General features: G+C 71.5%; 51 protein-coding genes and 1 pseudogene (2 of these 52 cut by a window edge). 31 read left to right on the plus strand and 21 right to left on the minus strand.

Annotated features, from left to right (window positions below):
* The 3 genes from kdpB to ACIRQH_RS35595 all read left to right on the plus strand — a co-directional run.
* Positions 1-1,766: the 3' portion of a potassium-transporting ATPase subunit KdpB gene (kdpB, locus tag ACIRQH_RS35585; protein ID WP_404229160.1), read on the plus strand. It extends 370 nt beyond the left edge of the window; 1,766 of the gene's 2,136 nt are visible here — the last part of the coding sequence; its start codon lies beyond the left edge, outside the window; the stop codon is at positions 1,764-1,766.
* A 24-nt stretch (positions 1,767-1,790) separates the two neighbouring features.
* A complete protein-coding gene (locus ACIRQH_RS35590; RefSeq protein WP_388874615.1) occupies positions 1,791-2,459 on the plus strand; it encodes a potassium-transporting ATPase subunit C in 669 nt (222 codons plus the stop codon).
* 118 nt (positions 2,460-2,577) lie between these two features.
* A complete protein-coding gene (locus ACIRQH_RS35595; protein ID WP_358818320.1) occupies positions 2,578-3,084 on the plus strand; it encodes a GNAT family N-acetyltransferase in 507 nt (168 codons plus the stop codon).
* 42 nt (positions 3,085-3,126) lie between these two features.
* Here ACIRQH_RS35595 and ACIRQH_RS35600 read toward each other — a convergent pair whose 3' ends face one another.
* The 5 genes from ACIRQH_RS35600 to ACIRQH_RS35620 all read right to left on the minus strand — a co-directional run bounded on the left by ACIRQH_RS35600 (position 3,127) and on the right by ACIRQH_RS35620 (position 7,950).
* Positions 3,127-3,792: a class F sortase gene (locus ACIRQH_RS35600; RefSeq protein WP_358818321.1), complete on the minus strand. Its 666-nt coding sequence runs from the start codon at positions 3,790-3,792 to the stop codon at positions 3,127-3,129.
* A 258-nt stretch (positions 3,793-4,050) separates the two neighbouring features.
* Positions 4,051-4,770: a hypothetical protein gene (locus ACIRQH_RS35605; protein WP_388874619.1), complete on the minus strand. Its 720-nt coding sequence runs from the start codon at positions 4,768-4,770 to the stop codon at positions 4,051-4,053.
* Positions 4,771-5,173: 403 nt separating this feature from the next.
* The gene (lysA, locus tag ACIRQH_RS35610; protein WP_388874621.1) at positions 5,174-6,541 is read right to left on the minus strand and encodes a diaminopimelate decarboxylase; all 1,368 of its coding nucleotides are present in this window, start codon (positions 6,539-6,541) and stop codon (positions 5,174-5,176) included.
* Between the two features lie 9 nt (positions 6,542-6,550).
* A complete protein-coding gene (locus tag ACIRQH_RS35615; protein ID WP_358818324.1) occupies positions 6,551-6,991 on the minus strand; it encodes an SAV_915 family protein in 441 nt (146 codons plus the stop codon).
* Positions 6,992-7,356: 365 nt separating this feature from the next.
* Complete coding sequence (locus ACIRQH_RS35620) at positions 7,357-7,950, minus strand: universal stress protein (protein WP_388874624.1); 594 nt, start codon at positions 7,948-7,950, stop codon at positions 7,357-7,359.
* 227 nt (positions 7,951-8,177) lie between these two features.
* On the opposite strand from ACIRQH_RS35620, the gene ACIRQH_RS35625 reads away from it, so the two are divergent.
* A complete protein-coding gene (locus ACIRQH_RS35625; RefSeq protein ID WP_358818326.1) occupies positions 8,178-8,924 on the plus strand; it encodes an SDR family oxidoreductase in 747 nt (248 codons plus the stop codon).
* Between the two features lie 87 nt (positions 8,925-9,011).
* Here the strand turns inward: ACIRQH_RS35625 and ACIRQH_RS35630 are convergent, their stop codons facing one another.
* The gene (locus ACIRQH_RS35630; RefSeq protein ID WP_358818327.1) at positions 9,012-9,644 is read right to left on the minus strand and encodes a hypothetical protein; all 633 of its coding nucleotides are present in this window, start codon (positions 9,642-9,644) and stop codon (positions 9,012-9,014) included.
* Between the two features lie 384 nt (positions 9,645-10,028).
* Here ACIRQH_RS35630 and hemL point away from each other — a divergent pair, with 384 nt between their 5' ends.
* The 7 genes from hemL (at position 10,029) to ccsB (ending at position 17,963) form a co-directional block, all read left to right on the plus strand.
* A complete protein-coding gene (gene hemL / locus ACIRQH_RS35635; RefSeq protein WP_358818328.1) occupies positions 10,029-11,345 on the plus strand; it encodes a glutamate-1-semialdehyde 2,1-aminomutase in 1,317 nt (438 codons plus the stop codon).
* Positions 11,342-12,061, plus strand: coding sequence for a histidine phosphatase family protein (locus tag ACIRQH_RS35640; protein WP_358818329.1), 720 nt, complete (start codon positions 11,342-11,344; stop codon positions 12,059-12,061). Before hemL ends, ACIRQH_RS35640 begins: the two co-directional genes overlap by 4 nt.
* A 219-nt stretch (positions 12,062-12,280) precedes the next feature.
* The gene (locus tag ACIRQH_RS35645; RefSeq protein ID WP_388874631.1) at positions 12,281-13,537 is read left to right on the plus strand and encodes a hypothetical protein; all 1,257 of its coding nucleotides are present in this window, start codon (positions 12,281-12,283) and stop codon (positions 13,535-13,537) included.
* Between the two features lie 66 nt (positions 13,538-13,603).
* On the plus strand, positions 13,604-14,227 hold the full coding sequence (locus ACIRQH_RS35650; protein WP_388874634.1) for a TlpA family protein disulfide reductase: 624 nt from the start codon (positions 13,604-13,606) through the stop codon (positions 14,225-14,227).
* 47 nt (positions 14,228-14,274) lie between these two features.
* Positions 14,275-15,012 carry a cytochrome c biogenesis protein CcdA gene (locus ACIRQH_RS35655; protein WP_358818397.1) on the plus strand — a complete coding sequence of 246 codons (738 nt, stop codon included), beginning with the start codon at positions 14,275-14,277 and terminating at the stop codon, positions 15,010-15,012.
* A gap of 3 nt (positions 15,013-15,015) precedes the next feature.
* Positions 15,016-16,848: a cytochrome c biogenesis protein ResB gene (locus ACIRQH_RS35660; RefSeq protein ID WP_388874637.1), complete on the plus strand. Its 1,833-nt coding sequence runs from the start codon at positions 15,016-15,018 to the stop codon at positions 16,846-16,848.
* Positions 16,845-17,963, plus strand: a complete 1,119-nt coding sequence (ccsB, locus tag ACIRQH_RS35665) for a c-type cytochrome biogenesis protein CcsB (RefSeq protein WP_388874640.1) — start codon at positions 16,845-16,847, stop codon at positions 17,961-17,963. The genes ACIRQH_RS35660 and ccsB overlap by 4 nt, the downstream gene beginning before the upstream one ends.
* Before the next feature lie 79 nt (positions 17,964-18,042).
* Here the strand turns inward: ccsB and ACIRQH_RS35670 are convergent, their stop codons facing one another.
* The 7 genes from ACIRQH_RS35670 to ACIRQH_RS35700 all read right to left on the minus strand — a co-directional run bounded on the left by ACIRQH_RS35670 (position 18,043) and on the right by ACIRQH_RS35700 (position 26,462).
* The gene (locus tag ACIRQH_RS35670; protein WP_388874643.1) at positions 18,043-19,587 is read right to left on the minus strand and encodes an ABC transporter substrate-binding protein; all 1,545 of its coding nucleotides are present in this window, start codon (positions 19,585-19,587) and stop codon (positions 18,043-18,045) included.
* Positions 19,587-21,707 (minus strand): hypothetical protein, encoded by a 2,121-nt coding sequence (locus tag ACIRQH_RS35675; RefSeq protein WP_404229170.1) that lies wholly within the window; start codon positions 21,705-21,707, stop codon positions 19,587-19,589. The genes ACIRQH_RS35670 and ACIRQH_RS35675 overlap by 1 nt, the downstream gene beginning before the upstream one ends.
* 131 nt (positions 21,708-21,838) lie before the next feature.
* Positions 21,839-22,822: an isopenicillin N synthase family dioxygenase gene (locus ACIRQH_RS35680; protein WP_388874648.1), complete on the minus strand. Its 984-nt coding sequence runs from the start codon at positions 22,820-22,822 to the stop codon at positions 21,839-21,841.
* On the minus strand, positions 22,815-23,273 hold the full coding sequence (locus ACIRQH_RS35685; RefSeq protein WP_358818337.1) for a nucleoside deaminase: 459 nt from the start codon (positions 23,271-23,273) through the stop codon (positions 22,815-22,817). The genes ACIRQH_RS35680 and ACIRQH_RS35685 overlap by 8 nt, the downstream gene beginning before the upstream one ends.
* A 57-nt stretch (positions 23,274-23,330) precedes the next feature.
* Positions 23,331-24,521 (minus strand): abortive phage infection protein, encoded by a 1,191-nt coding sequence (locus tag ACIRQH_RS35690; protein ID WP_404229173.1) that lies wholly within the window; start codon positions 24,519-24,521, stop codon positions 23,331-23,333.
* Positions 24,522-24,717: 196 nt separating this feature from the next.
* Positions 24,718-25,374: a class I SAM-dependent DNA methyltransferase gene (locus ACIRQH_RS35695; RefSeq protein WP_404229176.1), complete on the minus strand. Its 657-nt coding sequence runs from the start codon at positions 25,372-25,374 to the stop codon at positions 24,718-24,720.
* A 113-nt stretch (positions 25,375-25,487) separates the two neighbouring features.
* On the minus strand, positions 25,488-26,462 hold the full coding sequence (locus ACIRQH_RS35700; RefSeq protein WP_404229178.1) for a zinc-binding alcohol dehydrogenase family protein: 975 nt from the start codon (positions 26,460-26,462) through the stop codon (positions 25,488-25,490).
* 154 nt (positions 26,463-26,616) lie between these two features.
* Here ACIRQH_RS35700 and ACIRQH_RS35705 point away from each other — a divergent pair, with 154 nt between their 5' ends.
* Both ACIRQH_RS35705 and ACIRQH_RS35710 read left to right on the plus strand, forming a co-directional pair.
* On the plus strand, positions 26,617-26,970 hold the full coding sequence (locus tag ACIRQH_RS35705) for an ArsR family transcriptional regulator (protein WP_358818341.1): 354 nt from the start codon (positions 26,617-26,619) through the stop codon (positions 26,968-26,970).
* A gap of 110 nt (positions 26,971-27,080) precedes the next feature.
* Positions 27,081-28,067, plus strand: coding sequence for a DMT family transporter (locus ACIRQH_RS35710; RefSeq protein ID WP_388874657.1), 987 nt, complete (start codon positions 27,081-27,083; stop codon positions 28,065-28,067).
* On the opposite strand, the pseudogene ACIRQH_RS35715 reads toward ACIRQH_RS35710, so the two are convergent.
* Both ACIRQH_RS35715 and ACIRQH_RS35720 read right to left on the minus strand, forming a co-directional pair.
* A pseudogene (locus ACIRQH_RS35715) lies at positions 27,964-28,857 on the minus strand (LysR family transcriptional regulator); the annotation flags it as partial. The gene ACIRQH_RS35710 and the pseudogene ACIRQH_RS35715 overlap by 104 nt on opposite strands.
* Before the next feature lie 10 nt (positions 28,858-28,867).
* Complete coding sequence (locus ACIRQH_RS35720) at positions 28,868-29,263, minus strand: PLD nuclease N-terminal domain-containing protein (RefSeq protein ID WP_358818343.1); 396 nt, start codon at positions 29,261-29,263, stop codon at positions 28,868-28,870.
* Positions 29,264-29,351: 88 nt separating this feature from the next.
* On the opposite strand from ACIRQH_RS35720, the gene ACIRQH_RS35725 reads away from it, so the two are divergent.
* From ACIRQH_RS35725 to ACIRQH_RS35760, 8 genes are all read left to right on the plus strand, one after another.
* Positions 29,352-30,803, plus strand: a complete 1,452-nt coding sequence (locus ACIRQH_RS35725; protein ID WP_388874660.1) for a menaquinone biosynthesis decarboxylase — start codon at positions 29,352-29,354, stop codon at positions 30,801-30,803.
* Positions 30,800-31,702, plus strand: coding sequence for a menaquinone biosynthesis prenyltransferase MqnP (gene mqnP, locus ACIRQH_RS35730; protein ID WP_358818345.1), 903 nt, complete (start codon positions 30,800-30,802; stop codon positions 31,700-31,702). Before ACIRQH_RS35725 ends, mqnP begins: the two co-directional genes overlap by 4 nt.
* Positions 31,703-31,733: 31 nt before the next feature.
* Complete coding sequence (locus tag ACIRQH_RS35735) at positions 31,734-32,423, plus strand: UbiX family flavin prenyltransferase (protein WP_358818346.1); 690 nt, start codon at positions 31,734-31,736, stop codon at positions 32,421-32,423.
* 73 nt (positions 32,424-32,496) lie between these two features.
* The gene (locus ACIRQH_RS35740; protein ID WP_081218727.1) at positions 32,497-32,952 is read left to right on the plus strand and encodes an Lrp/AsnC family transcriptional regulator; all 456 of its coding nucleotides are present in this window, start codon (positions 32,497-32,499) and stop codon (positions 32,950-32,952) included.
* Positions 32,953-33,046: 94 nt separating this feature from the next.
* Positions 33,047-34,210, plus strand: a complete 1,164-nt coding sequence (gene mqnE / locus ACIRQH_RS35745) for an aminofutalosine synthase MqnE (RefSeq protein WP_358818347.1) — start codon at positions 33,047-33,049, stop codon at positions 34,208-34,210.
* Between the two features lies 1 nt (position 34,211).
* Positions 34,212-34,745, plus strand: coding sequence for a GNAT family N-acetyltransferase (locus ACIRQH_RS35750; RefSeq protein WP_388933971.1), 534 nt, complete (start codon positions 34,212-34,214; stop codon positions 34,743-34,745).
* An 84-nt stretch (positions 34,746-34,829) separates the two neighbouring features.
* Positions 34,830-35,135 carry a DUF4229 domain-containing protein gene (locus tag ACIRQH_RS35755; protein WP_358818349.1) on the plus strand — a complete coding sequence of 102 codons (306 nt, stop codon included), beginning with the start codon at positions 34,830-34,832 and terminating at the stop codon, positions 35,133-35,135.
* A 60-nt stretch (positions 35,136-35,195) separates the two neighbouring features.
* Entirely contained in the window at positions 35,196-35,852 is a 657-nt protein-coding gene (locus tag ACIRQH_RS35760) for a TetR/AcrR family transcriptional regulator (RefSeq protein WP_404229185.1), read from the plus strand.
* Between the two features lie 102 nt (positions 35,853-35,954).
* On the opposite strand, the gene ACIRQH_RS35765 is transcribed toward ACIRQH_RS35760, so the two are convergent.
* Positions 35,955-36,929 (minus strand): MaoC family dehydratase, encoded by a 975-nt coding sequence (locus ACIRQH_RS35765; protein WP_388874672.1) that lies wholly within the window; start codon positions 36,927-36,929, stop codon positions 35,955-35,957.
* 55 nt (positions 36,930-36,984) lie between these two features.
* A complete protein-coding gene (locus tag ACIRQH_RS35770) occupies positions 36,985-38,310 on the minus strand; it encodes a 3-oxoacyl-ACP reductase (RefSeq protein ID WP_388874674.1) in 1,326 nt (441 codons plus the stop codon).
* Between the two features lie 121 nt (positions 38,311-38,431).
* Here ACIRQH_RS35770 and ACIRQH_RS35775 point away from each other — a divergent pair, with 121 nt between their 5' ends.
* Both ACIRQH_RS35775 and ACIRQH_RS35780 read left to right on the plus strand, forming a co-directional pair.
* Positions 38,432-39,802: an acetyl-CoA C-acetyltransferase gene (locus ACIRQH_RS35775; RefSeq protein WP_404229189.1), complete on the plus strand. Its 1,371-nt coding sequence runs from the start codon at positions 38,432-38,434 to the stop codon at positions 39,800-39,802.
* A gap of 302 nt (positions 39,803-40,104) precedes the next feature.
* The gene (locus ACIRQH_RS35780) at positions 40,105-42,009 is read left to right on the plus strand and encodes an AMP-binding protein (protein ID WP_358818354.1); all 1,905 of its coding nucleotides are present in this window, start codon (positions 40,105-40,107) and stop codon (positions 42,007-42,009) included.
* Between the two features lie 188 nt (positions 42,010-42,197).
* On the opposite strand, the gene ACIRQH_RS35785 is transcribed toward ACIRQH_RS35780, so the two are convergent.
* Positions 42,198-42,401, minus strand: coding sequence for a cold-shock protein (locus ACIRQH_RS35785; RefSeq protein WP_067282429.1), 204 nt, complete (start codon positions 42,399-42,401; stop codon positions 42,198-42,200).
* A gap of 344 nt (positions 42,402-42,745) precedes the next feature.
* On the opposite strand from ACIRQH_RS35785, the gene ACIRQH_RS35790 reads away from it, so the two are divergent.
* Positions 42,746-43,594, plus strand: coding sequence for a menaquinone biosynthetic enzyme MqnA/MqnD family protein (locus tag ACIRQH_RS35790; protein ID WP_388874683.1), 849 nt, complete (start codon positions 42,746-42,748; stop codon positions 43,592-43,594).
* An 85-nt stretch (positions 43,595-43,679) separates the two neighbouring features.
* A complete protein-coding gene (locus tag ACIRQH_RS35795) occupies positions 43,680-45,548 on the plus strand; it encodes a serine/threonine-protein kinase (RefSeq protein ID WP_404229281.1) in 1,869 nt (622 codons plus the stop codon).
* Between the two features lie 77 nt (positions 45,549-45,625).
* Here the strand turns inward: ACIRQH_RS35795 and ACIRQH_RS35800 are convergent, their stop codons facing one another.
* Both ACIRQH_RS35800 and ACIRQH_RS35805 read right to left on the minus strand, forming a co-directional pair.
* A complete protein-coding gene (locus ACIRQH_RS35800) occupies positions 45,626-46,231 on the minus strand; it encodes a hypothetical protein (RefSeq protein ID WP_358818356.1) in 606 nt (201 codons plus the stop codon).
* Between the two features lie 49 nt (positions 46,232-46,280).
* Positions 46,281-50,891: an FtsK/SpoIIIE domain-containing protein gene (locus ACIRQH_RS35805; RefSeq protein ID WP_404229192.1), complete on the minus strand. Its 4,611-nt coding sequence runs from the start codon at positions 50,889-50,891 to the stop codon at positions 46,281-46,283.
* A gap of 311 nt (positions 50,892-51,202) precedes the next feature.
* On the opposite strand from ACIRQH_RS35805, the gene ACIRQH_RS35810 reads away from it, so the two are divergent.
* The 6 genes from ACIRQH_RS35810 to ACIRQH_RS35835 all read left to right on the plus strand — a co-directional run bounded on the left by ACIRQH_RS35810 (position 51,203) and on the right by ACIRQH_RS35835 (position 55,316).
* Complete coding sequence (locus ACIRQH_RS35810) at positions 51,203-51,508, plus strand: WXG100 family type VII secretion target (RefSeq protein WP_081218742.1); 306 nt, start codon at positions 51,203-51,205, stop codon at positions 51,506-51,508.
* Positions 51,509-51,631: 123 nt separating this feature from the next.
* Complete coding sequence (locus ACIRQH_RS35815; protein WP_358818358.1) at positions 51,632-51,952, plus strand: hypothetical protein; 321 nt, start codon at positions 51,632-51,634, stop codon at positions 51,950-51,952.
* Between the two features lie 2 nt (positions 51,953-51,954).
* Positions 51,955-53,355, plus strand: coding sequence for a putative T7SS-secreted protein (locus ACIRQH_RS35820; RefSeq protein WP_404229195.1), 1,401 nt, complete (start codon positions 51,955-51,957; stop codon positions 53,353-53,355).
* Between the two features lie 34 nt (positions 53,356-53,389).
* The gene (locus tag ACIRQH_RS35825; protein ID WP_358818360.1) at positions 53,390-54,052 is read left to right on the plus strand and encodes a hypothetical protein; all 663 of its coding nucleotides are present in this window, start codon (positions 53,390-53,392) and stop codon (positions 54,050-54,052) included.
* On the plus strand, positions 54,049-54,660 hold the full coding sequence (locus tag ACIRQH_RS35830; protein WP_404229198.1) for a hypothetical protein: 612 nt from the start codon (positions 54,049-54,051) through the stop codon (positions 54,658-54,660). The genes ACIRQH_RS35825 and ACIRQH_RS35830 overlap by 4 nt, the downstream gene beginning before the upstream one ends.
* 56 nt (positions 54,661-54,716) lie before the next feature.
* Complete coding sequence (locus ACIRQH_RS35835; protein WP_404229201.1) at positions 54,717-55,316, plus strand: hypothetical protein; 600 nt, start codon at positions 54,717-54,719, stop codon at positions 55,314-55,316.
* Between the two features lie 71 nt (positions 55,317-55,387).
* Here ACIRQH_RS35835 and ACIRQH_RS35840 read toward each other — a convergent pair whose 3' ends face one another.
* Positions 55,388-56,089, minus strand: partial view of a hypothetical protein gene (locus tag ACIRQH_RS35840; RefSeq protein ID WP_404229203.1) — the 3' portion only. The gene runs 189 nt beyond the window's last position; 702 of the gene's 891 nt are visible here — the last part of the coding sequence; its start codon lies off the right edge, out of view; its stop codon occupies positions 55,388-55,390.

The following is a 56,089-nucleotide window of genomic DNA, read 5'->3' on the forward strand; positions in this document are numbered from 1 at the left end:
GCAAGGCCAAGACCGACACCGTGGCCCGCCGGCTCTCCGCCGACGGCCGCACCGAGGAACGGGTGCCCGGTACCGAGCTGCGCGTCGGTGACCTCGTGGTCTGCGAGGCGGGCGACATCATCCCCGGCGACGGAGACGTCGTCGAAGGCGTGGCGTCCGTCGACGAGTCCGCCATCACCGGCGAATCCGCCCCGGTCATCCGGGAGTCGGGCGGCGACCGCTCGGCCGTCACCGGCGGCACGAAGGTCCTCTCCGACCGCGTCGTCATCAAGATCACGACGAAGCCGGGCGAGACCTTCATCGACCGGATGATCGCGCTCGTCGAGGGCGCCGCACGGCAGAAGACACCCAACGAGATCGCGCTGAACATCCTGCTCGCGTCCCTCACCATCGCCTTCCTGCTCGCGGTCGCCACCCTGCCGCCCTTCGCCGACTACGCGGGGACCCACCTCACGATGGTCGTCCTGGTGGCCCTCCTGGTCTGCCTGATCCCCACCACCATCGGCGCGCTGCTCTCCGCGATCGGCATCGCGGGCATGGACCGCCTGGTGCAGCGCAACGTCCTCGCCATGTCCGGCCGGGCGGTCGAGGCCGCCGGAGACGTCTCGACCCTGCTCCTCGACAAGACCGGCACCATCACCCTCGGCAACCGCCAGGCCTCCGAGTTCGTGCCGGTGACGGGCACGACCGAGGCCGAGGTCGCCGACGCCGCCCAGCTCTCCTCGCTGGCCGACGAGACACCCGAGGGCCGCTCCGTCGTGGTCCTGGCGAAGGAGCGGTACGGACTGCGCGAGCGACACCAGGGCGAGCTGTCCGGTGCCGACTGGATCGCCTTCACCGCCCAGACCCGTATGTCGGGCGTGGACGTCGACGGGCGCAGCATCCGGAAGGGCGCGGCGGGTTCCGTCGCCGCCTGGGTCAGGGAGCGGGGCGGCACGGTCTCCGAGGACACCGACACCCTCACCGACCAAATCTCCGAGGCGGGCGGCACCCCGCTGCTCGTGGCCGTCCAGGACGCACGCGGCGCCCGCGTCCTGGGCGTCATCCACCTCAAGGACGTCGTCAAGGAGGGCATGCGCGAGCGGTTCGACGAACTGCGCCGCATGGGCATCAGGACCGTCATGATCACGGGCGACAACCCGTTGACGGCGAAGGCGATCGCCGACGAGGCGGGCGTCGACGACTTCCTCGCGGAGGCGACTCCCGAGGACAAGATGGCGCTCATCAAGCGGGAGCAGGCGGGCGGCAAGCTCGTCGCGATGACCGGCGACGGCACCAACGACGCGCCCGCCCTCGCCCAGGCGGACGTCGGCGTGGCGATGAACACGGGCACGTCGGCCGCGAAGGAGGCCGGCAACATGGTCGACCTCGACTCGAACCCGACCAAGCTCATCGAGATCGTCGAGATCGGCAAGCAACTGCTGATCACCCGGGGCGCGTTGACGACCTTCTCGATCGCCAACGACGTCGCCAAGTACTTCGCGATCATCCCGGCCCTGTTCGCCGCGGTCTACCCGGGCCTGGACAAGCTCAACGTCATGCACCTGTCCTCGCCCGACTCCGCGATCCTGTCCGCGGTGATCTTCAACGCGCTGATCATCATCGCGCTGGTCCCGCTCGCCCTGCGGGGTGTGCGGTACCGGCCGGTCAGCGCCGACCGGCTGCTGCGGCGCAACCTTGGGATCTACGGCCTCGGCGGCCTGGTCGCGCCGTTCATCGGCATCAAGCTCATCGACCTGCTCATCTCCCTCATCCCCGGGCTCTAACTCCTCGAAAGCGTGCTGATCGCCATGAACAACTCGGTTACGAACACGGCCCGGTTGCTGTGGGCCGGCCTGCGAGCCCTCCTGGTGCTCACCGTGGTGACGGGCGTGATCTACCCGCTCGCCGTCACCGGGGTGGCCCAGGGTCTGTTCCCCGGCAAGGCGAACGGGTCGGAGATCACGGCGAACGGCAAGGTCGTCGGCTCCTCCCTGATCGGCCAGGCCTACAACCTCCCGCTGAAGAAGGGCCAGGAGACCCCGGAGCCCGACCTGAAGTGGTTCCAGGGCCGCCCGCAGAACGGTCTCGGCACCAACGGCGTCAACACCCGGTACCAACTGATCCTGTCGGGCGCGACCAACCGCTCCGGTGACAACGCCGACCTGATCAAGTGGGTCAAGGACGCCAAGGCCGCCGTCGTCGAGGACAACTCGACCGCCGGCTACAAGGTGAAGCCCTCCGACGTACCCGCCGAAGCGGTCACGTCCTCCGGCTCCGGCCTGGACCCGGACATCTCCCCCGACTACGCGGACCTCCAGATCCACCGCGTCGCCGAGAAGAACCGACTCCCTGTCGCCCAGGTGCGGAAGCTGGTCGACGAGCACACCGACGGCCGTACCCTCGGCTTCGTCGGCGAGCCCCGGGTCAACGTGCTCGAACTCAACATCGCGCTCGGGGAACTCGTGGCGAAGGGCTGACGGCTCATGTGCACCAGGCGGGAGTCGGCGGCCCGGGACACGTCCCGCGCACGCCGACTCCCGCCGCCGTGGAAAAAAGGGGGAGACGCCGTGCCGGCCCCCGCTGAAGACTCACCCCATGACCGAACTCACCACGCCACCGCGTCTCGTGGCACCCACGCCGGCCGTGCGGGACTCCTACCTCGCCGGTGAACGCGCCGACTGCGCGGCGGAGAGCAGGAGTACCGACTCGCTCGACCTGGCCGCGGAGGACTTCACGGCCTACGTCGAGGAACGGCGCGGCACACGGACCCGCTGGGGTGTCCCCTCCACCGTCTTCTGGTACGTCTCCGGCGCGCACTACCTCGGCAGCCTCGTCGTCCGCCACGACCTCACCCCCGAACTGGCCGAGGTCGGCGGTCACGTCGGCTATCACGTCGTCACCCCCTGGCGCCGTCAGGGCCACGCCACCCGGATGCTGACGGCCGGCCTCACCGAATGCCGCCGTCTCGGTCTCGGCCGGGTCCTGCTGACCTGCGACGCGGACAACGAGGCATCCCGCCGGGTGATCCTCGCCAACGGCGGCGTCCCCGACGGCCGGATCCGCGGTGAGGACCGCTTCTGGATCGGTGTCGGGGACGCGTGAACGGGGTCCCGGACGAGAGCCGGGCGTCCGGTGGCCCGTCCGTCAGACGAGGTGGGCGAAGACCACCAGGTTCTCGGTGTAGTCCTTGGCGGAGCGGTCGTAGTTGCCGGCGCAGGTGATCAGACGGACCTGCGCGTCGGGGGTGTCCGTGTACACGCGCTTGTCGGGGAAGTCGTCCTTCTCGAACGTGTCCGAGCTGTCCACGGCGAAGGTCGCCGTACGGCCGTCGGACCGTTTGACGCTGAACTTGTCGCCCTTCTCCAGGTCGCTCAGGCCGGCGAACACGGCGGCGGAGGTCTTCGTGTCGACGTGCCCGGCGATGATCGCCGCACCGCGCTCACCGGGCGAGACGCCCTTGGCGTACCAGCCGACCAGGTTCACGTCGTCCGCCGGCGGCGGTTCGAGCCGGCCCGAGTCGTCGATCGAGAGTTCGGTGAACGGCGCGTCCACCTCGATCTTCGGGATGAGCAGCCGCGTCGGCTCGGCCCGGGGGAGGTACTTGCCGGACGGGCGGGCAGCCGAGGACGCGGAGGACGACGCGGCGGGGGCCGCCGCCGCGCGGGACGCACGGGTGGGGCCGGACGGATCGTCATGACCGCGGAACACGCTCGTGGCCATGAGGATCGCGATGCCGGCGCACCACACGATCCAGGTCAGGCGCCGCCGGGGGTTGCGGGTCTCGGCGGGGAAGGACGACCGGGCTGCCATCGGGCACCACCTCATCGGGTCGGGCAGCGGAACGAACGCGGGGCAGTCAGGCACCCCCGGGCGTGCGGCGGGCGCGGTGACTGCGGGAGAAGCGGTGGAGCGGAGTCGGCCGGAGGAGCGCCGGGGGCGCGTCGCGTCGGGCGCGCCCCGTGCGGCCCGGAGCCATGCGTAGGCAACAAGGGAGGCTGACGGGAAGCCGGCCGGGCCGCCACGGAGTACGTGGGGTGGCGGCCCGGGCCACTATGTCGTCAGGCATGGTCAGGCCACACCGCCCTCGGCGTTCCTACGACGCACCACGTAGACGCCCGCGGCCGCGAGACCGAGGACCGCGATACCGCCGGCCGTGACACCCGGCGTGGCGAGCCCGCCGCCACCGGTGTGCATGCCGCCGTGCGGCTTCTCCTCCTCGTCCTTGCCGTGCTCGTCCCACGAGCCCTTGTCCTGCTCGGAGTCCCAGGAGCCCTTCTCGTGGTCGGAGTCCGAGGACTCCTTGTCCTTGTAGGTCTCCGGGTCGTACTTCTTGTCGCCCTTGGACGAGTCGTCCGTCTTGACGCCCGTCAGCGCGCCACCGCCGGTGTGCATGCCGCCCTGGGGCTTCTCCTGCTCGTCCTTGCCCTTCTCCCACGAGCCCTTCTCGTGCTCCGAGTCCGAGGACTCCTTGTCCTTGTCGCCCTTGGACCAGTCGTCGCCGGTGACGGCCGTCAGCGCGCCGCCGCCGGTGTGCATGCCGCCGTTCGGCTTCTCGTGCCACGAGCCCTTGTCGTGGTCGCTGTCCTTGTCGTGCTCCTTGCTGTAGGAAGAGGAGGAATCGTCGTGCTCCTTGGTCGAGGAGGACGAAGAGTCGTCGTGCTCCTTGGTCGAGGAGGACGAGGAGTCGTTGTCCCAGTCGCCGGCCGTGACGGCGTAGGCGCCGGGGGCGGCGATCGCGAGAGCGGCGGTGGCCGTCGCGGCAGCGAGGAGCATGCGGGCAGATCGCATTGTCGGAGTCCTTCCGTCAAGACCGGGCAGCTGACCTCTTGTCAGCAGACACGAACCCGGCCCGACGTGATCCACCGTCAATCCGATCCGTCCCCCCCACCACTTGGGACGCACGCTCGGCCCACTCCCGCGGCCACCCCCATCGGCCGTCAGGTTCGCCCACCCGGGAACGGGCACACCTCTCTGACCTGGCCGTTCGGCGCGCCCCTCCGGCGTGTCGCGCAGCCCGCGGGGCGCTTTGCGTGTGACCCGATCGGCGGCGACTCGTCTGCCCGCCGTTCCGGGCGCGGCGCGAGACCAGGCAATGCCCGATCGCGACGTCCTGACGGACCACGGGCCGTCAGGCCACGATGCCCGGGAGGGCACGGGCCGTCAGATCGCGGCGACCGGGAGGCACGGATCGTCAGATCCCGACGTCCCGGCGGTTCATGTCCTCCGGCGACTCCCGGCGGACGAGAAGGCGCGCCACACCGCCGGACACCGCGACCACGGGCGGGCGGCCGACCAGGTTGTAACCCGAGGCCATGGAGAGGTGATACGCCCCGGCCGCGGGGACGGCGAGCAGATCACCCGGGCGCACGTCCCCCGGGAGCGCCACCTCGTCGGCGAGGACGTCGCCCGCCTCGCAGTGCCGGCCCACGACGGTGACCAGGCGGGGCGGGGCGCCGGAGACCCGGCCCACGAGCCGGGGCGCGTAACGGACGCCGTAGAGCGCGGGCCGCGGGTTGTCGCTCATCCCGCCGTCGACGGCGACGAACGTGCGGCCGCTGGTGCGCTTGACCGAGAGGACCCGGTAGACGGCGACCCCGGCCGGTCCGACGATGGCCCGTCCCGGCTCCAACGTGAGCCTGGGGACGGGCAGTCGGGCATGGGCGCAGCCCTCCTCCAGCTCGGCGCGGACCCGGCCGGCCAGGACCGGGACGTTCATGCTGTCCTCGCCGGGGCGGTAGGCGATCGCGTGCCCGCCGCCGATGTCCAGCTGGGGGAGGACGACTCCGTGTTCGTCCCGCACCCGTGCCATGAGCCCGACCAGACGGCGCACGGCGCCGACGTACGGCTTCACGGAACCGATCTGTGAGCCGATGTGACAGTGCAGGCCCACGAGTTCGAGGTGCGGCTGGCCGAGTATCCGGGCGATGGCATGCCGTGCCGAGCCGTCCGTGATCGACAGGCCGAACTTCTGGTCCTCCGTTCCGGTACGCACCTTGGCGTGTCCGCCGGCGGCTATGCCGGGCACCACCCGCACCATGACCTTCTGCCGGCTGCCGGACGGGGTGATCGCGGCGAGGCGCGCGATCTCCGAGGTGCTGTCCACGACGATGCGTCCCACCCCGAGGCGGAGCGCGGTCCGCAGGTCCTCGGGGCTCTTGGCGTTGCCGTGCAGCACGATCCGTTCCGGCGGGAAGCCCGTGGTGACGGCGAGGGCGAGTTCCCCGGCGGAGCAGACGTCGAGGCCGAGGCCCTCCTCCCGTACCCAGTGCGCCATCGCCCGGCACAGGAAGGCCTTCGCCGCGTACACGACGTCGGCGTCGGGGAACGCCGTGCGGTACGTACGGCAGCGGGACCGGACCTCCTGTTCGTCCAGGACGTAGACCGGGGTGCCGAAGCGGTCGGCGATCTCGGCGAGGGGGACACCGGCGAGGGTGAGGTCACCGCCGGGGGCGGGACGCGCGGAGCGGGGCCAGACGGTGAGGCCGTCGGCGTCCCGGGCGTCGGCCGGGACCTCCGGGACGGGGGACGCGACGATCGCGGGGAGTTCCTGGATGGACATGACGCCTCCTCAGCCGAGCAGCGGGTTCGGACGGACGGCGACCGTCGTGGCGCCGGTCGCGCGCAGGGCGCCCACATGCGGGGGATGCCACCGGCGCCGGGAGTTGTCGCGCTCGCGGACGGTCGCGGCGGCACGGTCGGCGGCGGGGGCGGAGAGCTGCGGGTCGACGGTGAGGGCGGTGACGCCCAGCGGTGCGGCGAGGGCGCGCAGCGCGGGTTCGGAGAGCCTGATCCAGGCCTGTCCGGCGCCGAGCGTGGCGGTGAGGCGGGCGGCCGAGGTGAAGCCGACGGCCGTACGACCGCCGACGGGCGTACGGAAGAGGCGGGCCGTGCAGCCCGTGGGCCCCGGCCGGACGGGGACGAAGAGAGGTCCGCGCGACCCCTGCCCGTGCCGTCCGGCCGGGAAGGGTTCGGAGGGCTCGGGGTCCTCGGCGGTGTCGAGTGGAGACATGTGCTGCTCCTCGAAGAGGGGGTGCGCCGCCCGGCCCGTTCGCCGGACGCCTCGGTGACGCTATGCCCGCCCTACGGGGGAGCGGGCGGCTCCCTGACAGATGCTTGACGGCGGCTGCCGGGGCCGTGACGGGATCTTGACGGGGGCGGGGTGCGTCGGCTGCCCGGCCGGAGGTGTCTCGGCCGTCCGGCGTCAGGGCATCGGGGCTGTTGGTCCCGTGTGCCGGTGGCAGGGGAACGGGCGCCCGGGCGGTGTCCCGGGCGTCGTCCGGCGATGGACTCGTCCGCAGGCGGTGGCACAGTCCTTACCGCCGGGGCGCCCGTGTCGCGCCACCGCGCGTACGGGCCCGGCGGGGGCGGTTCCGCTCAGCGGCTGCCGACCGTCAGTTCCCTCGCGTCGAGGGGCAGGTGGAGGCCGATCCTGCGCCGGACCGCCGCGAGATCGCCCACCAGGGGCGAGGGCGGTACGGCGAGGACGGGGCAGTCGGCGTGTGCGAGGCAGTACCGGGCGACGGAGGGGAACAGGGCGCGGCGCAACGGTCCTCGACCCCCTGCCCCGACCACCAGGAGGTCGTCCTCACCGGCGGCGCTCTCCACGAGCGCGGGCCCGGTCGCGCCCTGGACGACCACGGCCTGGAACGACACCTCGGGCCCCTCGGGTCCGAAGGCCGAGCCGAGCGCGTCGAGGAGCCGCCGGCCGGCGTCCTGGCGGAGGTCCTCCAGCGGCAGGGGGCAGACGGCGCGCCGGTACCCGTACGTACCGCCGGGCGGCTCCCAGGCGAGTACGGCCAGCAGGTCGGCGCCGCCACGGCGGGCCTCGTACGCGGCCCGGTGCAGCGCGGCCAGGCTCCCCGGCGACCCGCTCACCCCGACGACGACACGCCGCCGGCCGGCTCCCGGGCGGACACCGCCGCCCGCGCCGCTCTCCCCGCCCACACCCGCACCCGTAGCGCGCACCATGTCCTCCGCGTCCCTCTCCGGCCGTCCGCCGCACGGGCGCCCAGGTATCCGTTGCCCAGGAATCCGGCCGCCTCCCATGGAAGGCGCGGGTGAGGACGGGTGTCCGGCGTCTTGACGTCTCTCTGACCCCGCCCGCCTCCGCGCTGACGCACCTCTGACGTCCGCCCGTCCCGCGCCTGGCAGACTGGCCGGCTGAACGGCGAGGAACGGCGAGACAGGGACGGGCGATGGCGATCGTGGAGGACGGAAACAGGACCACCGTGGTGACGGGCGGCAGCCGGGGGATCGGCGCGGCCGTGAGCCGGCGGCTGGCCGAGGACGGGCACGACGTCGTCATCGGCTATCGGTCCGACGCCGCGGCGGCCGAGAAGGTCGCCGAGGAGGTCCGTGCCGTGGGCCGGCGGTGCCTGACCGTGGCCGTCGACACGTCCGACGCGGGCGCGGTCGACCGGCTCTTCGACGCGGCGACGGCCGGACTCGGCCCGGTCACCGGCCTGGTGAACAACGCCGGGATCAGCGGCCCGAACGGCCGCCTCGCCGACGCCGACCCGGCCGGCATGCGGCAGGCCCTGGAGGTCAACGTGCTCGGCTACCTGCTCTGCGCGCGGCGTGCCGTGCGGGAGATGACCGCGGCGGGCGGGGGAGCGATCGTCAACATCTCCTCCGCCGCGGCGACGCTGGGCAGCCCGGGCCAGTACGTCCACTACGCCGCCGCGAAGGCCGCCGTCGACGCGCTGACCATCGGCCTGTCCAAGGAGGTCGCGGCCGACGGCATCCGCGTGAACTGCGTCGCCCCCGGCACGGTCTGGACCGACTTCCACGAGGACCCCGAGCGCCCGGCCCGCGTGGCCACGGCCATCCCCCTGGGCCGAGCGGGGCGCCCGGACGAGATCTCCGGCGCGGTGTCCTGGCTCCTGTCACCCGACGCGTCGTACACGACGGGCGCGGTACTGCGGGTGGCGGGCGGGCTATAGCGCGCGGCGCGGCGTGGTTCCCCGGTTACGGCGGAGGCACGCGAGAGGCGGGGTTCGGGGCCCGGTCGTGCGGCAGTACGTCTCGGGTCAGGGCCACACCAGGCAGTAGGGCTGGTGGCCCGCCTCGTGGAGGCGGTGGGAGAAGTCCTGCCATTCGTGCAGCAGCTGGTACACGTTGAACGCGTCGCGGGGGCCGCCTCGGTCCGGGACCGTGGACCAGATGAAGGCGGCCGCGCCGACCGCCTCCTCGCCGATGCCGCGGAGCGGGTCGACGACCGTCATGGGGAGCTTGACCACGGCGTAGTCGGGGTGGAGGACGACCAGCTCCAGCGGGGGGACCTTGTGCAGGGGGACGCCCTCTATGCCGGTGAGGACCATCGCGGCCATCGTCTCCGGCTTGATCTTGGTGAACATGCCGTTCATCCCGAGCTCGTCGCCGCCGAGCTCCTCGGGGCGCATCGAGATCGGGACCCGGGCCGCCGTCGCGCCGTCCGGAGCGCCGAAGTATTTGTACGTCACCCCCACCCGGCCACCATTTCCGCTTCCGGCCCGCAGCCGCCCCACCGAGCCGTCGTCGAGCCCGGGATCGCCCTGCGGTCCCTGTGCCTGACCAGCCCGAGTGCCGGCCGCTTCCTCCGCCTCGCGTCGGTGCTTCCCCCGCCGGGCACGCCGAGGACCGAGGTCATCGGTCCCCTCGCCCAGTCCGCCACCGCGATGCATATCTCCACCCGACTGCTTTTCTAAGGCGCGCGACCCCCGCCACGCAACCCGATCATCGTGACAGTGACCTCCCCCACGGCCGCACGCCGAAACGTACGCTGAAACACCTGTCCGCGGGATCTTCGCGGCCCCTGAACACGATGGTTCATGTGAGCTGTCCGTCCGTAGCCCCAGTTTCGCAGATGGCCGGGAGAAGGGGGCCGGTTGTCGTACCGGGCTCCTCGCCGCCCGTCCGCGATGGCCGGGATCATTCCTCTCTGAAGCCGTACGTCGGGCCGCGCCCGTCCGTTCACGGTTCCCCGTTCTTCCCCTCCCGGGTCCCCGGCGCCCCTGGCCTACCCTGAGGTAGTCACTAGCCCCCCGGAGTCGGAGACGTCGCAGGTCATGACCGAACTGCCTTACCCCTACGAAGCCCCAGCCTCGCAGTCGCTCTTCGACCGTGCGGCCGCCGTCACCCCAGGTGGCGTGAACTCGCCGGTGCGCGCCTTCCGAGCCGTGGGCGGTACGCCCCGGTTCATGGTGTCCGGCACCGGTCCGTACCTCACCGATGCCGACGGCCGTGAGTACGTCGACCTCGTCTGCTCCTGGGGTCCCATGATCCTCGGACACTCCCACCCCGAGGTCATCGCCGCCGTCCACGAGGCCGTCTCCCGCGGTACCTCCTTCGGTACGCCCGGTGAGGGAGAGGTCGCCCTCGCCGAGGAGATCGTCGCCCGCGTCGAGCCCGTCGAGCAGGTCCGGCTCGTCTCCAGCGGCACCGAGGCGACGATGTCGGCCATCCGGCTCGCGCGCGGGTTCACCCGGCGGGCGAAGGTGATCAAGTTCGCCGGCTGCTACCACGGCCACGTCGACTCGCTTCTCGCCGCGGCGGGCAGCGGCCTCGCCACGTTCGCCCTGCCGGACACCCCCGGTGTCACCGGCGCGCAGGCCGGCGACACCATCGTCCTGCCGTACAACGACCTCGAAGCCGTGCACGCCGCCTTCCACGCGCACCCCGGCGAGATCGCCTGTGTGATCACGGAGGCCTCGCCCGGCAACATGGGCGTGGTGCCTCCCGCGCCCGGGTTCAACCAGGGACTGAAGGACGCCTGCGCGAAGAACGGCGCCCTGTTCGTCTCCGACGAGGTGATGACCGGCTTCCGCACGAGCAAGGCCGGCTGGTTCGGGATCGACGGTGTGCGTCCCGACCTGATGACCTTCGGCAAGGTGATGGGCGGCGGCTTCCCGGCCGCGGCGTTCGGCGGCCGCGAGGACGTCATGGCGCACCTCGCGCCGGCCGGGCCGGTGTACCAGGCGGGCACGCTCTCGGGCAATCCCGTCGCCACCGCGGCCGGACTCGCGCAGCTGCGGCTGCTCGACGACGCGGCGTACGACAAGATCGACGCGGTGTCGGAGCGGATCCGGACGCTGGTGACCGAGGCGCTCACCAAGGAGGGTGTGACCCACCGCCTGCAGAACGCCTCCAACATGTTCTCCGTGTTCTTCACGGGACGCGATGTGCGCGACTACGAGGGCGCGAAGGCGCAGGAGTCCTTCCGCTACACCGCGTTCTTCCACTCGATGCTGGCGCAGGGCGTGTACCTGCCGCCGTCCTCGTTCGAGTCGTGGTTCGTGTCGACGGCCCATGACGACCAGGCGGTTCAGCGGATCGCCGACGCCCTTCCGGCGGCGGCACGGGCAGCGGCGGAGGCCACGGCATGAGCGAGTCCATCGGCACGAACGGCGGCATCGGCGGTACGGGCGACGACGACATCACCGTCGTCCACCTGATGCGGCACGGTGAGGTCGCCAACCCGGACGGCGTGCTCTACGGGCGGCTGTCCGGCTACCACCTGTCCGAGCTCGGCCGGCAGATGGCGGACCGGGTGGCGGAGCACCTCGCGCCGCGTGACGTCACCCACGTCGTGGCCTCGCCGCTGGAGCGGGCGCAGGAGACGGCCACGCCGATCGCCAAGGCGCACGGGCTCGACCTGGCGACCGACGGGCGGCTCATCGAGGCGGACAACGTCTTCCAGGGCAAGACCTTCGGGGTCGGGGACGGCGCGCTGCGGCGGCCGGAGAACTGGAAGCACCTCGTCAACCCGTTCAAGCCGTCCTGGGGCGAGCCCTACGTCGACCAGGTCGTGCGGATGATGGGCGCGCTGGACGCGGCCAAGGACGCCGCGCGCGGTCACGAGGCGGTGCTGGTGAGCCATCAGCTGCCGATCTGGATCGTGCGCAGCTATGTGGAGAAGCGCCGGCTGTGGCACGACCCGCGCAAGCGGCAGTGCACGCTCGCCTCCCTGACGACCTTCACCTACCGCGGCGACAAGATCGTGTCCGTGGGCTACAGCGAGCCCGCGCGCGATCTGGTTCCGGCGCACCTCCTCGCCGGTGCCAAGCCGGTGAAGGGCAAGGACAAGGCGTTCGGAGCCTGATGGGCCGACTCGGCCGGGACGCAGACGCGCGGGCCGTCGGGACGGCCGATTCGGCGAGGTTCGCAAAGTTCGTGGACCCGGCCAGTCCGGCCAAATGAGCGCATCTTCGTAAAATCATATAAATCTGCGCGAGTTATACGGAACCCGCGACTTCATCGTGCCCTCTCATGGGGTGCCAGCTGAGAGCCAGCTGAGAGGGTGCGATGAAACGAGGACCGTATGCGGGACGTCAGCCGGAGGGGAATGATCGGTCTCGGGGCAGGTGCCGCGGCCGCACTGGGACTTGCCGCGTGCGGCACCGCGGAGAAGGACGCCGTGGGTCACGCCGGTGGTTCCCCCACGGCGGGCAGCGGCAGGCCCGGCACCCCGAAGCGGACCGTGCGCCCCATCGGTGACGGTTCCACCGCCTACACGGGCAAGCAGCCGCACCAGCCACGGCAGCCCGTGCCGCTGGAGCCCGGCGAGACCCCGCCGCAGTTCGTGGTCTTCTCCTGGGACGGCGCCGGCGAGGTCGGCACCGGTCTCTTCGAGCGCTTCCTGCGGCTCGCCAAGGAGAACGAGGCGCACATGACGTTCTTCCTCTCCGGGCTGTATCTGCTGCCCGAGTCGAAGAAGCGCCTGTACGACCCGCCCAACAACCCGCGGGGCGCCTCGGACATCGGCTACCTCAACGACGACCACGTCCGGTCCACCCTGAAGCTGGTGCGCCAGGCCTGGCTCGACGGGCACGAGATCGGCACCCACTTCAACGGCCACTTCTGCGCCGGTTCCGGCTCGGTCGCCAACTGGACGCCCCGGCAGTGGCGCAGCGAGATCGCGCAGGCGAAGTCGTTCGTCACCGAGTGGCGCACCAACACGGGCTGGACCGATCTGCCCGCGCTGCCCTTCGACTACGAGAAGGAGCTGATCGGCGCCCGCACCCCGTGTCTGCTCGGGCAGAACAACCTGCTGCCCGCCGCCCGCGAACTCGGCTGGCGCTACGACGCCTCCTCGCCCGGCGGTGTGCAGCGCTGGCCGGAGAAGAAGGAGGGGCTGTGGGACCTGCCGCTCCAGGCGATCCCCTTCCCCGGGCACCGCTTCGAGGTCCTCTCCATGGACTACAACATCCTCGCCAACCAGTCGATCGCCACCACCCGGGCGCCCTCGTACAACTACCCGGGCTGGCGCACCCAGGCGACCAACTCGTACATCTCCGGCTTCAAGCGGGCATACGAGACGAACCGCGCGCCCTTCTTCGTCGGCAACCACTTCGAGGACTGGAACGGCGGCATCTACATGGACGCCGTCGAAAAGGCCTTCAAGTACATCGCCCACGAGAAGAGCAAGGGCGGGGACGTGCGGCTCGTCTCCTTCCGGCAGTTCGTGGACTGGCTGGACGTGCAGCGGCCCGAGGTGCTGGCGAAGCTCCAGTCGATGGACGTCGCCGAACAGCCCGTCGGGGGCTGGAAGTCCTACCTTCGGGGGCAGGCCGCCTGATATGCGGGTTTCCGCCCGCAAGGGGGGTGCGGAAGATCCCCGAAACGGGCATGCGAAACTTTTCACATGAGTGCCGCCTGCCGCGCAGACCAGCGCCCGATCCGCACCCGTCGCCGCGCCGCCCTGCTGACCGCCGGGGCCGCCGTCGCCGCGCTCGTCCTGACCGCGTGCGGGTCGGGCGGCACGAAGGGCGGCGACGGCGGCAGCGGCTTCGTCGCCGGCAAGGACGGCATCTCGACGGTGGCGAAGAGCGACCGCGTGGCCATCCCCGACATCTCCGGCAAGACCGTCGACGGCAGGAAGCTCGACGTAGCGGACTACAAGGGCAAGGTCGTCGTCCTGAACGTGTGGGGCTCCTGGTGCCCGCCGTGCCGCGCCGAGGCGCCCAACTTCGTGAAGGTCGCCAAGGAGACCGCCGGCCAGGGCGTGCAGTTCGTGGGCATCAACACCCGTGACCCCAGCACCGCTCCGGCGAAGGCGTTCGAGAAGGCGAAGGGCGTCACCTACCCCAGCCTGTACGACCCGACGGGCAAGCTGATGCTCCGCTTCAAGAAGGGCACGCTCAACCCGCAGACGATCCCGTCGACGCTCATCATCGACCGGGACGGGAAGATCGCGGCCCGCACGCTCCAGGCACTCAGCGAAGACAAGCTGCACGAGATGCTCGACCCCATCGTCGCGGAGAAGTGACCGGCGTGTCCCTTCTCGACTCCTCCACGTATCTCGCCTCGGCCGACATGAACAGCACGGTCTCCAGCGGCGCTCTGCTGCTCGCGCTGCCGATCGCGGTCCTCGGCGGCCTCGTCTCCTTCTTCTCGCCGTGCGTCCTGCCGCTCGTCCCCGGCTATCTGTCGTACGTCACCGGGGTCAGCGGCACCGATCTGGCGGACAGCAGACGCGGGCGGATGGCCGGAGGCGCGAGCCTGTTCGTGCTCGGCTTCACCGCGGTCTTCGTCTCCGGCGGAGCCCTGTTCGGCTACTTCGGGTCGACGCTGTTCGAGTACCAGGACACTCTGTCCAAGGTGCTCGGCGTGCTCATGATCCTCATGGGCGTCTTCTTCATGGGGATGATGCCCTGGCTGACGCAGCGCGAGTTCCGCTTCCACAAGCGGCCGGTGGCTGGTCTGGTCGGGGCACCGATACTGGGCGCTCTGTTCGGCATCGGCTGGACGCCCTGCATCGGTCCGACCCTCGCGTCCGTGCTGGCGCTCTCCTCCAACGAGGCGAGCGCCGGACGTGGCGCCATACTGACCGTCGCGTACTGCCTCGGTCTCGGCGTGCCCTTCGTCCTCGCCGCTGTCGCCTTCCGCAAGGCGCTCGGTGCGTTCGGCTGGGTCAAGCGCCACTACGTCTGGGTCATGCGCATCGGCGGCACGATGATGATCGTGACCGGCGTGCTCCTGCTCACAGGTGCCTGGGACAGCCTGGTGCAGCAGGCGCAGACGTGGTCCAGCGGCTTCACGGTAGGGATCTGATCCATGAGCACGACCGACACCGGCAACACCCGCGACTCCGCCGCGACGCCGGAGGACGACGGCGCGCCGATCCCGGTGAGCCCCAAGCGGCACATCGGGGTGAGCGCCGACGGCGAACTCGGCGAGGCCGGTTCCCAGTTGTCCACCGCGCCCGTCGAGACGGCGATGCCCGGCTCCTTCGGCGGCACCCGCAAGCCCGGTGCCGCGGGGTGGATCGCCTGGACCGGCCGTGAGTTGACCGGCTGGGTCCGCTGGTTCTGGCGTCAGCTCACGTCGATGCGGGTCGCGCTGATCCTGCTCTTCCTGCTGTCGCTCGGCGCCATCCCCGGCTCGCTGATCCCGCAGTCCGGCACCGACGCGGCCAAGGTCCAGGACTTCAAGGACGCGCACAGCCTGCTCGGCCCGGTCTACGAGCGGCTCGGCCTGTTCCACGTGTACAGCTCGGTGTGGTTCTCCGCGATCTACATCCTGCTGTTCGTCTCGCTCATCGGCTGCATCGTGCCCCGCACCTGGCAGTTCGTCGGGCAGCTGCGAGGCCGTCCGCCGGGCGCCCCCAAGCGGCTGTCCCGGCTGCCCGCCTACGCGACCTGGCGCACCGACGCCGCGCCCGAGGCGGTCCGCGAGGCCGCGCTCGAGGTGCTCCGGAAGAAGCGGTTCCGGGCGCACGTCGAGAAGGACGCCGTCGCCGCGGAGAAGGGCTACCTGCGCGAGACCGGCAACCTGCTCTTCCACATCGCCCTGATCGTGATGCTCGTCGCCTTCGCCTGGGGCCAGCTCTTCAAGTCCGAGGGCAACAAGCTGATCGTCGAGGGCGACGGCTTCTCCAACACGCTCCTGTCCTACGACGACTTCAAGTCCGGCAACCTCTTCAGCACCGACGACCTGACCCCGTTCAGCTTCGACCTGAAGAAGTTCACCGGCACCTACGAGCGGACCGGCCCCAACAAGGGCACCCCCCGCACGTACCAGGCGGCCGTCGACTACAGCGTCGGTGCCTACGGCAAGGAGAAGAAGACCGTCGTCAAGGTCAACGAGCCGCTCGTGATCGGCGACTCGAAGGTCTACCTCACCGCCCACGGCTACGCGCCCACCGTGACGGTCAGGGACGGCAAGGGAAAGGTCGTCTTCCACGACGCCGTGCCCCTGCTGCCGCTCGACTCGAACGTCACCTCGCAGGGCGCCATCAAGGTGATGGACGGCTACAGGAACGCGCAGGGCAAGAGCGAACAGCTCGGCTTCTCCGCCTTCTTCGTGCCGACCTTCGCCGGTGCGGGCAAGGGCGACATGTTCTCCCAGTTCCCGGCGCTCGACTACCCGGTGCTCGCGCTGAGCGGCTACCACGGCAGCCTCGGGGTGGACGCGGGCCTCGAGCAGAACGTGTACCAGCTCGACCCGGCCAACATGAAGCAGTTCAAGAACGCCAAGGGCGACATCGTCAAGAAGCGGCTGCGGCCCGGCGAGACGATGACCCTGCCGAACGGCGCAGGCTCGATCACCTTCGACAAGGACATCAAGGAGTGGGCGAACTTCCAGGTCACCCAGCAGCCCGGCAGTGACTGGGCGCTGGCCGGGGCGTTCTCCGCGATCTTCGGCCTCGCCGGCTCGCTGTTCATCCAGCGCCGCCGCGTCTGGGTCCGGGCCACCACCGGCGCCGACGGTGTCACCGTCGTCGAGATGGCCGGGCTCGGCCGCAGCGAGTCCGCGAAGCTTCCCGAGGAGCTCGGCGACCTGGCCGCGCTCGTCCACGCAACCGCGCCCACCAAGCCCGACGAAGACGCGGCACCCGCCGACGCCGCCACCCCCGTACCCGCCGCCGAAGGGGCTGAGAAGCAGTGACGCTCGCCACCGCACACGACCTGGGCGCCGTGACCGATCTGGCCACCGCGACCAACGAACACCTCGCCAACATCAGCAACACGCTGATCTACTCCGCGATGGCCGTCTACACGCTGGCGTTCTTCGCGTACATCGCCGAGTGGCTCTTCGGCAGCCGCAGCAAGGTCGCGCGCACCGCGAACGCGCTCACCGCGGGCGGCGAGAAGCCGGCCGCCGCACCCGAGGTCACCGTGCAGACGGCGGGCGGCACCGCCGTCCTCGCCCGGCCCAAGGTCGTCACCCGGTCCGCGACCGGCGCGCGTGACGTGCCCGACGGGCCCGGCGCACACGGCGGGGACGAGCAGGGCGACCTGTACGGCCGGATCGCCGTGTCCCTCACCGTCCTCGCGTGGGCCGTCGAGGCGGCCGGCGTGGTCGCCCGCGCCATGTCGGTGCGGCGGGCGCCGTGGGGCAACATGTACGAGTTCAACATCACCTTCTCCACCGTGGCCGTCGCGGTGTTCCTGGTGCTGCTCGCGCTGAGGAAGAACGTGCGCTGGCTCGGCCTCCCGCTGGTCACGACGGTCCTTCTCGACCTCGGGCTCGCCGTCACCGTCCTGTACACCGCGAGCGACCAGCTGGTCCCCGCGCTGCACTCGTACTGGCTCTACATCCACGTGTCGACCGCGATCCTGTGCGGCGCCGTCTTCTACGTGGGCGCCGTCGGCACGCTGCTCTACCTGTTCAAGGACAGCTACGAGAACAAGCTCGCGAGCGGCGGACAGCCCGGCCGGTTCGCCACCTCCGTCATGGAGCGGCTGCCCGCCTCGTCCTCGCTCGACAAGTTCTCCTACCGCGTGAACGCGGCCGTCTTCCCGCTGTGGACGTTCACGATCATCGCGGGCGCGATCTGGGCGGGCGACGCCTGGGGCCGCTACTGGGGCTGGGACCCCAAGGAGACCTGGGCGTTCATCACGTGGGTCGCGTACGCCTGCTACCTGCACGCGCGCGCGACGGCCGGCTGGAAGGGCCGCAAGGCCGCCTACATCGCCCTGATCGCCTTCGGCTGCTGGCTGTTCAACTACTACGGCGTGAACATCTTCGTCACCGGCAAGCACTCCTACGCGGGCGTCTGACCCGCCCGGACACCAAGAGGCCGGCCCCGGTGACCTGTGTCACCGGGGCCGGCCTCCGTCGTACGCGGGGTACGGGCGGCTACGACGGCGGGAGGCACTCGGCCGCCGGTGGCCTGCCCTCCGGCCAGGCGAGGCGGACGAAGCGCGCGCGGCCGTCGGGTGTCAGCTCCACGATCGGCACGGCCTTGTCGTACGGGTTCCCGTGGGCGTCCAGACAGATCCACCCGCTCGCCCCGTTCACCCGCAGCTGCCTGCCCTTGACCTGCGGCCACTGGAGGCCGACGTCGGCGAGCGCCGGGATCCGCCCGGTCGGCGAGGCACCCCGGATGCCGCGCACCGCGAGCCGCATGGCGTCGTACGCGATGATCAACTGGCCGTCGTCGAGGGCGACCTCGCCGAGCGGGCCGACCGGCCCCCGCCGCGCGCTGTCCAGCAGCCGCTGGAGGACCGTGGCGTCCGCCTTGCTGCCGCCGGTGCGGGCGTGGTCCTTCGGCCAGGCGTCCGGATGGGCGAGCGCCGTGTAGCGCACCGACAGCAGCGGGTCCTTGAGCGCGGCCGGGTCGAGATCCCTGTCGCCGGCGAGGTAGGAGCCCTCGTCGCCGGTGAGGACGGTGAAGCGGCGGTCGGAGCAGCCCCGGGCGCCCAGCGCGTTGATGAACTGGCGCAGCTGGGTGTGCCGGCCGGCGAACAGGACGGTGTCCGTGGCCTTCGGGGTGTTGCACAGGATGGTGGCGATCTGCGCGAAGACGTTGGCGGTGCTGCCCTCCTTGCTGCGGTCGGCGGGCGGGGTGAACGGCTGGGCCTCGTACCGCGCGCCCTTGAGCATCTTCTCGAAGGACCCCTGGAGCGTGCGCGTGTAGGGGTCGCCCGTCCGGTCGTAGACGAGGAAGGCGTTGGCGGCGGACACCTTGGCGAAGGAGGCGAGGGCGCGCGCCTCGTCGGTGTTGGTCGGGGAGACGCGGGCGAGCCCCGGGAAGGGGTCCTTGCCGTCCTGCCCGTTGGCCAGGTCGTCGGCGGTGATCGAACTCCCTATCACCGGTAGCCCACGCCGGGTCAGTTCGGCGACCGCCCGCTTGTTGTTCTCGGTGCTCAGCCCGACCCCGGTCACCGCGCGCAGCCGGTCGGCGCCCTTCGTCATGCGCTCCAGCTGATCGACCGTGTGCCGCCAGGAGGCGCCGGTGGCGCCGGGGTTGGCGAGCACGAGCCGTATCTTCGGCTTCAGCCCGGTCGTGTCGTGGTTGGCCTGGTACTGCGCGAGATAGGCGCCCTGGAGTTCGTGCTGCACGTCGTTCAGGTTGTCCGCGTCGGTGGCGGTGAAGGGTTCGAGCAGGGCGACCGTGACGTAACTGCCGGGCGCCAGACGGTGGTTCTCTCGGTTGATCGCGCGCACCGTGTCGGCGAACCGGGCGCGCCCGAAGGCGTACGTCGTCGAGGAGACGCCCACGCACTCGTCGCGGTCCGGGGGCTGCACGACCCCGGGTGCGCAGGACCGGTTCTCCTTGGTGGCGGTCAGGCCGCCCCAGACGCCGAGGCCCACCAGGACGGCGGCCAGTGCGAGCGCCACGTACCGGCGGAAGCGGATCTCCCAGACGTCCTCGCGCAGCCACACCCATAAGCGGGCCATCAGCGGCCTCCGTCCTCGTCGCCCGGGATGCGCAGGGCCCGGCCGGCGAGGGCGTCGGCGGGCCAGTCCCGCGAGGCGCGCCACAGCAGGGCGTTGCCCGCGGGCCGCAGGTTCGACAGCTGTTCCAGCTCGAACCGCAGCCGTTCGGTGACCCGCGGGTCGGGCAGCACCAGAGGGTCGGTCAGCTGCCACACGGCGTGCAGCAACCGCCGTACCCGCAGGTGCAGTACGGCGTCGACGCCCTCCGGCGGACGGTGCGCGGCGTCCGTGCGGCCGAGGGCCACGGCGGCCCGGTGGTCGTGGCCGTCGAAGTCCCGGCCGTCCGGGTCGTGTGCGTGGTAGTACGGCGCGGAGGCGATGAAGACCAGTGCGGACAGCCAGCCGCGGGTATCGGTGCGCGGAAAGGTGTCGCGCAGGTGGGCCACCGCGAAGTCCGCCCTGCCGAGGGCGAGTTCGTGATGCAGCCGGTAGCGGGCGCTGTCCGGGGGTGCCGACTCGCCGGGGTGGTCGGAGTAGTGGTCGACGAGGGTGCGGTGCACCGCCTGCCACCGTTCGTGGTCGGGGTCCGCGTGGTGCAGTCGCAGCAGGAGCAGCGCGCGCAGGAACGGGTCGCCGACGAACTGGCCGTCCGCCGTCGCCCAGCCCTCGGAGGCAAGCCGTTCCTCCAGGTCGAGGACGCCGGAGGCGCCGAAGTCCTCGGGGAGCCGGGACTCCGCGAGCGAGCAGGCCGACTCGCGGTCGTGAGCGGCGGCGAGCACGGTCAGTTCGTCGAGGCGGCCGCCGGGCACCAGCCGCGCGAGCAGCTCCTGGTGGGCGGGGCGGCCGGCGTGGTCCTCGTGCAGGGCGACGTCGGCGGTCAGCAGCGCGCCGAGCGAGTCCGCGCCGACGGACAGGTTCTGCCGGGCCGAGGCCGCCAGCAGTGTGATGCCGAGCGGGCTGCCGCAGGTCAGCCGGTGGGTGGCGTGCGGGAGTTGGGCGGGCAGACCGTCCGGCCCGCCGGTGGCGCCGGAGCCGCCGGACGCGGTGTCCATGATGTGCAGGGTGTCGTCGGGGGTCAGCGGCGGCAGCGCGACGAGCAGGGCCCGCGAGGACGGCGAGGTGCCGGGGCGCCAGCCGCTCTCCCGTGCGGTGTCGGGCAGGGCGAGCCGGCCCGCGTTGCGCAGCGCCGGGTGCGCGTGGCCCCGGAGCGCGGCGAAGAACACGGCCCGGTCCGCGATGCCGTCGGCGCGGTCGCGCAGTACCGGTTCGAGGAGGCCGAGGCCCGCGGGCTCCTGGACGTTGTCGATGAGCAGGACCGGGCGGCCCCGCCGGTGCGAACGCTGTACGACCCCCGCGTACGCGTCGTCGAGGTCGGCGAGCAGCGCCCGGACCAGATGGCGTTCGGCGTGCCGGCGGGAGTCGCCGCCCGCCCGGAAGTGCCGGGAGAGCAGGATCAGTGCGAGCTTGGGGCTGCCGCCCGCGTTCGGGTAGTCCCGGTACCAGGTGGCGGCCTTGCGCAGGCGGCGGTGGGCCGGTGCGACGCCCTCCGCGAAGGCCTCCAGGGTGGCCTCGATGATGGGTTCCACGACGGGGCCCGTCCCGCTCATCGACGCGACGAGCTTGGAGATCACCTTGCTCACCCAGCGCCCGGCGAACCCCGACAGCCACGAGTCGGTCTCGTTCAGCAGCAGGATCCGTTCCGCCTCCTGCCGTACGCGGGGCACGTCCCGGTTGCTCCAGCCGCCCGCCGCCACGGCGAGGAGGCCGGAGGAGAGGCGCGGGAACGCGATCCTCCCGGCGCCCTTCACCGGTTCGGCGAGCTGCTCCGCGGCCGTGGTGAGCGCCTGGCCGACCGGGGACCAGGACTCCGCGGGGCGTTCGGCGGGCGGCGCGGCGAACTGCCGGTCCTCGCCGTCGACCAGTGCGACCGGTGTGTGCCACCGGTAGGCCTCGCGCAGTTCCCGGAGCACGGCCGTCTTGCCGATCCCGCGGCCTCCGGTGAGCACCACGAAGGGTGGTTCATGCGCGTGTTCGTACGGTGTGGCGCGCAACTGGTACGGACGCAGTCCCACCAGTCGTGACGCGAGTCCGGGCGGATCGGTGTCGAACAGCGCCCCTCTGCCGTGCAGCCCTGCGTGCACCGCATCTCCCCCTGGTCCGCGGTCCGGTCCTGATGTGCTGCTGTGAGGTGTATCAACAACAGTGTAAAAAGGGGGAGTTGATTCGGGATAGGGCGCTTGGTGACTGTTCGGTTACGAAAACGATCGGCCTGTCAACCGACAGTGATCGAATTGAGCTTCTCCCGCAGGTAGACGTGCGAGTCGACGGGTTCGTACGCGACCCGGCCCACCGGGGCGGCCACCGACTCGACCAGCGTCCCCGGCGTGCATTCGCCGAAGTAGACGAGCGAGATCAGCTCCTCGGCGGGCGCGTCGGCGGGCGGCGGCAGCACCCGGTGCCGTCCCGAACGCCACCGGTCGCCGGTCCAACGGGCCATCAGGTCACCGATGTTGATGGTGAACGCGGCCGGGTCGAAGGGCGCGTCCTCCCAGCCGCCCTCGTCCGTGAACACCTGGAGCCCGCCCTTGCCGGCCTGCCGGTCGAGAACGGTGACCGTGCCGAAGTCGGTGTGCGGGCCGATCCGGAACTGGCCCGGCTCCGGCGCGCCGACGACGTCCGTCCCCGGATACCAGTTGATGTTGAAGCCGTACGTGGGATGGTCCATGTGCCGGGTGAAGAAGTCCGGTTCGAGGCCGAGCGCCTCACCGAGCAGCGCCAGCAGGTGGTTCTCCAGCTCGCCCATCCGCGCCAGGTACTCCTCGCACAGGGCCCGCAGCCCGGGGGCCTCGGCGGGCCAGACGTTCGGCGCGTACCACTCGGCGTTCGTCCGCGGGTCCGCGAACGGCTCGTGCGTCGCGAACGTCAGCGACTCCTTGAGGTCCGGAGGGGTCTCGGTGCCCTCCGCGTACCCGTTGGCCTCGGCGCCCGGCCCGAGCCACCCGCGTCCGCCGACCCGGGCGGCGTACGGCTCCTTCGCCTCGGCGGGCAGCGTGAAGAAGGCGCGGGCCGCCTCTCGGATCCGGACGCGCAGGGCGGGGTCCACGCCGTGCCCGGTGACGAGCAGGAACCCGGCCGTGCGGAGCGCCTCGTCGACGGTCCGGGCGATCGCGGCGCGGTCCTCCGCGTCCCCCGACAGCCAGGGGCGGAGGTCGACGGTCGGGATGCGCGGCGCCGCGGGGGCCTTGGGGTCAGTCACCGATGTCCTCGTTCCACAGGTCGGGGTTGCCCTCGATGAAGTCGCGCATCAGGCCCGCGCACTCCGGATCGTCGAGCAGCACGATCTCCACACCGTGCTCGGCGAGCCAGTCGTGGCCGCCGTGGAAGGTGGCGGCCTCGCCGACGACCACCCGGGAGATGCCGAACTGCCGGACCAGGCCGCTGCAGTACCAGCACGGCGAGAGGGTGGTCACCATCGTCGTGCCGCGGTACGACCGCTGCCGTCCGGCGGCGCGGAACGCGGCCGTCTCGGCGTGCGTCGAGGGGTCGTCGTCCTGGACGCGGCGGTTGTGTCCCCGGCCGAGCAGGGTGCCGTCCGCGCCGTACAGCGCGGCCCCGATGGGGATGCCGCCCTCGTCGAGCCCGGCGCGGGCCTCCGCCACGGCGGTCGCGAGCCATGCCCGCGCCTGTGCCTGATCGATGCGCTCCATGACCCCACTCTGCGGTGGGCGCCCCGCGGGGGCAACGTGCGCAGGCCGTCGGCCCGGTCAGTGGCGGCGGTGGCGGCCGTACTGGCGGGCCAGGGCGTGGAAGGCCTCCTTCGGCTCCCAGTGGACCCCGGCGGCCGGGTCCCCGGGACGGTTCTCGATCGTCTTGACGATGCTGTAGCTCGCCATGTCGAGGTCGTGACGCGGGTCGTGGCGGCGGTGCGGGGCGTCGCGGGTGACGAAGGTGTACGCCATCGCCGCGTACAGCCCCGCCGTCTCGAACGCGGCGAGCACGTCCGTCAGATACGCCGCCTGCGTGCGCTCGCTGCGGATCGATCCGGCCTTGATCTCCGGCGGATCCTTCGTGTAGTCGACGACGTCCCAGCCCATGCCGCCCTGCTCCGGCGCGCCCTGGAACGTGCAGCAGCCGAACTCCATGACGGCGACGGGCTTCCCGAAGCGCCGGTACCGCGCGAGGTCGCGGAGGTAGTCCGCGGGGCGCCGGAAGAACGCGTAGTAGTCGATGCCCACGAGGTCGAAGAGACCCCAGTCGACGTCCTCGTCCTGTGCGGCGGCGTACGTCAGCGGCCCGCGGAACACGGACCGGCCCGTCCTCGCCGCCTTCGCGGTGAACCGGTGCAGCCGCCGCGCCATGACGACGGGGTCGAAGTTCCCCTTGAGCAGGTTCTCCACCCGCTCCTGGACGTTCGCGCCGGGCACGATGCCGGGGACGTACAGCACGAACTCGCAGCCGACGCTGAGGTGCACCCCGGCGCCCTGCCGGCGCAGCCGCTCGGCGGATCGGCCCGTCTCCGCGAGATGGTCGAGGATCTCCCGCTCGGGCACGTCCCCGAGGGTCGGTTCGAGCCAGACGTGGAGACCGCGCTCCGCCGCCTCGGCCGCCGTCGCGGCGAGCCGTTCGACGCCGTCGCCGGTCACCTTGACGGAGTCGGCGTGCAGGTCGCGGGCGACGGCGCGCAGGTCCGCGCGCATGTCCCGGACGTTCCAGCCGGTCGCGGGCGTCTCCCCGTCCCCGACCTCGTACACCACTCCCCGGTGGGTGAGCCCGCGCCGGCCGCCCACCACCGGCGCCGTCGTGCCGGCCTGCTCGCGTGCCGCCAGCGGAGCCCGGCCGTCGGGTGTCGCCCCTGCCCGCCCCGCCGCTCCCACGGGCAGCACGGCGGCCGCGCCCCCGACGGCCGCGGCCATTGCCAGAAACCGTGCCCGGCTGATCCCCGGCGTCCCCTGCATCCCGTGCCTCCCGGCTCCGCGCCCACCTGCTTCGTCCAGGACCAGTCTGGAAAACGGAGGGCCCGGCCCGCGTCCGCCGATGGTCTACGGGGGCGCGCCGAAGGGATGAGAACGGAGGGGACGGGAGGGTACTTGGACGGAGCGGGCCGCGTCCGAGGGCGACTCGGGGCAGAGCCGCCCCCGGGCCCGGGATGCCTCAGGAGTCCGCCGGCCTCCGGGCCAGGATGAAGCCCTGCGCGGTCCTCTCCAGGCCGTACTCCGTCATCTCGGCCTCGCGGACCAGGCGGACCACTTCGGTCAGGCCGGCCTCCGCGAGGAGTTCCGCGACCCGCTGGGGCCGGAAGCTGTACACGTCGAGGTCCACGTCGTGGCCGTACGCGTGCTCCAGGAGGATCTGTTCGTCGCCCGCCTTGAAGCCGATGAGCAGGTGACCGCCGGGCGCGAGCACCCGGCGGAACTCCGCGAACAGCGGCGGCAGTTCTTCCACAGGGATGTGCACGGTGGACGACCAGACGAGTGCCCCGGCGAGCGACCCGTCGGCGAGGTCGAGGTCCGCCATCGTGCCCACCGAGAAACGCAGGTGCGGGTACGCGGAGCGGGCGACCTCGATCATCCCGGGTGACAGGTCGATGCCGGACGCGTCGAGCCCGAGCCCCTCCAGGTGGATGGTCATCCGCCCCGGCCCGCAGCCGAGGTCCCCGACCTGGCCGCCCCCGCCGGCCAGCACCCGCTTCGCGAACTCGGCGAGCAGCGCCGTCTCCAGGGGTTGGGCGACCTCGCCGCTGAACAGCTCGGCGTAGTCGGCGGCGACGGTGTCGTACGAGGCACGGGTCGAGTCCAGGCGTGTGGTCATGGCGGGGAAGAGTAGACCGCCCCACTGACAACGCCGTCTGAACGGCCGCCCACGCGAGGACTGTTCGTGCTCGTGCTCGGGCGGGTGGTGGCCGGCGTGTGCGACCCCCGCCGTCAGTCCGCCACCCTCAGCAGCAGCTTGCCCGTGCTCGTCCGTGCCCCCATCAGCGCGTGCGCGTCCCCGGCCTTCTCCAGGGCGAACTCCGCCGTCACCGGCAGGGTCACCGTCCCGTCGGCCACCGTCCGGAACGCGCGCTCGGCGATGGCGCGCAGGGCGTCCGGGGCCGTCCGTGCCAGCCCGAGGATGGAGAACCCGGCGACCGACAGGCCCGTCGGGTAGAGCTCCGGCTGGCCCACCGTCCACGGCTCCGCCGAACTCGCGTTGCCGAACGAGAGCAGCCGGCCGAAGGGGGCGAGGGACGCGAGGCCGCGGCGCAGGGTCTCGCCGCCGACCGGGTCCAGGACCAGGTCCACGCCCCGCCCCTCGGTCGCCGCCCTGACCTCGTCGGCGAAGGAGCCGACGAACACCTCGTCGTAGCCGTACCCGAGGGCGAACTCGGCCTTCGGCTGCGCGGACACCACGCCGTACACCGCGCCCGCCCCCGCCGCCCGCGCGAGCTGGCCCAGTACCGTGCCCACGCCGCCCGCCGCGCCCTGGACGAGGAGGGTCTCGCCGGGCTGGAGGCGGCCCACCGTGTGCAGCAGGGCGTACGCCGTGGGCAGCACGGTCGGGAGGCCGGCACCGGCGCGCAGGCCGACCCCGGACGGCAGGGGGAAGACGGTCACCGCGTCGGCCACGGTGACCTCCGCGTACGCCCCGCCCTCGGTCAGTGCCGCGACCTCCTGGCCGGCCCGCAGACCTGTGACGCCCGGGCCGACCGCCCGGACCCGGCCCGACACCTCCAGCCCCGGCACGAAGGGCAGACGCGGCACCCGGTAGCCCTCCGATCTGGCCTTCAGGTCGGCGAAGTTGACGCCCGTGTAGGCCACGTCGATGCTCACCTGCCCGGGGCCCGGCTCGGGGGTCCGGGCGTCCACGACCCGCAGCACCTCGGGACCGCCGTACTCCTGGAACTCGACCGCACGCATGGCTCACTCCTGGCTGATGCTCGGCTGGACAGCCGACGGCCCGCGCGGACCGGATCGCCGCGCAGACTGTTCAATGAAAAGCGAACACTCCGGAGTGTATGGTTTTCATCGAACACTCGGCAAGGGGTTCGGGGAAACAGCAGGGGAGACCGGCGTGGCGGAGCGGACGAGTCACCGGGCGGCGCCCGAGCACACCCATCCCGACGAGGTCTCCGCGCAGAGCGCGTTCGCCGCGCTCGCCGACCCCGTACGGATCCGGCTGGTCCGTGAACTGGCCGACTCGGCGGAGTGGAGCCGCAGTTGCGGCAGCTTCGACGTGCCCGTCGGCAAGGCGGCCCTCAGCCACCACTTCGCCGTGCTGCGCGGCGCGGGCCTCGTCGAACAGCGCGACGAGGGCCCCAGGCGGGTGAACCGGCTCCGCCGTGCGGAGTTCGAGGCCCGCTTCCCGGGACTCCTCGCCCTCGCGCTGCGCGAGGAGCCCGCCCCCAGCCGGGACGCCGGCCCCTAGCCGCCCGCCCGACCGTCACCGGGAGCGGATCGGCGCCGCCGATGGGCCCATCGGCAGGACGCCCCGCCGGCCCGTGGCGTCCACCGGGTCCCCGCTCCTACCGTCGGGACATGACCTCAGCCACCTCCGCCGGCGCGACCGAGAACAAGGGTGCCGCCCAGCTCACCGCCGCCATGATGCTCTCCGGCACCCTCGGCGTCTTCGTCGTCGAGTCCGGCGCCTCGCCCCTGAACGTCGTCTTCTTCCGCGTCGTGTTCGGAGCCCTCGCCCTCGGCGGCTACGCCCTGGCCCGCGGCTACTTCCGCGGTCACGGCTTCACCCCGCGCACCCTCGGACTCGCCGCGCTCGGCGGGGTGTTCATCGTCTTCAACTGGGTCCTGCTCTTCCAGTCGTACGAGAACACCTCGATCTCCGTCGCCACCGTCGTCTACCACACGCAGCCGTTCTACGTGGTGCTGCTCGGCGCCCTGCTGTTCCGGGAACGGGTCACCGCCGCGAAGGCCGGATGGATCGTCCTCGCCTTCGCCGGTCTGGTCCTCGTGTCGGGCGTCTCCCCGGCCGACCTCACCCACGGCGGCGCCTACCTCACCGGCATCGGCCAGGCCCTCCTCGCCGCGCTCCTGTACGGGCTGTCCACCCTGGTCACCAAGCGCATCACCGGCGTGCGGCCGCACCTGATCGCACTCGTGCAGGTCCTCGTCGGCATCCCGCTGCTGCTGCCGTTCGCCGACTTCGGCGCGATGCGCGGGACCGGCGCGGACTGGGCCTGGCTGGTCGGCCTCGGGGTCGTCCACACCGGACTGATGTACGTCCTGATGTACGCCGCGTACGCCAAGCTCCCGACCGCGAAGATCGCCGTCCTCGCCTTCACCTACCCGGCCGTCGCGATGGTCATGGACTGGGCGGTCTACGGCCACCACATCGGGCTCGTCCAGGCACTCGGCGTCCCGCTGATCGTGCTGGCGAGTCTGAAGGTCACGCTTGCCCGGGCGGCCCGGACTCCTCTGACACCAGCTGCCGCGCCCGCTCCACGAACAGCCGCGCGTGTGCCGGAAGCCGCTTCCCAGCCCGCCACGCCAGCTGCGTACGAAGCGTGAACGGCGGCTTCCAGCCGAGCCGTACGAGCGTGCCCCGCTCCAGTTCCGCGGCGACCGTCACCTCGGGCAGCAACGCGACCCCGAGGCCGGCCGCCGCGGCCTGCTTGGTCGCCTCGATCGTGCCGAACTCCGTGAAGTCGACAGAAGTGCCGCTCGGGACAGCCCTGTTGAGTTCACGCTCGAACAAGTCCCGGTAGGCACAGCCCGGTTCGGTGGCGAGCAGCGACTGGTCCGCGAGGCCGGCCGTGGCGGGTGCCGTGCCGGCGAGCGGATGCCCGGGCGCGGCGACCAGCGCCAGCGGCTCCACGGCGAGGACCGCGACCTCCAGACCCGCGTGCTCGGTCTCCTCCTCCATGAGGAAGCCGACGTCGTACGTCCCCTGGCGCAGCGCCTGGCGCGTCTCGTCACCGATGGTCGTCCGCAGCGAGAGCCGGACCGCGGGGTGGCGGTGGTGGAAGAGTTCCAGGAGCGGCAGCAGCCGGTAGGAGGTGAGCGACTCCATCGTGCCGACGGTGAGGGTGCCGGACGGTTCCTCGGCGCCGACCACGGCGGCCCGCGCCTCGTCGGTCAGCTCGATGATCTGCCGGGCGTAGGGCAGCAGTCGCTCGCCCGCCTCGGTGAGCCGGATCCTGCTGCCCAGCCGGTCGAACAGCTCCGTGCCGAGTGAGGACTCCAGGGCACGGATCTGACTGGTCACGCTGGACTGCGCGTACGCCAGCTCGGCCGCGGCGCGGGTGAAGCTCAGTACGGTCGCGACCTTCTCGAAGGTCACCAGCAGGCGCAGTTCCATGGTGCGGCTCTCACGACTCCTCGTCGGACCTGCTCTGGTCCTCGCGCCGCTTCAGCTCCTCCTCGCGGCGCCGCAGGTCGGCCTCCCAGTCCTTCAGGGCGTCGTCCTTGCGGTTCTCCGCCTTGAGGGAGTTGAGGAACTCGGGGTTGTCGTCGGGGGCGACGAACCGCGCGCGCTGCCCGCGGGACCCCTCGGAGGAGGCCGGGCCGCCCGCGGGACCCCGCCGGTTGCGGCCCGCGACCAGCCAGGCGACGGGACCGACGAGCACCTCGCCGAAGAGCAGGATGATGATCACCCAGACCACCTTGGGCAGGCCCTTGACCTCCTCCTCCGGCGTGTTCAGGCAGTCGATGAAGGCGTAGATCCACAGCGCCAGCACCAGCAGAAACGGCAGATACCTGAGCATGGCCGAACAGTCCCCCAGTGAGCGGTGGCGGGGCGGCACGGGGCCCCGGTGACGGGCACAGGTTAGCGGGTGGCCGATACTTGGACACATGGCTTACGACGATCTTCGCTCCCTGCTCAGGGCGCTGGAGCGCGAGGGAGACCTCAAGCGCATCAAGGCCGAGGTGGATCCGTACCTGGAGGTCGGGGAGATCGTCGACCGGGTGCAGAAAGCGGGCGGTCCCGCGCTCCTCTTCGAGAACGTGCGCGGCGCGGCGATGCCGCTCGCGATGAACGTCTTCGGCACCGACCGCCGTCTGCTGAAGGCCCTCGGCCTGAAGTCGTACGGCGACATCTCCGACAAGATCGGCGGACTGCTCCGGCCGGAGCTGCCGCAGGGCTTCGTCGGGATGCGCGAGGCCTTCGGGAAGCTCGGCGCGATGGCGCACGTGCCGCCGAAGAAGGTCAAGGACGCGCCGGTGCAGGAGGTGGTGCTGCGCGGTGACGACGTCGACCTCGACGCGCTGCCCGCCCTGTTCACCTGGCCCGAGGACGGCGGCTCCTTCTTCAACCTGGGGCTCACCCACACCAAGGACCCCGAGTCCGGCATCCGCAACCTCGGTCTCTACCGGCTCCAGCGCCACGACAAGCGCACCATCGGCATGCACTGGCAGATCCACAAGGACAGCCGGAACCACTACCAGGTGGCGGCCCGGCGAGGCGAGCGGCTGCCCGTCGCGATCGCCTTCGGCTGCCCGCCCGCCGTGACGTACGCCTCCACGGCGCCGCTCCCCGGTGACATCGACGAGTACCTCTTCGCCGGGTTCATCCAGGGCAAGCGGATCGAGATGGTCGACTGCAAGACCGTGCCGCTGCAGGTGCCGGCGAACGCCGAGGTCGTCCTGGAGGGCTGGCTGGAGCCGGGCGAGATGCTGCCCGAGGGCCCCTTCGGCGACCACACCGGGTTCTACACCCCGCAGGAGCCGTTCCCGGCGCTGACCATCGACTGCGTGACGATGCGCAAGCGGCCGCTGCTCCAGTCGATCGTGGTGGGCCGGCCCCCGACGGAGGACGGGCCCCTCGGCCGGGCGACGGAGCGGTTCTTCCTGCCCCTGCTGAAGATCATCGTGCCGGACATCGTGGACTACCACCTGCCGGAGGCGGGCGGATTCCACAACTGTGCGATCGTCTCGATCGACAAGAAGTACCCGAAGCACGCCCAGAAGGTCATGCACGCCGTCTGGGGCGCCCACATGATGTCCCTGACGAAACTCATCGTGGTCGTCGACGCGGACTGCGACGTCCACGACCTGCACGAGGTCGCCTGGCGCGCGCTCGGCAACACGGACTACGGCCGCGACCTCACCGTCGTGGAGGGTCCGGTCGACCATCTCGACCACGCCTCCTACCAGCAGTTCTGGGGCGGCAAGGCGGGCATCGACGCGACGAAGAAGTGGCCCGAGGAGGGCTACACCCGGGACGGCGGCTGGCCCGAGATGGTGCTGTCCGACCCGGAGACGGCGGCGAAGGTCGACCGCCGCTGGAAGGAGTACGGGCTGTGAGTTCAGCTTCCGCGGCGCTTCCGCAGCCGGGCCGCACCAAGGCCTTCCTGCGGCTCGTCATGATCGAGCACTCGGTGTTCGCGCTGCCCTTCGCGTACATCGCGGCGCTCACCGCGATGTACGAGTGGGACGGGAACATCCACTGGGGGCGGCTGCTCCTGGTCACGGTGGCGATGGTCGGGCTGCGCACGTTCGCCATGGCCGCGAACCGGATCATCGACCGCGAGATCGACGCCCGCAATCCGCGCACGGCCCACCGCGAGCTGGTCACCGGCGCGATGAGCGTGAAGCACGCCTGGACGGGCGCCTTCGTCGCGCTCGTCTTCTTCCTCGGTGCCGCCGCGCTGCTCAACCCGCTCTGCCTGGCGCTCGCGCCGATCGCGGTCATCCCGATGGTCGTCTATCCGTACGGCAAGCGGTTCACGAACTTCCCGCAGGCCATCCTCGGTCTCGCCCAGGCCATGGGCCCGATCGGCGCCTGGATCGCGATCACCGGGACCTGGTCCTGGGACGCCGTGATCCTCGGCCTCGCGGTCGGCGTCTGGATCGGCGGCTTCGACCTGATCTACGCGTGCCAGGACGTCGAGACCGACCGGGAGATCGGCGTGATGTCGGTACCGGCGCGGTTCGGCATCCCGGCCGCGATCCGGGGCGCGCGCGTCTGCCACGCCGTGACCACCGGCCTGTTCGTCTGGTACGCGCTGGCCACCGGAGCGGGCGCGTTCTTCTGGCTGGGCCTCGTGGTCGTCGCGGCGGCCTTCCTCTACGAGCACTCCATCGTGAAGCCGCACGACCTGTCCCGCCTGAACCGTGCCTTCTTCCAGGTCAACGGATTCATCGGCATCGCGCTGTTCGCGTGTGCCCTGCTGGATCTCCTGGTGCGCGGGCTCACGGTCTGAATCCGGGCAGTGGCCGGATAGGCTCGACATCATGAAGCCAGGACAGACGCAGCGCCGGCCTTGGATCGTGGGGGTGTCCGGCGCGTCCGGTACGCCGTACGCGGCGGCGGTGCTGCGTTCGCTGCTGGAAGCGGGGGAGAGCGTCGACCTGGTCGTCAGCAGGGCCTCGCGGCTCACGCTGCTCGACGAGACCGGCCTCCCGTTCCGGGACGCCCACTGGCGGGAGGACCTGGGCGCGTGGCTGGCGCGGGGCGCGGACGGCAAGCCCGGCACCTTCGCGGCCTTCGAGGAGCACCTCGACGCGGTACGGCACTGGAGCGCGGGCGACCTCGCGGCCGGGCCCTCGTCGGGCTCGTACCCGGTCAAGGGCATGCTCATCGTGCCGGCGTCCACGGCCTGTGTGGCCGGGGTCGCCCTCGGCCTCTCCAAGGACCTGCTCCAGCGGGCCGCGAGCGTCACGCTCAAGGAGCGGCGCAGACTGGTGGTCGCCGTGCGGGAGACCCCGCTGAACGGACAGACCCTGCGGCACCTGGTGGCCCTCGACGACGCGGGCGCGACGGTGGTGCCGGCCTCGCCGGCGTTCTACGCGGGCGCGACGCACATCCAGGACCTGGTGGACTTCGTCGCCGGGCGGGTCCTCGACGCGGCGGGCGTCGACCACGACCTGTACCGCCGGTGGAAGGGCGAACTCGGGGGCGGCTCCCGGGGCGACACCACCTGACTCTTCAGGCTTTTCGGACTCTTCGGAACTCTTCGGATTTCTTCAGACCTTTTCAGTGGAAGGCTTCGATCGCATGGACGCGGTGGACAGGCAGCTCATCCAGGCCCTGAGGGAGAACGGCCGGGCCTCGTACGCGGAGCTGGGGCGTCTCGTCGGCCTGTCGGGACCCAGCGTCACCGACCGCATCAACCGGCTGGAGGCGGCCGGTGTCATCACCGGGTACCGCGCGACGGTCGACTCGGCCTCGCTCGGTCTCGGCGTCACCGCCCTGATCGGCATCTCGCTCTCCGACGCGGCCGACCACGAGGACGTGGCGCACCGGCTGCGCGACCTCGGCGAGATCGAGGACTGCTGGTTCATCGCGGGCGACGACTCGTTCATGCTCAAGGTGCGCTCCAGTGACGTCGACGGCCTGGAGAAGACCATCCGGCGCCTGTCGGGCACCAAGGGCGTCTCCCGGACCCGTACGACGATCGTGCTGTCGACGAAGTGGGAGAACCGGGTCGGGGAACTCCCCGAGGAGGAGTGACGCGGGGCGGTCCGCGAAGCCCCTGGTGGGGCCGATCCCGCCCGGAGGCGGGGGAGTACGGTTGGCAGGATTCGTCACAGGGAGAGGTAAACGCATGGATGTCGGGCTCAAGCGCGAGCTGGAGGACAAGGTCCGGGCCGGTGAGCGGCTGACCCGCGAGGACGGCATCGCGCTCTACGAGTCGGACGACCTGGCGTGGCTCGGCGGCCTCGCGCACGAGGTGCGCACCAGGAAGAACGGCGACGTCGTCCACTTCAACGTCAACCGTCACCTGAACATGACGAACGTGTGCACCGCGTCCTGCGCGTACTGCTCGTTCCAGCGCAAGCCGGGCGAGAAGGACGCGTACACGATGCGCATCGAGGAGGCCGTCCGGCTCGCCACGGCGATGCGGGGCGAGAACCTCACCGAACTGCACATCGTCAACGGCCTGCACCCGAACCTCCCGTGGCGGTACTACCCGCGCTCCCTGAGCGAGCTGAAGAAGGCCCTCCCGGAGGTCTCCCTGAAGGCCTTCACGGCCACGGAGATCCACCACTTCGAGACGATCTCGGGGCTGTCCGCCTCGGAGATCCTCGACGAGCTGATCGACGCCGGACTGGAGTCGCTGACCGGCGGCGGCGCCGAGATCTTCGACTGGGAGATCCGGCAGCACATCGTCGACCACCGCACCCACTGGGAGGACTGGTCGCGCATCCACCGCCTCGCGCACGAGAAGGGTCTCAAGACCCCGTGCACGATGCTGTACGGGCACATCGAGGAGCCCCGGCACCGTGTGGACCACGTGCTGCGGCTGCGTGAGCTGCAGGACGAGACCGGCGGCTTCCAGGTCTTCATCCCGCTGCGCTACCAGCACGACTTCGTGGACATGAAGGACGGCAAGGTCCGCAACCGGCTCCAGGCCCGCACCCAGATGGCGACCGGCGCCGAGGCACTGAAGACCTTCGCGGTCTCCCGGCTGCTCTTCGACAACGTCCCGCACGTCAAGGTCTTCTGGGTCATGCACGGTGTGCAGACCGCCCAGCTCGCCCTCCAGCACGGCGCCGACGACATGGACGGCTCGGTCGTCGAGTACAAGATCACGCACGACGCGGACAACTACGGGACGCCCAACAAGCTGACCCGCGAGGACATCCTCGACCTGATCCGCGACGCCGGCTTCCGTCCCGTCGAGCGGAACACGCGCTACGAGATCATCCGCGAGTACGACGGCCCGGACCCGGAGCGCCGCGAGTCGCCGCAGGCCATGCGGGTCTGACGTGGCGCTGCGTTTCGAGCTGGACCCGGCGGTCACCCCTGTGCTGCGGGACGGGGTGGTCGCCCTCTGGGCGGACGTCTCGAACGCGGGCGGCTCCGTCGGCTTCGTGCCGCCGGTGACCGCCGCGGACGTGCGGCCCGAACTCGTGAAGCACTTCCTCGCCATGGCCGAGGGCCGCACCCGGCTGCTGGTCGGCCGGGACGAGGACGGCGAGGTCGCCGCGACCGCCTTCCTCACGCACAACACCCACCGGCTGATGAGGCACTGGGTGTGGCTCTACACCGTGATGGTGCACCCCCGCCACCAGGGCAGGGGGTACGGCCGGGACCTGCTCGCCGCTGCCGAGGAGGCCGCGGGCTCGCTCCACGGCGTCGAGGCGATCCGGCTGACCTGCCGGGGCGGCGAGGGCCTGGAGCGCTTCTACGCCTCCTGCGGCTACAAGGAGGTCGGCCGGGTGCCCGGCGCGATCCGGGTCGCGCCCGGCGAGGACCGCGACGACATCACCATGCTGCTGTCCCTCGGTCTGCGTGACTGAGGCCCCCCTGCAAGATCGACGTCCCGGCGTGCTTCACTGGACGGTGGTCTTTGGGAACGTTCGGAACGGGAAGAGTGGATTGAGATGTTCCGCTACACACTGATGCGCCTCGGTATCTTCGTGGGCTGCCTCGTGGTCGTCTGGGGCCTCGTCTACTCGGGCATCGCCCCGCGCGGCCTCGGCGACTCCAACTACATGTGGGTCGTCCTGCTCGCCCTGGTGATCTCGGCGCCGATCAGTTTCGTCGTCCTGCGCGGTGAGCGTGACCGTGCCTCGGCGCAGGTCGTCGCCCGTGTGGACCGCGCCAGGGCCAACCTGGAGCGCAACCGCAGCCAGGAGGACGAGGTCCTCGACGAGGCCTCCCCCGGCGCCCGCAGCCAGACCTCCTGACCCCCGCCCGACACCGCCGCGTGCCCGGCCGGGGGCGCGGCGGATCGTACGCTTGCCCGCATGGGTGCTGTGAAGAGCAAGCGGATGCCGCGCGCGGTACGCGAACAGCAGATGCTGGACGCGGCCGTACGGACCTTCGGGCAGCGTGGCTACCGTGCCGCGTCGATGGACGAGATCGCCGAACTGGCGGGTGTGTCCAAGCCGTTGGTGTATCTGTACCTGAACTCCAAGGAAGACCTGTTCACCGCGTGCATCCGGCGTGAGGCCAAGGCGCTGACCGCCGCAGTCCGTGCCGGTGTCCGCCACGGACTGCCGGCCGACCGCCAACTCTGGGAAGGCCTCGGGGCGTTCTTCACGCACACCGCCGAACACCCGGACGGGTGGGCGGTCCTGCATCTCCAGGCCCGTACGCACGGCGAACCCTTCGCGGCCGAGGTGTCCGCGATGCGTGAGGAAATCGTCGTGTTCGTCACGGGGTTGATCGTCGACGCGGCCCGGGAGGCGCATCGCGACCCGTCGCTGCCCGAGCGGGAGGTCGCCGGACTGGCGGAAGCCCTGGTCGGTGCCGCCGAGTCGCTCGCCGCCTGGGCCAACGTCACTCCGGGCGTCTCGGCCCGGCAGGCCGCCACCACCCTGATGAACTTCGCCTGGGCGGGCCTCGGCGATCTCATGCGCGACCGGCCGTGGATCCCGCCCCAGGCCGACGCGCAGGCGTAGACCCTGCCCCAGGCCCCGAGGACTCCGAGAGCGCCGCTCAGGCCGGGGCGTGGCCGCCGATCGGGCGCGACGGCGCGTTTCAGCGCCGCGCTGCCGCCCCTGTCACCCGGTCGGAGCCGCGGGGGCCGTGGCCCCGCCCGTGTGCGTTCCCGCGGGAAGCGGTCGTACGTCGCCGGTCAGGTGGACGCGGTCGCCGGTGCGGAGTTCGAAGGCGAGGCCCTGAGCGGCGTACGTCACCGTGCCCGGGAGCGGGACCGGCGCGCGGAAGTCCGCCCGTACCTCCACCGCGCCCTGCGGGCCGTACTCGGCGAGGCAGCGGGCGACGGTCCACATCCCGTGCGCGATGGCGCGCGGGAAGCCGAAGAGGCGGGCCGTCAGCGGGTGCAGATGGATCGGGTTGCGGTCGCCGGAGACCGCGCCGTAGCGGCGGCCGACGTCCGGCGCGAGCCGCCACTCGGCGAGCGCGGGCAGGGTCCTGGGCCGCGCCGCCGGGTCGTCCCCCGGCTCCTCCCGTGAGGCCGGCCGGTCGGACGCCGGCCCTCGCGCCGCGTTCCCCGGAGTCTCCTCGCGCGTCCGGTGCCGGGCGAGATACGTGCTCCTCGACTCCCACACGAGCCTGCCGTCGGCCCGCGCCTCGGTCAGTACGGTCGCCTCGGTGCCCCTGCGGTGCGGTGCCAGTCCCTCGACCCGCACCGCGAGGTCGTACTCCGCGGTCGCGGTCGGCGCCTCGTACTGGGTGATCCCGATCGACGTGTGCACCAGACCGAGCAGCGGCAGCGGGAAGTCCCGCCCCGCCATGATGCGCATGGCCAGCGGAAACGCCAGCACATGGGGATAGGTCACCGGCAGGACGTCCGGCCCGGTCGCGAACCCGCACACCCGCTCGTAGGCGGCGAGACGGGCGAGGTCGACCCGGACACCCGGCAGCACGAGCCGCGCGGCGGGGACGGGGGCGTCCGGGCGGGGGCGCTTGAACGGGGAGAGCAGGGCGCCGCGCGCCAGCAGCGGAGTGAGGGGGGGCGGCGCGGTGAGCGTCCGGGTCGCGGGCTCGGGGCGAGTGGAGGGCTGCGTGCGCATCGGAGTCTCCGGGGTGATGGGAGGTGCGGCTGCCGGTGGACGGAGGGGAGGGGGCCTATGCCCCCAACAGGCTCTGGCCGCAGACGCGGACGACCTGGCCGTTGACGGCTCCGGACGCGGGGTGCGCGAGCCATGCGGTGGTCTCGGCGACGTCGACGGGCAGACCGCCCTGGCCGAGGGAGTTCATCCGGCGGCCCGCCTCACGGATGAACAGCGGGACGGCCGCCGTCATCTTCGTCTCGATGAAGCCCGGCGCCACGGCGTTCACGGTGACCCCGTGCTCGGCCGCGGCGCGCGGGGCCAGCGCGCGGACGAGTCCGGCGACGCCCGCCTTGCTCGCGGCGTAGTTCGTCTGGCCCGCGTTCCCCGCGAGTCCGGCGATGGAGGCGGTGGCCACGATCCGCCCGCCGTGCCGCAGCCCGCCCGCCGAGAGCAGGGCGTCCGTGGTGCGCAGCACGCTCGCGAGGTTCACGTCGAGCACCGAACTCCATCGTTCCGCAGCCATGTTGACCAGCCGGCGGTCGCGGGTGATCCCCGCGTTGTGGACGAGGACGTCGAGCCCGTCGGACGGCAGGGCCGCAAGGATCCGCGCTCCCGCGTCGGGGGAGGTGATGTCGAGGGCGAGGGCCGTGCCGCCCAGCCGTCCGGCGACGGCGTCGAGTTCGGCCGCCGCACCCGGCACGTCCAGGCACACCACCCGCGCCCCGTCCCGCGCCAGCGCGGCAGCCACCGCCTCACCGATCCCGCGCGCCGCCCCGGTGACGAGCGCGCTGCGCCCGGCGAGGGGGAGCGCCCAGTCCTCGGGCGCGGTCACCTCGGCCCCGCCCCCGATCCCGATCACCTGGCCGCTCACGTACGCGGACTTGGGGGAGAGGAGGAAGCGCAGTGTCGACTCGGCGGCGTTCGCGTCGGTCAGCCGCAGCAGCGTCACCGTGCGGCCGCGCCCGATCTCCTTGCCGAGCGAGCGCACGAAGCCCTCCAACGCCTGCTGGACCGCCGCCTGGTGGTGGTCGGCGGCGTCCAGCGGTGCGCCGAGCACGATCACCCGGCCGCTGTCGGTGACCGACCGCACGACGGGGTGCAGGGAGGCGTGCACCTCGGCGAGCGTGTCGACGTCGGTGACACCGGTGGCGTCGAGGACGACGGCGATGGGCCGTTCGCTCTCCGCGCGCACCCCGAGCCCGGTCCTGCCCAGCACGGCGGCGAGTCCGTCCGGCCCCTCCAGCGAGGACTTGCCCGCGGTGAGGTGGAGCAACTCGCCCTCGAAGGAGGGATGTTCGGCCGACCAGCGGTGCAGGGCCGTCGGCTGGGGCAGCCCGAGCCGACGGGTCAGAAAGCGGCCCGGCGCGGTGCCGGTGAAGCTCAGATAGCGGTCGGCCATTGTCCAACTCCCCCTGCGGACGTAAATTTACTCCAGAGTAAGGTTACCCGGGGTAAGGGTATGCCAGGGCGAGGGGACAGGTCGAGATGAGACAGCACGTTCTCCGGAAGGCGGTCCAGGCATGAGCGAGCGGGACGACACTCCGGCAGGGACGGCACCCGCGGTGGCCGCCGCGTCCGGTGGGCAGGGCGCCGCGTCCGGTTCGCCGCACGGCCCGGGCCCCGCGCGGACGCGCCCCGTCGCCGTCGTCGGCGGGACCCGGATCCCCTTCGCGCGGTCCGACGGCCCGTACGCCGCCGCCTCCAACCAGGAGATGCTGACCGCCGCCGTGGACGGCCTGGTGGGGCGGTACGGGCTCGACGAGCCGGGCGCGGTGGGAGAGTTGGTGGCCGGCGCGGTCCTCAAGCACAGCCGGGACTTCAACCTCGCCCGCGAGACGGTCCTCGGCTCGAAGCTCGACGCCCGCACCCCGGCGTACGACATCCAGCAGGCCTGCGGCACGGGTCTGCAGGCCGTCATCGCCGCCGCCAACAAGATCACCCTCGGCCAGACCGACTCGGCGATCGCGGGCGGCGCGGACACGGCCAGCGACGCGCCCCTGGGTGTGAACGACACCCTGCGCCGCATCCTCCTCGAAGTCCGCCGGGCGAAGTCGCCCGGCGCCCGCCTCAAGGCCCTGGCCCGGGTCCGCCCCGCGCACCTCGTGCCGGACATCCCGCGCAACGCCGAACCCCGCACGGGCCTGTCGATGGGCGAGCACGCCGCCGTCACCGCCCGCGCCTGGGGTGTGCGGCGCGAGGACCAGGACGAACTCGCCGCCACCAGTCACCAGCGGCTCGCGGCGGCCTACGACCGCGGACTGCTGAGCGATCTCGTCATCCCCTTCCGCGGTCTCGACCGGGACCAGAACCTCCGGCCCGGTTCGACGGTCGAGAAACTCGCGACGCTCAGCCCGGTGTTCGGTCTTGGCGCCCCCGAGCCGACGATGACGGCGGGCAACTCGACCCCGCTCACCGACGGCGCCGCCGTGGTGCTGCTCGCGAGCGACGCGTGGGCGAAGACGCGTGGGCTGCCGGTCCTCGCCCACCTGACGGCGTACGAGACGGCGGCCGTCGACTTCGTCGAGGGAGACGTGGCAGGCGGCGAGGACGGGCTCCTGATGGCACCCGCGTACGCCGTCCCGCGCATGCTGGAGCGGACCGGACTCGCCCTGTCCGACTTCGACTTCGTCGAGATCCACGAGGCGTTCGCCTCCCAGGTGCTCGCCACCCTCGCCGCCTGGGAGAAGCGCGGCCTCGGCACGGTGGACCGCTCCCGCCTGAACGTGGCGGGCTCCTCGCTGGCCACCGGCCACCCCTTCGCCGCCACCGGCGCCCGCATCGTGGCGACCCTGGCGACGCTCCTCGCGGAGCGGGACGCGCCCGGCCGCGGGCTGATCTCCGTCTGCGCCGCCGGAGGGCAGGGGGTGACGGCGATCCTGGAGCGCGGGTGAGTCCGCTCCCGCGGGTCCGGCCGGCCGGTGCGCGCCGGGACGTCCACCGACGGCCCACCCGCGGGAACCGTGGACACCCGCTCCACGCCCTCACGGCTACCCCGGGTAACTCGCACCCCGCCCGCCCCAAAGCGCCACAAACCCCACACGCGGGCGCCGTAGGATCCCCGGTCTCACCGGGTTGCCGACCCTGAACCCCTCACTCCCCAGGCTCGTATGAGGTTGCGTGCCCCGCGCTCCTCCGAGCCACCCGCACCTGCCTTGCACCCGCCCCGGCCGCCCGGCCGACAAGGAGCCGCCTTGTGTCCAGCACGTACGCCCACGACGCCGCTCCGCCCCTGCGGGAACCCGAGATCAGGCGGCTGGACGGAGTCGTGCGCGAGGTCGCGGTACCGCCGCTCGTGGGACAGGTGACGCACGGCTCCCTCGCCGACATCCCGTTCGACAACGCGGCGGCGACTCCGCACGAGCCGGTCCTCAGCCGGAAGACACCCGACGGCGACCGCTGGACCGACGTGACCGCTGCCGAGTACGCCGAGCAGGTCCTGGCCGTCGCCAAGGGCCTGATCGCCGAGGGCCTCATGCCGGGCGACCGGATCGCCATCATGGCGCGCACGACGTACGAGTGGACCCTTCTCGACTTCGCCGCCTGGGCCGCCGGGCTCGTCACCGTGCCCGTCTACCCGACGTCCTCGATCTTCCAGACCCGCTGGATCCTCCAGGACTCCGGAGCCGTCGCCATCGCCGTCGAGTCCGTGGCCCAGGCCGCGAGCCTCGGCCCCGAACGCGAGCGTATCCCGGACCTGCGGCACATGTGGATCTTCGATAAGGGGCACGTCGAGCGACTCGCGGAGCTCGGCCGCAACGTCCCCGACCAGGAAGTCGCCGTCCGGCGCGGGGTGCTGGGCCCCGACACGCTCGCCACCCTGATCTACACCTCGGGAACCACCGGCCGTCCCAAGGGCTGCGCCCTGACCCACGGCAACTTCTTCGCCGAGGTCGACAACGCGGTGGAACTGCTCTACCCGATCTTCAAGTCCCGCACCCAGGACCCCGCCTCCACGCTTCTCTTCCTCCCCCTCTCGCACGTCTTCGGCCGCATGGTCGCCGTCGCCTGTATGCGCGCCCGGGTGAAACTCGGACACGCCCCGAGCCTCCAGACCGACGAACTCCTCGCCGACCTCGCCTCGTTCAAGCCGACGTTCCTGCTGGCCATCCCGTACGTCCTGGAGAAGGTCTACAACACCGGCCGCGCGACGGCCGAACGGATGGGCCGCGGCTCGTCCTTCGACCGCGCGGCCCGCATCGCCCAGAAGTACGGCGAGGCCGTCGAGGCCAGACAGCACGGCACCGGACCCGGACCGAGCCGGGGACTGCGCACCGCCCGCGCCCTGTACGACCCCCTCGTCTACCGCCGGATCCGCAACGCGCTGGGCGGCAGGGTCCGTTACGCCATCTGCGGCGGCTCCCCGCTCGGACGCCGGCTCGCCGCCTTCTACGCGGGCGTCGGCATCGAGATCTTCGAGGGGTACGGCCTGACGGAGACGACCGCCGCCGCGACCGTCACACCCCCGGTCAAACCCCGTCTGGGCACGGTCGGTTGGCCACTGCCCGGCACCCGGGTGCGGATAGCGGCCGACGGCGAGGTCCTGCTGAGCGGCGAACAGGTCTTCCGCGGCTACTGGGACCCGAACGCGGGCGGTGTCGTCGACGCCGCCCCGGACGGCTGGTTCGCGACCGGCGACATCGGTGAACTCGACGACGGCGGCTACCTCACCATCACCGGGCGCAAGAAGGAGATCCTGATCACCGCGGGCGGCAAGAACGTCGCCCCGGCGCCCCTGGAGAACTGGCTCCGCTCCCACCCCCTGATCGCCCAGTGCATGGTGGTCGGCGACCGCCGCCCCTTCGTCGCCGCCCTCATCACGCTCGACCCCGAGGGCATCACGCACTGGCGCCGGATGAACGGCAAGCACGGGGTCCCACCCGAACTGATCATGGACGACCCCGAGCTGCTCGCGATCCTCCAGCGGGCGGTCGACGAGGCGAACAAGCTCGTCTCCCGCCCGGAGTCCATCCGCCGCTTCACCGTCCTGCCCCGCGACTTCACCGAGGCGGCGGGCCACCTCACGCCCTCGATGAAGCTGCGGCGCACGGCGATCGCGGGCGACTTCGCCCGGGAGATCGAGGCGATCTACGCCCGGTGACGGCCGGTCCCGGTCCCCGGGTGGAGGCGGCGACCCGCGGGGTGCCCGACGGCCGGTGACGCCGGGTGCCGGGGCGGCCGCGGAGAGCGGCCGGGACAAAGGCAGGAGCCCCGCGACCGGCTGGCGCGGGGCTCCTTGGGTACTGCTATCAGTTCCGGATCAAAGCATCGGCTCAGAGAGCCGAATGCTTACATCGGGGTGACGTTCTCCGCCTGCGGGCCCTTCGGACCCTGCGTGACGTCGAAGGAAACCGCCTGGTTCTCTTCGAGAGAGCGGAATCCGCTCGCGTTGATCGCGGAGTAGTGGACGAAGACGTCCGGGCCGCCGCCTTCCTGGGCGATGAAACCAAAGCCCTTTTCGGCGTTGAACCACTTCACGGTTCCGGTAGCCATAAGCCCTCCTTGGGCCCAAAGGGTTGCCCTGCTCCAGAACCTGCGATTGTGTAAACAACTGCATACGTCTGAAAACGACGAGAGCCCGCGGTCACATGCTCCGCAGGCTCTGTACTGCAAGGGAAACCAAACTGCAACTTGCGGGCGAGCCTAGCACGCAGGCAGCCGAAAGCAATAGAGGGAAAGATCACGCCGCCGCGAACTTTCGCCCGGACGGACGACCGGTCTGACGTGCGTTGACTTCACGGTGTCACAAGGGTTGACACCAGGGGGCCGGATGGTTTCCGCCACCTATGGCCCACCCTGAAGCCCGCACCGTATTCCATGGGGGCTAGCCTCGCGATGTGGACAATTCTCGCACCCGGCCGCGCGTCGGCCACATCCAGTTCCTGAACTGCCTGCCCCTGTACTGGGGGCTCGCGAGAACGGGCACGCTCCTCGACTTCGAGCTCACCAAGGACACCCCGGAGAAGCTCAGCGAGCAGCTGGTGCGGGGTGATCTCGACATCGGGCCCATCACGCTCGTCGAGTTCCTCAAGCACGCCGACGAGCTGGTGGCCTTCCCGGACATCGCGGTCGGCTGCGACGGCCCCGTGATGTCCTGCGTGATCGTTTCGCAGGTCCCGCTCGACCAGCTGGACGGCGCCCGCGTCGCCCTCGGCTCGACGTCCCGTACGTCCGTCCGGCTGGCGCAGCTGCTGCTCGCCGAGAAGGTCGGCGTCCAGCCGTCGTACTACACCTGCCCGCCCGATCTGAGCCTGATGATGCAGGAGGCCGACGCCGCCGTCCTCATCGGCGACGCGGCGCTGCGGGCCAACCTGCTGGACGGGCCGAAGTACGGGCTCCAGGTCCACGACCTCGGCGCGCTGTGGAAGGAGTGGACGGGCCTCCCGTTCGTGTTCGCCGTCTGGGCGGCCCGGCGCGACTACCTGGAGCGCGAGCCGCTCGTCACCCGCAAGGTGCACGAGGCCTTCCTCGCCTCCCGCGACCTCTCGCTCGACGAGGTCTCCAAGGTCGCCGAGCAGGCGGCCCGCTGGGAGGCCTTCGACGAGACGGTCCTGGAGCAGTACTTCACGACGCTCGACTTCCGTTTCGGCGGCCCCCAGCTGGCGGCCGTCCAGGAGTTCGCGCGCCTTGTCGGTCCGACCACCGGCTTCCCGGCGGACGTGGACGTACGGCTCCTCCAGCCCTGAGACACCCACAGTCGGGGGGCTCCGGAGGCGCACGGCACTACGCTGCTGGGCAGTGTGTACGGGGGAGGGGTGATCCGTGGGTGCCATGCAGCCACTCGGCGTCGACGAGCCCACTGTCGTGGGGCCCTACCGGCTGCTCGGCCGGCTGGGTTCCGGCGGCATGGGGCGTGTGTACCTGGGCCGCAGCGCGGGCGGACGGACGGTCGCGGTCAAGATCGTGCATCCGCACTTCGCGCTCGACGAGGAGTTCCGGGCCCGTTTCCGCCGCGAGGTCGACGCGGCGCGGCGGGTCGGCGGTGCCTGGACGGCCCCCGTCCTCGACGCGGACCCCGAGGCGCCCGTGCCCTGGGTCGCCACCGGCTACGCGGCAGGGCCGTCACTGACGGCGGCCGTCGCGGACGGCGGCCCCCTCCCGGTCCACTCCGTGCGCGCGCTCGGTGCCGGCCTGGCCGAGGCCCTCACGGCGGTCCACGCCCTGGGCCTCGTCCACCGTGACGTCAAGCCGTCCAACGTGCTGCTGACCCTCGACGGCCCCCTGCTGATCGACTTCGGGATCGCCCGGGCCACCGACGGCACCGCCTCCCTGACCTCGACCGGCGTCTCGGTCGGCTCACCCGGCTACATGTCCCCCGAGCAGATCCTCGGCAAGGGCGTCACGGGCGCCGCCGACATCTTCTCCCTCGGCGCCGTCCTCGCGTACGCGGCCACCGGCGAGCCTCCGTTCCCCGGGGACTCGTCCGCCTCCCTCCTCTACATGGTGGTCCACGAGGAGCCCCGACTCGACGCCCTGGACGGCGAGTTGCGTGGCCTGGTGGCGGCCTGCCTGGCCAAGTCGCCCACGGATCGGCCCACTCCGGCCGAGGTCGCGGTCCGCCTGGCACCGCAGGGAGCGGCCCGGCTCGTGACGGCGGGCTGGCTGCCGGGCGCGCTGGTGGAACAGGTGAGCCGAAGTGCCGTACAACTGCTGAACCTCGAGGCCACCGGGGCCGGGGACGCCCCGCCTTCCGGGCTGGTGGGGTTCAGCAGTCCGGCGGTGGAGACCGGCGGTGCCGGGAGCGCTGCGGGGACCGGTGTGGGGAGTGCCGCGGGGATCGGTGCCGGGAACGGGTTCGGGCCGCCGGGCTCCGGGTTCGGGGCGTCCTCGTCGACTCCCGGGTTCGGTCCGCCGCCGCCGGGCTTCGGGCCGCCCCCCATGATGCCCCCGTACCTTCCCGGGCAGCGCGATACCGGGGCCGCGGAGCCCCAGGACGCCGTGCACCGCGAGGGGGCGCCGGAGAACGGGCCGGCGCGGGACCGGCCCGGCAAGGTCTCCGTCAGTGTCGCCGCGACCAGCGCCCCGGGGACGGACGGTCGGGGCCGCCGGATGAGCTGCACGGTCGCGCTCGCCGTGGCGGGAGCGCTGGCGGCCGTGACCGTCGGCTCGGCGTTCCTCTTCGACCTGCTGCCGGGCGGAGGCTCGGACGACCAGGACAGCGCGTCGGGCCCCGCTCCGACCGTGCGGGGGAGTGGGAGCGCTCCGGCCACCCCGGGCCCGTCGTCCGGCGCGACCGCCGCCGAGCCCGCTCCCACGCGGAGCACCCCCGGCGCGACCGGGCAGGCGTCCGCGATCCCCGCCACCTACCTCGGCACCTGGGAGGGCGACGCGCTCGCCCTGAACGGCACCCTCCCGATGGGGACCTTCCGCGTCACCGTCCACCAGGCCGCCGTGGGACAGGAGTTGGGCACCTTCCGGCAGACCGACCAGATCGGCGGCATCTGTGACGACACCCTCATCCTGAAGAAGGTCACCGCGAAACAGCTCGTCGCCACGAGTGTCGCCGACAAGTCCAACCGCGACGTCTGCACCACCGGCCGCCACGAGGTCCGGCTGACCCCCGGCGTCGGCACCCTCACCTACGAGACGGACAACGCCGACGCGGGCGACCCGGTGGCCCGGATGACCAAGGTCGAGTAAGAGGTCCGGGCCGCATGCGCGGGTGAGGCGGCCGGGTGACGGCGACGTGCCCGCGCGGATCGGGGCGGCCGCCCCGATCAGGAGGCCGGCCGGTTCCTCTCGCGGAGGTGCATGACCTTGCCCGCCGCGGCGATCAGGGCCGCCGAGACCAGCACCGTCGACAGCAGCCCGACGGCCCAGACCCAGGGGTACTCGACGTGCACCCAGCAGGCCTCGCCGCGGCTGTGGCACGCGCCGCGCCAGTCGCTCCGGTGCTTGGGGCGGAAGCTCGCGAACACGACCGACGCCCAGAGCAGGCAGCCGGCGACGCCGGGCAGGGAGGCGACGGCCCAGCCGAGTGAACGGAGCGCGCTCGTACGCCACTTCATCCGGGACAGCGTCATCGCCACGACGGCGCACCCGATCGGCGCGAGGGCGCCGACGAGGGCGGCGAAGCCGTATCCGCCACCGGGTACGGCCGGGGCCACCCGGCCCCAGAGAACGTGCCCCCAGGTCATGCCCAGGAGCGCGAACCCGGCAATCCCCGCCGTGCCGATCAGCATCACGAGACAGCCGAACCACGGCTCCCCCCGGGACGCCCGCTCCTTCGCCCGCGACCACGAGGACGGACGCTGCCGCACATGCTCGTAGCGCAACGCCGCCCCCGCGGCCCGTCGCCGCTTCGGCCTCGCCGATCCGCTCACCGGTCCCGCCCTCTCGTCGCTACGTCCTGCGCCCCCGTGATGACCGGGGTCACATCGGCGTGGTCACCGTCAGCGGCTCGCCGTCGCCGAGGTGCAGCAGGCCCTTGCCGGGTGCGACCGGTCCGCCGACCATGCTGCGGTTCGTGCGGATGCCGATCAGCTCGCCCGCGGAGGAGTCCTGCGGCGACAGCAGGATGCCGCGGCGGCCCTTCTTCATCTCGACCTGCCAGCCGGAGAAGCCGCTGCAGACGTCCTCCTCGTCACCGGCGATGACCAGGCCGAGGCCGCGTTCGGCGCCGCGCTGCACGATCCGCTTGAAGACCGTCTCGGCGTCGCAGTCCTCCAGGACCTCGCCGTCGTCGACCAGGACCACGATCGGCTCCTCGCGCGACGCCGAGTCGATGGCCTCGCGCAGGTCGTCACCCTCGATGTCGTCCTCGTCGAACACCTTCAACACGCCCTCCGCGCCGTCCAGTTCGCGCAGCGGCGACGGGCGGGGCGCCGCGATGACCAGCCGGACGCCCTGGGCCAGGTACGACCGTGCCATGTTCATCAGCGTCGTACTGCGGCCCGACTTGGCGGGGCCCGCGATCACGAACGTCGGCACGCCCTGGGACAGGTCGGGGCCGAAGCCCATGATGTCGTCGCCGCCGATGCCCACGAGACCCCACAGCCTGGAGCGGGAGGCGTCCGGGTCGCGCATCTCCCAGGCGTCGGCGAAGTTGATCCGGGTCGGCAGCACGTCGACGCGGAACGGACGCCGGTCGCGCGGCAGTTCGGCGTCACGGACAGCGGCGGCCTCACCGATCGCGGAGAGGGCCGCGGCCTGCCCCTGACCCGTCGCGTCCTCGGTGAGCAGCGCGAACTGGGTCTCCGTACCGTGCTCGTTGCGGTAGCCGCGGCCCGGCGGGATCTCCTCGGGGATCTTGCGGGCGTTGATGCCGATCAGCGAGAAGTCTGAGCGGTCCGCGAGCCGCAGGCCGTACTTGTCCTCGGTGAGCGAGCCGATCCGGGTGGAGAGGATCTGCCGGTCACCCGTCATCACCATGTGCAGGCCGACGCTCGCGCCCTCGCGCATCATCGCGGTCAACTGGTCGGTGAGGTCGCCGTGGTCGTACTCGCCGAGGGTGGGCAGCCAGCCCTCCCAGCGGTCCAGCAGCACCACGAGGTGCGGCAGCCGCTCGCCCTCCGGCTCGGCCGCCCGCTGCTCGCCGATGTCGGCGAACCCCTTGTCGGCCAACAGGTCCTGCCTGCGCGTCAGTTCACCCTTGAGGCGGGCGATGAGACGGACCACGCGCTCGGTCTGGTTGCGGCCCACGACGGCACCGCAGTGCGGCAGCCGGGTCAGCGCGTTGAGCGCGCCGTTGCCGCAGTCGATGCCGTAGAGGTGGACGTCGGCCGCCGAGTGGGTGCGGGCCAGTGAACCCGCGATCGTGCGCAGGACCTGGGAGCGGCCGCTGCGCGGGGCCCCGCCGATGAGCAGGTGCCCGAAGGAGGCGAAGTCCACGACCACCGGCCGGCGCGCCTGGTCGGCGGGCAGGTCCTCGACGCCGTACGCGGCGGGCGGCAGCTTGCCGGGGCCGCCCGCGAACGCGGGCACCGGGACCTCGTCGAGCAGCAGCGTCTCGGACAGCGCCGGCAGCCAGGGACTGTGCTGCTGCGGGATACCGAGCACCCGGTTGGCGTCGCGGACCGCGTCGACCAGCACCTTCAGGTCGGTGATCTCCTCCTCCTCGCGCTGCTCGGCCTTCGGCTTGACCAGCGCGGCCCGCCCGAGGTCCTCCCAGCCCAGCGGCCCGGCCCAGGGCGCGAGCGCCGCGGGGTCGGCGGCACCCGGCCGCCGGCCACCGACGCGGCCCGACTGGAACGGCACCAGCGAGGCGTGCCCGAGCCGGACGTACGCCCGCCCCGGCGTGTTCTTGGAGATGTGCCCGGCCTCGGGGGAGTCGATGACGTCGCTGGACTCGCCGCCGTCGGTCACCCGCAGCGCGATCCGCAGGTTGGTGTTGGCGCGGATCTCCGGCGAGACCACACCGCTCGGGCGCTGCGTGGCCAGCAGCAGGTGGATGCCGAGCGAACGGCCTCGCTGGGCGATGTTGACCAGACCCGTCACGAAGTCGGGCAGGTCGCGCACCATGGAGGCGAACTCGTCGATGACGATGAGGAGCCGGGGCACGGAGGCGTGCGAGGGATCGCGGCGGACGAGATCCTGGTAGTCTTCGATGTCCTTGGCGTCGGCCGCGGCGAGGATGTGCTCGCGCCGCTTCAGCTCCGCGCCCAGCGACTCCAGGGCCCGTTCCACGAGATGGGCGTCGAGGTCGGTCACCATGCCGACGGTGTGCGGGAGTTTGACGCAGTCCTTGAAGGCCGAGCCGCCCTTGTAGTCGACGAGGACGAACGTCATGTTCTCCGGGGTGTTGGACACCGCCAGCGACGCCACGATCGTCTGGAGCAGCTCCGACTTGCCGGAGCCCGTCGTACCGGCGATCAGACCGTGCGGCCCGTCGCGCCGCATGTCGATGCCGAACGGACCGTCGTACGACTCACCGATGACGGCCATCGTCGACTGGCCGCCCATCCGCCAGCGCGCGGTGATCGCGTCGCTGGTCGGCGGCTCCAGCTGGAGCACGTCGAGCAGCCTGCTGGCACCGGGGAGCGCCGAGTCCTCGGTCTCCCCGCTGATGTCGCGGAGCGGGGACAGGGCGCGCGCGAGCCGCCCGCACCAGGCCGCCGACACGAAGTCCGGCCGTACGTCCTTGACCCGCGCGATACCCGTCTGCTCCACACGCAACCGCAGTTCCAGCGGCTTGCCCGCACCGGCGGCGGAGTCGTCGGGCTCGGCCGCGTGCCAGGCGTGGAAGGACGGGAAGCCGCCCGGCGCCGCCGGTGCGGCGGGCACCGTGCGGGCCGGCTGCCGCACCGCCGCGTGCTCCTCGGGCTTCGGTTCCGCGATCACGATCGCCTGGCACTCGCCGGGCAGGAACCGCTCCTCGGCGTCCAGGCAGAGCGCGTACATCGACATGGCCGGGCCCTCGCGCAGCAGCCGCACCACGCCGGGCATGGACCGCAGCCGGCGCGAACCGTCCCAGACGACGATGATGTCGGGGTCGCTGAACGAGGCCTTGTTGCCGTTCTGCCGGGCGGCCTTCTGGCGGGCGTCGAGGAGCTGGGTCAGCTCGCCGATCCGGGCGCCGACGGTCTCGGCGTCCGTGCCGATGAGCACGTTGGCGTCCTGCGCCCCGGCGGGCCGGCTGTGCGGCAGCCAGCGCACCCAGTCCCAGCTGTCCCGGCCGCTGCTCTCGGTGAGTACGTAGAACTGCACGTCCAGCGGGCTGTGCAGCACCGCGGCCTGGGCGACGGCCCAACGCCCCAGCGCCTGGGCCGAGTCACCGGGTCCGGCGATGCCGACGACACCGCGCTCGGCGAGCGGGAGGGCGACCGGCGCGTCCTCGATGGTCCAGGTCACCTGGCGCTTGTGCTCGTCCTGCTCCGGGTCGTCGAGCACGACCTCGGACGGCATCTGCCCGGTGCCGACGCGCAGCAGCAGATGGTCGGCGTCGGTGCGGCGCCGCTCCCACAGCCGGGTGCGCGGGCCGGTGCCCAGCGACAGCACGGCCGCCGGGTCGGGTATCGCCTGACGCCGGTCGAGCCGCTCGGCGGCCAGGGCCTCCTGGGCGTCGTTCTCGATCCGCTCCTTGTGCTCCTTGTACTCCTTGACCTGCTTCGCATGGGACTTGCGCCCCTGCTTCTTGTCCATGAAGTAGTTGCCGAGCATGATGAGCGGGCTCAGCAGCGCCATGATCATGTAGTACCAGCGCCCGAAGACCATCACCATGACGACCGCACTGACCAGCGGCGTCAGTGCCATCAGCCAGGGCAACGGCCGTGCCTCGTAGTCCCGTACGGGACTGGGCAGCCGGAACTTCGTCTCCCGCTCCGGCGGATGCAGCCGCGGCGGCCGGTTGTAGTCAAGCCCCGCCCCGTCCTCGGACCACTTGAGAGCGGCGTTCGGCGGCGAGTAACGGTCCAGCTGCAGCAGGGTGTTGCCGACCGCGACCTGACCGCCGAGGGGCCAGGAGTCGGCATCGAGGGAGGCGAAGAGCTCCCCGTCGAGCCGCACGCCACTCTTCGGGTCAGCGTCCTCGCCCTGGCCCGCGCCGGCTTTCTCGCCATGGACGTCGAGGCGGCAGGTTCCATCGGTTGCAACTGACAACGTCAGGGCACGGGAGGGCAGTTCGGGATCGTCGATCCGGATGTACGACGCGGCGCCGCTGCCGATGTCGTAGCGGCCGATGCCGAGCCGGTGCACGGCACCCGCGGCGGGACCGCCGGCCACCCGCAGCTCGACGAGCCCGGTCGGCTCGCCGGGCAGACACCCGGCGGGGTCGTGCAGGCTGACGACGGCACCCTCGCGCAGCGGGGAGGTGCCGATGGTCGCGCCGGGATCGACGGGATACCCGTCGACGTACGCGACGGGCGCACCGCCGCCCGCGGCCCCTTGATGGTGCCCGAGCGGGATGATCTGCGCGCCACCGCCGTACCCGACGTGTTCGGCCAGTTCCTTGGCGATGTCCCCCACCGAGGACTCGGGATCCGCATCAAGAACGACGTCGGCGGTGGCCCCGCCGAGCGGATCGACGACGGTCAGAGTGAGCCGCACGCTCGTCCTCCCCCAGACACCCGCGGCCGCTTCCGGAACGCGGGCCACAGTGCCCCCGACGATATCCGCTCACCCCTTCCCGCAGGCAACGGGCGGTGTGAGGGAACGACGAAGGCCGCCCGGCACCCTGGCCCGCACGGCGTCCCCGGCCCCGCCTTTGGCCCTCCCTCTGGTGCGGGCTCGTGACAGAACCGGGGTGTGCTCCTGCAAGCGTCATAAGTAAGCTGCATGCTCAATGCGGACGATCGCATCATCCGCACCAGGAGCCACGGGGGTTGGCCCTGCGGCGAGTTGAGTATGGAGGACGCCACATGGCCGGCGGCAAAGACGCAGACATCACTTACGAGAAGATGCGGGGCGCTGCTAAGCGACTGGGCCACGAGAAGGAAAAGATGGAGGACAAGCTCCACGGCCTCGACAGCTACATCGACGGCCTGGTCGCCGACGGCTACACCACGTCCAAGGGCTCCCAGGCCTTCGACGACTCCTTCAAGGAGTTCACCAAGGGCATGAAGGACACCCTCGAAGGCCTCAAGGGCATGGCCAAGTTCCTCGAGGACGCCGCGAAGGCGTACGAGGACCTGGACGACCAGCTGGCCAAGGGTGTCAAGGGCTGACGCTCTTCCCTCCACACGTGCGACCCGGTACGACGGGGGGCCCAGGCGTCCCGTCGTACCGGTGGTTGCCGTCGGCTACGACGGGCGCACGGGAACTCGACAGCGCGGCACGACGGGGGCGTCATGGGCGACGGCAGTGATCACACCCGGCTCGATCTCGATGTGATCAAGGAAATGGGAACGGGACTCAGCAACGTCAAGAAGGCCTTCGAGGGCCTGGAGAAGCTGGGCGACAAGTACGAGGACGACTTCGGTAACAGCGCGCTCGCCGACAAGTTCGCCGATTTCGCCGAGAATTGGGAGATCAGCCGCGAGAAGTTGACCGGCGAGATCGACGCGCTCGCGCAGATCGCCAAGGCGGCCGCCAAGGCGTACGAAGACATCGATCACCAGCTGGCCGAGGCGATCCGCGGCGCTCAGGACCCCAAGAAGAAGGGGAATTGACGATGGCCGGAAGGCCGCACGACTGGCATCCTGTCGCCGACAGCGACCCCGTTCCCGGCGATCCTGATCGCATGGTCGCTCTCGGGCGGCAGTTGCGCAAGACCGCCGAGGAACTCGACCGGCAGATCCGCAACCTGAAGGCGGTCGCCGACGTCGACGCCTGGGACAGCAAGGCCGGCAAAGAATTCCGCGAGAAGGCCAAGGGCAACGTCAAGAAGCTCGAAGCGGCTTTCAAGCGGTACGACACGGCGGCCACGGCCATTGGCTCCGCAGTCGTCGAAGTGGGCGGCGGCTATCAGGACAAGCTGCACGCCACATCACGGGATTACGCTTCCGACCTGAACCGCGCCCAGGAGATCGCCGACGCGGCCCTCAAGGACGCCCAGGAGGCCGACGAGCGCAAAGGCGCGGCTCAAAGAAGCCTGGACGGGCTCCCGGACAAGGGCAAGAGCAAGGACGCGGCGGACAAGGGCAAGGACGACAAGGCCCGCAAGGACCTGGAGGACCAGCGCGACTCGGCGGGTGACGAGATCGCCGCGGCACGAGAGAAGGTCAGCGCCGCCAGGAAGATCCGGGACGACGCGGCCAAGCGGGCCCGCGACTCCATCGACGCCGTCATCAACCACGATTCCCTGAAGGACGGCTTCTGGGACACCCTGGTCAAGGACATCGCCGATGTCACGTCCTTCATCGCCACATGGTGCGGAATCCTCTCGCTCGTCGTCGGCTGGATCCCGGTGATCGGGCAGGCCGTGGCGGGTGTCCTGGGGGCCATTGCCATGATCGCCACGTTGATCAACTTCGCGGCGACCTTCGTGCAGGTGCTCCAGGGCAACGCGGAGTGGATGGACCTCGGGTTCGCGGCGCTCGGGTTCCTCATGATGGGGGTCGGCAAGGGCTTCTCCAAGATCGCGGGCAAGTTCGCAAAGGGAGCGCTCGGCAAACTCGGCAGAGCCGGAGCGGCGCGGACCGTCCGCCAGGTAAGCCGTGCGAACAAGAACCTCCGGCGCGCTTCCGGGCAGTCTTCCAAACTGGGCAAGGGAGACGTCTGGAAGTCGCTCAAGGAGCCGTTCACCGAGCCGTTCTCCAAGAGCTCCTGGAGCACCAACCTCAAGGCACTCAAGCCCGGCGGCGGGAATTACGCCAAGGCCGTTAACGAGCTGTCCACGCGCGGAGGCGGTAACGCCTTCAAGGGTCTGGGGAAATCCTTCTCCATCGCGGATCCCGGTGTGGCATCCGACCTCAAGTCCATCAAATTGGGCACTTCGGCGCTGGGCGGCCAGTTCGACGCCAATTCCCTCAACAAGATCTCCAGGACAGCCACCCGTCTGGGGCTCGTCGGCAGCGGGATTACGCTGGGCGGCCTGGGCCTGGACAGCAACCTCGACCCGCTCCTCGGTTGAGACCACCACCACGCCCTCGCGTGAAAGGAACGACATGACCGCACAGGACGATCCCGCTCCCCTGGTCGAGGACTTCGAGTGCAGCTTCGAATTCCAACCCGGGTGGGTCGACCTGACGCTCCGCGAGGGGACCAGGGCCGAGGCGAAGGCACTGGCCACTCAGGTCGTGAACAGCCTGAACCCGCTCGGACTCGAGATCGAGAACAGTGCTGTCTTCGACGACATGGTCGAACGCGCCGTCGACCTCAACGAGGACGTTCCGACGCTCGCGGCGGCGTACTACACCGAGAAGGGCGAAGCCCTCGCCAACCTGATGGTCGACTCGTACGGAGACGAAGGGGTCGAGCGTCCGTCGCGCGAAGAGTTCCAGCCCGTCCTCCTGGAATGGGCGAACGGGGAGATCGCGGGCGAAGCGCAGGTCGAGTACCTGGACCTGCCCGCGGGTCCCGCTGTGCGGGTGCAGGCGATGCTCGAGGTGAAGCGGATGTTCGGCTTCGGCCGCAAGCTCACCGAGTTCATCAGGTACGCCGTTCTGCCGCCCGGGATGAAGAGCCTCATCGTGGTGACGGTCACCTGGGAGGCGGTCGCTCGTACGGAGGACATCACCGAGCTCGCCGACGAAGCCGTGCAGACGATGCGGATCGCTCCACTCGCCGCGGAAGACGGCGAACCGGTCGTCCCCGGAGACACCGCGTGAAGCGGGCCGCGGAGTTCACCTCCCCTCCGACGGACTACAACGTCGTCGTACCGGACGGCTGGTTCCAGCTCGTCCTCGACCCCGACGCCCGTGACCGCGGCATCGTCGCGCTGGCCGACCGTACGTTCCGCGGGGTGGACAACGCGCCCCATCTCCGGGATCAGTTCATGCGGGACCTCCAGCGCAAGGCGAAGGACGCCTACCAGGTCGGCGGCATCGAGTTGTACCTCTCCACACTCACGATCGGCCCCGTCCCGCTGGCTTCCTCGCTGCTCATCAGCCTCCCGGCCCCGGACGAGTGGCCGGAATGCTCGGACGCGGACGAACTGGCGGAGTATCTGGCCGGCGGGGACCTCGGAGCGGACGCCGAACTCGATGTGGTGGGACTGGAGATGGGGGGCACCACCGTGCGCCACCGTCACCGGGAAGCCCCTGATCCCCAAGCGCAGATGGGCAACACCCTTCCCACCACCAGCCTCACCTACTACGTGCAGGTCCCGGCGTCGAAGCGGTGGCTGCTGCTCAACTTCTCCACCCCCGTCGACCCACTGGCCGACCGCATGGTGGAGCTGTTCGACGCGGTGGCTGGGACGTTGCACTGGGCATGAGCATCCTGCGACGAGCACTTCGACTCGATCGCCAGCACCCTCCAGTGGATGGCCTGATGCCCGCGTACGCCGACTCCGTCGTCCACATGAAGGCGCCGGACGGCGCTGTGTCCCTGCCCGTGCGCGGTGCGGTCGATCTGGGCTCCTGGGCTCAGGAAGCCGCCCGCCTCCGGGCCGGCCACGATGCCGACGCCCGGTTGACCGAGGCGCTCGCGCTCGAACTGGGCGAGGCGGCGGCCGACGCCCGCACCCGCGCCCCGATCGTCGCGCTCTCGTACGTACCCGAGCCCCGGCTGGGGGAGTTGGCCCGCGTCGAACTCTCGGCCCTGGTCGCCGACGACACGTACCCCGCGGTGACGGTGGACCTCCTGCACCGCTATCTGGCCACACCGACAAGCAACTCGTTCCGCCCGCCCGAGGCCGAGCGACGCACCCTGCCCATCGGACCCGCCGTCCGCGTCCGGCACGCCTACGTCCAGGAACCCGACCGGGACGGAACGGGCACCATCCTGGAGACCTGCGCCTACGGCATCTGCCCGGACGAGAAGTGGGGCCTCGTCCTGCTCGCGTCCTGGCGCGCGCCGGCCCACACCGACGCGCTGTGCACGCTGACGGACGACCTCGCGGAATCGGTCACGGTGACGGCGGGCCGGTGAGCGCGGTCGAGGGGGAGACGGCCGGCTCGCCCCGCGTCGGGCGTTGACGAGGGAGACGTCGTCGGGATGTCTCAGAGATCGCCCGGCTCGAAATTCACGTGCTCGCCGTCAGGTCCCATGACCTTGACCCTGGGGTCGCTGCCGCCGCGTGGGTCGGGAAGGGGCCCGTACGCCACTTCGATCGTGAAGTTTCCGCTGGGGCGTCGTGTCACGACAGCGCGGCCGGAGGGACGTACGACGGAAAAGGCCGTGACGGTTTCCTGCTGCCCGGAGGTCAGCTCTTCGTACGGAACATGTTCTGACGCGTAGGAGAGGTGGCGCAGCACCTCCCAGTGGCGGTCGGTCTCCGGCGGGGCGAGTCTGCACCACGAGCCGTCGGTGAAGGTGATCACTGCTTCGAGGCCCACCTTGGAGAAGGTCCGGCGCTCGACGTTCGCGATGTTGTCCCGGTCCGTCTGCCAGAGAACTTCGTCCCGCGTGGTGTCGTCGTCGGGGAAGCCGACGACGAGCAGGCGGCGGTCTGTGACGACGATGTGGGTGCGGTAGTTCTCAGGACACCGGCTCGGATCGAGCTGCCACGGGAGGGTGCGGGCGAGCGTTCCCGGGTCCGCCCACATGACCGGGAAGTCGTCGACCTCGTTCTCCCGGTCGCGTGAGCGTCCGGCGCCCGTTGGGCCGCTGCCGACGCTCCCGGCCGCTGCCAGGACCTCCACCGCCGCCAGGACGACGAGAGCGGCGAGCCGGGCGCCGAACGCTCCGACCGCGCGGGCACG

This window comes from Streptomyces sp. NPDC102279, assembly GCF_044766365.1.
GTDB lineage: Bacteria > Actinomycetota > Actinomycetes > Streptomycetales > Streptomycetaceae > Streptomyces.

Excerpts from the sequence above, each read along its gene's own strand:
- ACIRQH_RS35590 (WP_388874615.1), top strand. The coding sequence starts at position 1,791 with ATGAACAACTCGGTTACGAACACGGCCCGGTTGCTGTGGGCCGGCCTG.
- ACIRQH_RS35595 (WP_358818320.1), top strand. The coding sequence starts at position 2,578 with ATGACCGAACTCACCACGCCACCGCGTCTCGTGGCACCCACGCCGGCC.
- ACIRQH_RS35600 (WP_358818321.1), bottom strand. The coding sequence starts at position 3,792 with ATGGCAGCCCGGTCGTCCTTCCCCGCCGAGACCCGCAACCCCCGGCGG.
- ACIRQH_RS35605 (WP_388874619.1), bottom strand. The coding sequence starts at position 4,770 with ATGCGATCTGCCCGCATGCTCCTCGCTGCCGCGACGGCCACCGCCGCT.
- lysA (WP_388874621.1), bottom strand. The coding sequence starts at position 6,541 with ATGTCCATCCAGGAACTCCCCGCGATCGTCGCGTCCCCCGTCCCGGAG.
- ACIRQH_RS35615 (WP_358818324.1), bottom strand. The coding sequence starts at position 6,991 with ATGTCTCCACTCGACACCGCCGAGGACCCCGAGCCCTCCGAACCCTTC.
- ACIRQH_RS35620 (WP_388874624.1), bottom strand. The coding sequence starts at position 7,950 with ATGGTGCGCGCTACGGGTGCGGGTGTGGGCGGGGAGAGCGGCGCGGGC.
- ACIRQH_RS35625 (WP_358818326.1), top strand. The coding sequence starts at position 8,178 with ATGGCGATCGTGGAGGACGGAAACAGGACCACCGTGGTGACGGGCGGC.
- ACIRQH_RS35630 (WP_358818327.1), bottom strand. The coding sequence starts at position 9,644 with ATGCATCGCGGTGGCGGACTGGGCGAGGGGACCGATGACCTCGGTCCT.
- hemL (WP_358818328.1), top strand. The coding sequence starts at position 10,029 with ATGACCGAACTGCCTTACCCCTACGAAGCCCCAGCCTCGCAGTCGCTC.
- ACIRQH_RS35640 (WP_358818329.1), top strand. The coding sequence starts at position 11,342 with ATGAGCGAGTCCATCGGCACGAACGGCGGCATCGGCGGTACGGGCGAC.
- ACIRQH_RS35645 (WP_388874631.1), top strand. The coding sequence starts at position 12,281 with ATGCGGGACGTCAGCCGGAGGGGAATGATCGGTCTCGGGGCAGGTGCC.
- ACIRQH_RS35650 (WP_388874634.1), top strand. The coding sequence starts at position 13,604 with ATGAGTGCCGCCTGCCGCGCAGACCAGCGCCCGATCCGCACCCGTCGC.
- ACIRQH_RS35655 (WP_358818397.1), top strand. The coding sequence starts at position 14,275 with ATGAACAGCACGGTCTCCAGCGGCGCTCTGCTGCTCGCGCTGCCGATC.
- ACIRQH_RS35660 (WP_388874637.1), top strand. The coding sequence starts at position 15,016 with ATGAGCACGACCGACACCGGCAACACCCGCGACTCCGCCGCGACGCCG.
- ACIRQH_RS35670 (WP_388874643.1), bottom strand. The coding sequence starts at position 19,587 with ATGGCCCGCTTATGGGTGTGGCTGCGCGAGGACGTCTGGGAGATCCGC.
- ACIRQH_RS35685 (WP_358818337.1), bottom strand. The coding sequence starts at position 23,273 with ATGGAGCGCATCGATCAGGCACAGGCGCGGGCATGGCTCGCGACCGCC.
- ACIRQH_RS35690 (WP_404229173.1), bottom strand. The coding sequence starts at position 24,521 with ATGCAGGGGACGCCGGGGATCAGCCGGGCACGGTTTCTGGCAATGGCC.
- ACIRQH_RS35695 (WP_404229176.1), bottom strand. The coding sequence starts at position 25,374 with ATGACCACACGCCTGGACTCGACCCGTGCCTCGTACGACACCGTCGCC.
- ACIRQH_RS35700 (WP_404229178.1), bottom strand. The coding sequence starts at position 26,462 with ATGCGTGCGGTCGAGTTCCAGGAGTACGGCGGTCCCGAGGTGCTGCGG.
- ACIRQH_RS35710 (WP_388874657.1), top strand. The coding sequence starts at position 27,081 with ATGACCTCAGCCACCTCCGCCGGCGCGACCGAGAACAAGGGTGCCGCC.
- ACIRQH_RS35720 (WP_358818343.1), bottom strand. The coding sequence starts at position 29,263 with ATGCTCAGGTATCTGCCGTTTCTGCTGGTGCTGGCGCTGTGGATCTAC.
- ACIRQH_RS35725 (WP_388874660.1), top strand. The coding sequence starts at position 29,352 with ATGGCTTACGACGATCTTCGCTCCCTGCTCAGGGCGCTGGAGCGCGAG.
- ACIRQH_RS35735 (WP_358818346.1), top strand. The coding sequence starts at position 31,734 with ATGAAGCCAGGACAGACGCAGCGCCGGCCTTGGATCGTGGGGGTGTCC.
- ACIRQH_RS35740 (WP_081218727.1), top strand. The coding sequence starts at position 32,497 with ATGGACGCGGTGGACAGGCAGCTCATCCAGGCCCTGAGGGAGAACGGC.
- mqnE (WP_358818347.1), top strand. The coding sequence starts at position 33,047 with ATGGATGTCGGGCTCAAGCGCGAGCTGGAGGACAAGGTCCGGGCCGGT.
- ACIRQH_RS35755 (WP_358818349.1), top strand. The coding sequence starts at position 34,830 with ATGTTCCGCTACACACTGATGCGCCTCGGTATCTTCGTGGGCTGCCTC.
- ACIRQH_RS35760 (WP_404229185.1), top strand. The coding sequence starts at position 35,196 with ATGGGTGCTGTGAAGAGCAAGCGGATGCCGCGCGCGGTACGCGAACAG.
- ACIRQH_RS35765 (WP_388874672.1), bottom strand. The coding sequence starts at position 36,929 with ATGCGCACGCAGCCCTCCACTCGCCCCGAGCCCGCGACCCGGACGCTC.
- ACIRQH_RS35770 (WP_388874674.1), bottom strand. The coding sequence starts at position 38,310 with ATGGCCGACCGCTATCTGAGCTTCACCGGCACCGCGCCGGGCCGCTTT.
- ACIRQH_RS35775 (WP_404229189.1), top strand. The coding sequence starts at position 38,432 with ATGAGCGAGCGGGACGACACTCCGGCAGGGACGGCACCCGCGGTGGCC.
- ACIRQH_RS35785 (WP_067282429.1), bottom strand. The coding sequence starts at position 42,401 with ATGGCTACCGGAACCGTGAAGTGGTTCAACGCCGAAAAGGGCTTTGGT.
- ACIRQH_RS35795 (WP_404229281.1), top strand. The coding sequence starts at position 43,680 with ATGCAGCCACTCGGCGTCGACGAGCCCACTGTCGTGGGGCCCTACCGG.
- ACIRQH_RS35810 (WP_081218742.1), top strand. The coding sequence starts at position 51,203 with ATGGCCGGCGGCAAAGACGCAGACATCACTTACGAGAAGATGCGGGGC.
- ACIRQH_RS35815 (WP_358818358.1), top strand. The coding sequence starts at position 51,632 with ATGGGCGACGGCAGTGATCACACCCGGCTCGATCTCGATGTGATCAAG.
- ACIRQH_RS35820 (WP_404229195.1), top strand. The coding sequence starts at position 51,955 with ATGGCCGGAAGGCCGCACGACTGGCATCCTGTCGCCGACAGCGACCCC.
- ACIRQH_RS35825 (WP_358818360.1), top strand. The coding sequence starts at position 53,390 with ATGACCGCACAGGACGATCCCGCTCCCCTGGTCGAGGACTTCGAGTGC.
- ACIRQH_RS35835 (WP_404229201.1), top strand. The coding sequence starts at position 54,717 with ATGCCCGCGTACGCCGACTCCGTCGTCCACATGAAGGCGCCGGACGGC.